This is a genomic window from Pedobacter chinensis (assembly GCF_003339865.1).
Lineage (GTDB): Bacteria > Bacteroidota > Bacteroidia > Sphingobacteriales > Sphingobacteriaceae > Pedobacter > Pedobacter chinensis.
The window spans coordinates 1-57,671 of the sequence record NZ_QPKV01000003.1; the positions used below are offsets into that span (position 1 = coordinate 1).

General features: G+C 38.3%; 44 protein-coding genes and 1 tRNA gene (1 of these 45 running past the window's edge). 12 read left to right on the top strand and 33 right to left on the bottom strand.

What is annotated here, in order from left to right; genetic code table 11:
- Window positions 1-38 precede the first annotated feature (38 nt).
- The 3 genes from DU508_RS05385 to DU508_RS05395 form a co-directional block, all read right to left on the bottom strand.
- Window positions 39-590, bottom strand: coding sequence for a hypothetical protein (locus DU508_RS05385; RefSeq protein WP_115401833.1), 552 nt, complete (start codon window positions 588-590; stop codon window positions 39-41).
- Window positions 556-1,236, bottom strand: coding sequence for a hypothetical protein (locus DU508_RS05390; RefSeq protein WP_115401834.1), 681 nt, complete (start codon window positions 1,234-1,236; stop codon window positions 556-558). The genes DU508_RS05385 and DU508_RS05390 overlap by 35 nt, the downstream gene beginning before the upstream one ends.
- Before the next feature lie 338 nt (window positions 1,237-1,574).
- On the bottom strand, window positions 1,575-2,462 hold the full coding sequence (locus DU508_RS05395) for an RteC domain-containing protein (protein WP_115401835.1): 888 nt from the start codon (window positions 2,460-2,462) through the stop codon (window positions 1,575-1,577).
- A gap of 349 nt (window positions 2,463-2,811) precedes the next feature.
- Between DU508_RS05395 and DU508_RS05400 the strand changes: the two genes are divergently transcribed.
- Window positions 2,812-3,042, top strand: a complete 231-nt coding sequence (locus DU508_RS05400) for a hypothetical protein (protein WP_115401836.1) — start codon at window positions 2,812-2,814, stop codon at window positions 3,040-3,042.
- A 32-nt stretch (window positions 3,043-3,074) separates the two neighbouring features.
- Here the strand turns inward: DU508_RS05400 and DU508_RS05405 are convergent, their stop codons facing one another.
- The 16 genes from DU508_RS05405 to DU508_RS05470 all read right to left on the bottom strand — a co-directional run bounded on the left by DU508_RS05405 (window position 3,075) and on the right by DU508_RS05470 (window position 22,548).
- Window positions 3,075-4,817 (bottom strand): TetR/AcrR family transcriptional regulator, encoded by a 1,743-nt coding sequence (locus DU508_RS05405; protein ID WP_115401837.1) that lies wholly within the window; start codon window positions 4,815-4,817, stop codon window positions 3,075-3,077.
- A gap of 1 nt (window position 4,818) precedes the next feature.
- Window positions 4,819-6,078, bottom strand: coding sequence for an aminotransferase class I/II-fold pyridoxal phosphate-dependent enzyme (locus DU508_RS05410; protein WP_115401838.1), 1,260 nt, complete (start codon window positions 6,076-6,078; stop codon window positions 4,819-4,821).
- Between the two features lie 93 nt (window positions 6,079-6,171).
- Window positions 6,172-6,447 (bottom strand): hypothetical protein, encoded by a 276-nt coding sequence (locus tag DU508_RS23705; RefSeq protein ID WP_147273591.1) that lies wholly within the window; start codon window positions 6,445-6,447, stop codon window positions 6,172-6,174.
- Between the two features lie 21 nt (window positions 6,448-6,468).
- A complete protein-coding gene (tnpB, locus tag DU508_RS05415; protein WP_115401839.1) occupies window positions 6,469-6,771 on the bottom strand; it encodes an IS66 family insertion sequence element accessory protein TnpB in 303 nt (100 codons plus the stop codon).
- A 26-nt stretch (window positions 6,772-6,797) separates the two neighbouring features.
- Window positions 6,798-7,781 (bottom strand): glycerophosphodiester phosphodiesterase family protein, encoded by a 984-nt coding sequence (locus DU508_RS05420; protein ID WP_233509397.1) that lies wholly within the window; start codon window positions 7,779-7,781, stop codon window positions 6,798-6,800.
- Between the two features lie 98 nt (window positions 7,782-7,879).
- Window positions 7,880-8,578, bottom strand: coding sequence for a DUF4397 domain-containing protein (locus DU508_RS05425; RefSeq protein ID WP_115401840.1), 699 nt, complete (start codon window positions 8,576-8,578; stop codon window positions 7,880-7,882).
- Between the two features lie 23 nt (window positions 8,579-8,601).
- A complete protein-coding gene (locus DU508_RS05430; protein ID WP_158542127.1) occupies window positions 8,602-11,355 on the bottom strand; it encodes an alpha/beta hydrolase family protein in 2,754 nt (917 codons plus the stop codon).
- 54 nt (window positions 11,356-11,409) lie between these two features.
- The gene (locus DU508_RS05435) at window positions 11,410-12,885 is read right to left on the bottom strand and encodes a thioredoxin family protein (protein ID WP_115401842.1); all 1,476 of its coding nucleotides are present in this window, start codon (window positions 12,883-12,885) and stop codon (window positions 11,410-11,412) included.
- Window positions 12,886-12,996: 111 nt separating this feature from the next.
- Window positions 12,997-14,448, bottom strand: coding sequence for a RagB/SusD family nutrient uptake outer membrane protein (locus DU508_RS05440; protein ID WP_158542128.1), 1,452 nt, complete (start codon window positions 14,446-14,448; stop codon window positions 12,997-12,999).
- A gap of 15 nt (window positions 14,449-14,463) precedes the next feature.
- Window positions 14,464-17,883, bottom strand: coding sequence for a SusC/RagA family TonB-linked outer membrane protein (locus tag DU508_RS05445; RefSeq protein ID WP_158542129.1), 3,420 nt, complete (start codon window positions 17,881-17,883; stop codon window positions 14,464-14,466).
- A 144-nt stretch (window positions 17,884-18,027) separates the two neighbouring features.
- Window positions 18,028-19,179: a FecR family protein gene (locus DU508_RS05450; RefSeq protein WP_115401845.1), complete on the bottom strand. Its 1,152-nt coding sequence runs from the start codon at window positions 19,177-19,179 to the stop codon at window positions 18,028-18,030.
- A 98-nt stretch (window positions 19,180-19,277) separates the two neighbouring features.
- Window positions 19,278-19,847, bottom strand: coding sequence for an RNA polymerase sigma factor (locus DU508_RS05455; protein ID WP_115401846.1), 570 nt, complete (start codon window positions 19,845-19,847; stop codon window positions 19,278-19,280).
- A 209-nt stretch (window positions 19,848-20,056) separates the two neighbouring features.
- Window positions 20,057-20,281, bottom strand: a complete 225-nt coding sequence (locus tag DU508_RS05460; RefSeq protein ID WP_115401847.1) for a hypothetical protein — start codon at window positions 20,279-20,281, stop codon at window positions 20,057-20,059.
- Between the two features lie 374 nt (window positions 20,282-20,655).
- Window positions 20,656-20,949 carry a hypothetical protein gene (locus tag DU508_RS23710; RefSeq protein WP_147273592.1) on the bottom strand — a complete coding sequence of 98 codons (294 nt, stop codon included), beginning with the start codon at window positions 20,947-20,949 and terminating at the stop codon, window positions 20,656-20,658.
- Entirely contained in the window at window positions 20,946-21,215 is a 270-nt protein-coding gene (locus DU508_RS05465; protein WP_115401848.1) for a helix-turn-helix domain-containing protein, read from the bottom strand. Before DU508_RS05465 ends, DU508_RS23710 begins: the two co-directional genes overlap by 4 nt.
- Before the next feature lie 124 nt (window positions 21,216-21,339).
- Window positions 21,340-22,548 carry a site-specific integrase gene (locus DU508_RS05470; RefSeq protein WP_115401849.1) on the bottom strand — a complete coding sequence of 403 codons (1,209 nt, stop codon included), beginning with the start codon at window positions 22,546-22,548 and terminating at the stop codon, window positions 21,340-21,342.
- Between the two features lie 419 nt (window positions 22,549-22,967).
- Between DU508_RS05470 and DU508_RS05475 the strand changes: the two genes are divergently transcribed.
- The 4 genes from DU508_RS05475 (at window position 22,968) to DU508_RS05490 (ending at window position 26,972) form a co-directional block, all read left to right on the top strand.
- The gene (locus DU508_RS05475; protein WP_115401850.1) at window positions 22,968-24,020 is read left to right on the top strand and encodes a DNA-binding protein; all 1,053 of its coding nucleotides are present in this window, start codon (window positions 22,968-22,970) and stop codon (window positions 24,018-24,020) included.
- A 1-nt stretch (window position 24,021) separates the two neighbouring features.
- A complete protein-coding gene (locus DU508_RS05480) occupies window positions 24,022-24,498 on the top strand; it encodes a type II toxin-antitoxin system death-on-curing family toxin (RefSeq protein ID WP_115401851.1) in 477 nt (158 codons plus the stop codon).
- A 776-nt stretch (window positions 24,499-25,274) separates the two neighbouring features.
- On the top strand, window positions 25,275-26,084 hold the full coding sequence (locus DU508_RS05485; RefSeq protein ID WP_115401852.1) for a hypothetical protein: 810 nt from the start codon (window positions 25,275-25,277) through the stop codon (window positions 26,082-26,084).
- A 12-nt stretch (window positions 26,085-26,096) separates the two neighbouring features.
- Window positions 26,097-26,972 carry a hypothetical protein gene (locus DU508_RS05490; RefSeq protein WP_115401853.1) on the top strand — a complete coding sequence of 292 codons (876 nt, stop codon included), beginning with the start codon at window positions 26,097-26,099 and terminating at the stop codon, window positions 26,970-26,972.
- A gap of 69 nt (window positions 26,973-27,041) precedes the next feature.
- Here DU508_RS05490 and DU508_RS05495 read toward each other — a convergent pair whose 3' ends face one another.
- Together DU508_RS05495 and DU508_RS05500 are read right to left on the bottom strand one after the other, a co-directional pair.
- Window positions 27,042-30,008 carry a hypothetical protein gene (locus DU508_RS05495; RefSeq protein ID WP_115401854.1) on the bottom strand — a complete coding sequence of 989 codons (2,967 nt, stop codon included), beginning with the start codon at window positions 30,006-30,008 and terminating at the stop codon, window positions 27,042-27,044.
- Window positions 30,009-30,120: 112 nt separating this feature from the next.
- On the bottom strand, window positions 30,121-31,059 hold the full coding sequence (locus DU508_RS05500) for a hypothetical protein (RefSeq protein ID WP_147273593.1): 939 nt from the start codon (window positions 31,057-31,059) through the stop codon (window positions 30,121-30,123).
- A gap of 173 nt (window positions 31,060-31,232) precedes the next feature.
- Here DU508_RS05500 and DU508_RS05505 point away from each other — a divergent pair, with 173 nt between their 5' ends.
- The 4 genes from DU508_RS05505 to DU508_RS05520 all read left to right on the top strand — a co-directional run bounded on the left by DU508_RS05505 (window position 31,233) and on the right by DU508_RS05520 (window position 33,751).
- Window positions 31,233-31,562: a hypothetical protein gene (locus tag DU508_RS05505; protein ID WP_115401856.1), complete on the top strand. Its 330-nt coding sequence runs from the start codon at window positions 31,233-31,235 to the stop codon at window positions 31,560-31,562.
- Complete coding sequence (locus tag DU508_RS05510; RefSeq protein WP_115401857.1) at window positions 31,534-32,499, top strand: MvdC/MvdD family ATP grasp protein; 966 nt, start codon at window positions 31,534-31,536, stop codon at window positions 32,497-32,499. Before DU508_RS05505 ends, DU508_RS05510 begins: the two co-directional genes overlap by 29 nt.
- Window positions 32,462-33,097: a hypothetical protein gene (locus DU508_RS05515; RefSeq protein WP_115401858.1), complete on the top strand. Its 636-nt coding sequence runs from the start codon at window positions 32,462-32,464 to the stop codon at window positions 33,095-33,097. Before DU508_RS05510 ends, DU508_RS05515 begins: the two co-directional genes overlap by 38 nt.
- Before the next feature lie 78 nt (window positions 33,098-33,175).
- Window positions 33,176-33,751, top strand: coding sequence for a hypothetical protein (locus DU508_RS05520; RefSeq protein ID WP_147273594.1), 576 nt, complete (start codon window positions 33,176-33,178; stop codon window positions 33,749-33,751).
- Between the two features lie 514 nt (window positions 33,752-34,265).
- Here DU508_RS05520 and DU508_RS05525 read toward each other — a convergent pair.
- Window positions 34,266-34,337 (bottom strand) — tRNA-Arg (locus tag DU508_RS05525).
- 406 nt (window positions 34,338-34,743) lie between these two features.
- On the opposite strand from DU508_RS05525, the gene DU508_RS05530 reads away from it, so the two are divergent.
- On the top strand, window positions 34,744-35,241 hold the full coding sequence (locus tag DU508_RS05530; RefSeq protein ID WP_115401860.1) for a hypothetical protein: 498 nt from the start codon (window positions 34,744-34,746) through the stop codon (window positions 35,239-35,241).
- A 131-nt stretch (window positions 35,242-35,372) separates the two neighbouring features.
- Here the strand turns inward: DU508_RS05530 and metG are convergent, their stop codons facing one another.
- Window positions 35,373-37,481, bottom strand: a complete 2,109-nt coding sequence (metG, locus tag DU508_RS05535; protein WP_199562654.1) for a methionine--tRNA ligase — start codon at window positions 37,479-37,481, stop codon at window positions 35,373-35,375.
- A gap of 40 nt (window positions 37,482-37,521) precedes the next feature.
- Between metG and DU508_RS05540 the strand changes: the two genes are divergently transcribed.
- The gene (locus DU508_RS05540; RefSeq protein WP_115401861.1) at window positions 37,522-38,421 is read left to right on the top strand and encodes a S66 peptidase family protein; all 900 of its coding nucleotides are present in this window, start codon (window positions 37,522-37,524) and stop codon (window positions 38,419-38,421) included.
- 1 nt (window position 38,422) lies between these two features.
- Entirely contained in the window at window positions 38,423-38,830 is a 408-nt protein-coding gene (locus DU508_RS05545; RefSeq protein WP_115401862.1) for a DoxX family protein, read from the top strand.
- 14 nt (window positions 38,831-38,844) lie between these two features.
- On the opposite strand, the gene DU508_RS05550 is transcribed toward DU508_RS05545, so the two are convergent.
- From DU508_RS05550 to DU508_RS05600, 10 genes are all read right to left on the bottom strand, one after another.
- Entirely contained in the window at window positions 38,845-39,936 is a 1,092-nt protein-coding gene (locus tag DU508_RS05550; protein ID WP_115401863.1) for a CotH kinase family protein, read from the bottom strand.
- A gap of 775 nt (window positions 39,937-40,711) precedes the next feature.
- The gene (locus DU508_RS05555) at window positions 40,712-42,343 is read right to left on the bottom strand and encodes a RagB/SusD family nutrient uptake outer membrane protein (RefSeq protein ID WP_199562655.1); all 1,632 of its coding nucleotides are present in this window, start codon (window positions 42,341-42,343) and stop codon (window positions 40,712-40,714) included.
- Between the two features lie 19 nt (window positions 42,344-42,362).
- The gene (locus tag DU508_RS05560; protein ID WP_115401864.1) at window positions 42,363-45,467 is read right to left on the bottom strand and encodes a SusC/RagA family TonB-linked outer membrane protein; all 3,105 of its coding nucleotides are present in this window, start codon (window positions 45,465-45,467) and stop codon (window positions 42,363-42,365) included.
- Window positions 45,468-46,093: 626 nt separating this feature from the next.
- Complete coding sequence (locus tag DU508_RS05565) at window positions 46,094-46,780, bottom strand: hypothetical protein (RefSeq protein ID WP_147273595.1); 687 nt, start codon at window positions 46,778-46,780, stop codon at window positions 46,094-46,096.
- A gap of 87 nt (window positions 46,781-46,867) precedes the next feature.
- The gene (locus DU508_RS05570; RefSeq protein WP_115401866.1) at window positions 46,868-47,746 is read right to left on the bottom strand and encodes a DUF7015 domain-containing protein; all 879 of its coding nucleotides are present in this window, start codon (window positions 47,744-47,746) and stop codon (window positions 46,868-46,870) included.
- Between the two features lie 11 nt (window positions 47,747-47,757).
- Window positions 47,758-49,452, bottom strand: coding sequence for a SusD/RagB family nutrient-binding outer membrane lipoprotein (locus DU508_RS05575; protein ID WP_115401867.1), 1,695 nt, complete (start codon window positions 49,450-49,452; stop codon window positions 47,758-47,760).
- A 13-nt stretch (window positions 49,453-49,465) separates the two neighbouring features.
- Window positions 49,466-52,570, bottom strand: a complete 3,105-nt coding sequence (locus tag DU508_RS05580) for a SusC/RagA family TonB-linked outer membrane protein (protein WP_233509399.1) — start codon at window positions 52,568-52,570, stop codon at window positions 49,466-49,468.
- Window positions 52,571-53,433: 863 nt separating this feature from the next.
- Window positions 53,434-53,724 carry a hypothetical protein gene (locus DU508_RS05590; protein ID WP_115401870.1) on the bottom strand — a complete coding sequence of 97 codons (291 nt, stop codon included), beginning with the start codon at window positions 53,722-53,724 and terminating at the stop codon, window positions 53,434-53,436.
- Window positions 53,725-53,787: 63 nt separating this feature from the next.
- Window positions 53,788-55,296: a SusD/RagB family nutrient-binding outer membrane lipoprotein gene (locus DU508_RS05595; RefSeq protein ID WP_115401871.1), complete on the bottom strand. Its 1,509-nt coding sequence runs from the start codon at window positions 55,294-55,296 to the stop codon at window positions 53,788-53,790.
- A gap of 11 nt (window positions 55,297-55,307) precedes the next feature.
- Window positions 55,308-57,671, bottom strand: partial view of a SusC/RagA family TonB-linked outer membrane protein gene (locus tag DU508_RS05600; RefSeq protein ID WP_115401872.1) — the 3' portion only. Its footprint extends 807 nt past the window's final position; only the last 2,364 of its 3,171 coding nucleotides appear in the window; its start codon lies beyond the right edge, outside the window; it ends in the stop codon at window positions 55,308-55,310.

Consider the following 57,671-nt stretch of genomic DNA (forward strand, 5'->3'; position numbering starts at 1 on the left):
CCCTGGACAGCTCTACTGCCATCTTTTTGAACTCATCGTCAAATACTCTGTGTTTCATATATGCCAAATTTAAAATTACATTTCAAATCTGCTCCATAAATGTCTCTACTCAAAGATAGCAACTCCACCTCGGATAGCTTGTCCTGGGCGGCCTCCCAAACACGGCGGGTCTTTAGGTACTCTTCCAGCAGTGGATTACTGCCCAGTGGCTTGACCGAAAACAGCTCATAGCTCTGCACCTTCTCCGCTTTTCTTGGCCTGGGTTCTCTAGGTCTTTCCGCATATTGCAGTTTACTTTCGGGCAGGTCGCAGATTTCCTGAATCTTTTTTAATACCTGGTAAAAGCTGAGTGTAGGCCAGTAAGTAACTCCGAAGCTGATCAGGTCACCCCCACCAGGAAGCCCGAAATCATACCACTGGTTGGTATCAGTTCTGACGGTAAAGGATGGTGTACGGTCACCATTGCGGATAGGACTATGGTATTTCAGTTCTCCTCCGGACTTACCAATGGGTTGATGGCCGAGGCGGCGGAGCAACTCGGGCAGGCTCACCTGTTCACGGAGTGCGTTGGCATCGATGTAGTGGTTCATAAGTGGTAGGTTTACAATAGTTTTTTGATTGGGAATCCAGGAAATTGCGGTAGCCCTCATTTAACGGCGCATACTCGACAGAACGGTCTATGACACTACCATACCTCAGCTGGATCCTTTTCCAGAACCGCTCATTGCTAAAGAACAGTTCCGCTTGTTTAAAATAACGGCATAGAAAAATACCTGCATCCAGAAAATCGGAAGAGTTCAATACGATCACCGTATGTTCCGGGGCTTTATAGGCCTGGTGCCATTTCAGAAAATCAAAATAGCTTTCGAATACAGCAACATGCAGCGGACTGCCTAACCTTACGGTTATACCTTTCTGGCCAAGGAGTCCACGCCACCTGGAGTTCTGTATAACCCATCCACCGGCTTCATTCTTCCAGCCCAGTGCTGAATAGGAACAATCTTTACCATCGGTAGACCGGCTGTAGTGCACTTCCTGCAACAAATCTTTCCCGCCGGGCCAAAGGCCTAAATGTTTCAGGTACCGGGTCAACGCGCGGGTGGATCCGACTGGCAGGATCTTCTCAATGGTAAAACCAGGAACTGCGGCGACGCGTGGTCGTAACCAGCGGATGGCATCGGCATCTTCAGGATCACCACCCAGCTTAACAAAAGTATTGAGATGAATAATGGACATAGTTATAGCTTTTATAGATAGGTAAAAACGCAAAAGGGGCCATAAAGCCCCTCTGCGAACCATCCTCCGGCAAACGCTAACCTGGAAGACGAGTATTTCAAAAATGGAACTACCTGCGTAAGGATCTACCTCCTTTGCCAAAACTGACTGCCTGCGGATCACTGCAAGGCCGGGAGCTGTCAAAAGACAGAATACCGGCTTGCAGCTGCACATCAATTTCCGGATGATTAGCCCGGAAACGCTTCGTTCCACGATGTCAAAGACCTTGCTGGTTAACAAGGCCAAAAGTGCGCAGATCAAAATCAAAGGTTTCCCCATTTCTGTAACTGTGGTACGATTTATTTCTGTTTGTTCAATTTTCGTTTGCTGGCTTTGAAACGATGTCTCTCCTGGATATGCTCATGTATGGCAGCCATCATCTCCTCCAGATACTTGGTATAGCTGCTGCTCTTGCGCCGCTGCAAATCTGCAAACATGCGGTAAGCATCTCCCAATTCTATGCCCAGCGTGTCTTCCAGCCATTCGATAATGTCCCGGACTTCTACCTTTCCCTCGTTCATCCGTTTGGTATAATAGATGCCATATGCAATCTCGACCAGTTCAATCTTATCGCCTGTCCATCGTCTTTTGCTGCCTTTCAGCAAAAGCTGTACATATTCACTCTCCGGGTTCCGATACAATAATCTGAGCTTTCGCCCAACGTATTCCTGCAAGCGTTCATATGCGATAAACTTTGAAAAGGTGTATCCTGCGTTGGTCAGAAACCTGGGGTGCATTGAAAACCGCTCATGCAAAGGGAGGAAGGGCTCATAGTTTTGCGCCAGGAAATAATACGCGTCCCGGTCTGAATCCTCTTCCAGATAATAGTCATATAAGGCACGGTTCTGATTAAAAAAGCGGTGCTGATGTTGATATTCCCCGAGATAATAATCCCGTAACATCAGGTCTGTTCCATTTACCGGCAGCAATTTGTTGATGGCTTGCAGTTCGGAATAATAGGTGTACATGCAGAAAAAGCGCGGGTAAATACTTTTAAAGAAGTCGATTTCCTGGTCCGGGTTTTCAAACCCATGATCGAGGACAAAATTTTCCAGACGCTGGACAAAATGGTCTATACACTTGATCATCTCCATATATTTCTCTGTTTCTTTTTTAATACTAGACTGGACCCCGTCCAGCGCATCTTCCATCTCATCGAATAGTTGTGAACTAAATGAATATAACATGGTATCAAAAATTTTGATGACGTTTGATTGGGACGGCTAGTGGCAATGTCAATCCGTTAAATCGAACCGGGGGTATCCCGGTCATCTCAGCTAAACCGTCTCAACAATTATTGTTACATTTGCTTTGATTAAAATATTATATAGCGACGGCTATTTGACTTGTCCAAGAAACTGCAACTTCTAAAACAAACAAGGAAAAATAGGCTGATCGCCTGCGCTTTAGCGCGGGTGCGGCTTATCTTGTTTGTTGGGCTGTTGCAGGCCTCTTGGACGGATGTAGCTCGTTTCCCGCGCTATATCGTTTAACGGGCATCTGCAAGGGAAACCGGGTGCAAATCGAAAACAAGTCATGAAAAAAGACTTTCCTGAAGAATTAATGCACCTACCCCTGGAGACACTGAAATTAAGTCCCAAGCTAAAAGCCGTTGCGGAAATGCATGGGTTTTTCAGCTTAGCGGATATCGCCCGGCTGGATACCCAGGAACTAGAAAAACGGATGGGTTTCAGTTTACACCTCATTTATGAATATGTCAATTTTATGGAGGAAAATGGGTTAGGCAAATACGTTGATCCGGCGTAGGTTGCAGCAACTTAACACTGCAACCATTTTTCCTATATCATATTCCGCACTTCTTCCAGCATGTTCTGCAAAATTGCCTCAAATGGTTGTATAAAATTGCTTTCCCTGGGATCCAATGTCAAGCTCAATTCGTCAATCTCTTTCCGCTCTAGGTTCCTGAAGTTGAATACCGTCTTTCGAATCAGCGTTGATTGATCCGGCTCATTGTAAATCCCATGCTTTTGCTGGAATTGCTGCCACCATAGGATTTGCAGATCCGCGAGATCCGTCTGTATAGCACTCGGGTTAAAAGGCGCATTTGGCGCATTCTCCATCTGAAAAGTGCGTTCTGCATCAATCCAGTTGGATAATTGCTGGGTGGGGGACAACTTGTAATGATGGAACAGCAGGTCGGTATAGATGACTAATTGCCTAAGCTGGGCCTTATGGCGGCTAAGTATCCGCTTTACATCTTTATATGCCAGCACAGCCAGGCCATCCTGTATATACTTTGAGTACCAGCTTAAAAACCGTGTATGATTAAAGCCTAATCCGACCAGTACCTCTGCCAGGTCGGAGGTCCCAAAACTTTGGCGCAAAGTCAGGTCCCGGATCACCTTGGTGTACAGCTTCAGGTATTTAAAGTCTACCCAGTGCATTAAGCCCTTAGCCTCTGTAAAACGCGTGTAAGGAAATGTTGCGATCTCAATCAGTTCAGGCTTTACCGAAGCTGCTCTCAACTGCTCAGCTAAATCAGACCACTCCTGAAGAAATACTTCTCCCTGTTCCTTACGGAATAATTTGGGTAAGACCAGTCCACCCGGAATATAATCCGGTACAGCACTGCGAATGGTCTCCATTAAATCCAATAGCAATCTGGCTCCGGTGTTGTCCGACCCTGGCTCATACAGCAGGTCACAGATCTTGATCAGGGTAGAAAAGCTGATCTGTACATAGGTCTTCAGTTGCGTCTCGTTACTCAACTGGGAAATGTGTTTTAGCATGACCCATTGCAGCCGCTGAACCTCTTCATTCAATTCCCTGGACAAACTGTCCCGGCCTGCCGGATGCTCTTTATCGCTGAGCTTTGCCGCGATGCGATGTAAATTCGCGAGTTCAAAATCCATAATAGTTGATGATTTAATTTTATTTTTGTTATGTTCCAGGGCGGTATGGAAAGCCCATTTGATCAACTGCTCAATTGTTTTTTGCATTAAGGCGAGATCTGCCGGATTTCTAATGTCCCTTCCGGCTACTGTTCCGATGTTCATCCTGGAATGCAGAGATATGAAATAGGAACCGCCAAGGATCAGCGCCATCAGGGAACGGAAATCCACATCGGTACCTTCAAAGAATTCATCCGTCAGCACCAGCCGTTTGGCACCCGCCTCTTCGCGCTGAAAATTCAACTCCTTTAAAATCGCTCTTGATTCACTGAGTTGCCAGAGTATGATGCTTTGCATTTCATTATCATCCTTGAAAAAAGACAGATTCTCCTGCATCATGTTCACAAACATATTCCTGAGCTCTTCCGCTCCGGCATCTTCCCTTAGCTGGAACCGTTCAAAGTAAGGCAGCCAGTAATCCTTTTCGCGCAGATAGGCACTCAACAAATTGTTCATGTTCAAAAAGTAAGTATATACCTGCCTGCGGTTTTTGCCCAGCTTCTTTTGAATTTCGCTGGGGTTGAGCCAGCGGTAACCATTTTCTCTTAAGATGACGCCCACCATCTCTATCAGCCTGGCAATTGTCGCCTCTTTATCTCTGATTTTTATTTTCTTTCTAGGGGTTGCCATTTTAGCGAAGTCTTTGTTTTAATTCCTTCTTTTTAATTATCCATTCCCAAACGTTCAGCACCTTATCTAAATGTTCTGGTTGATGTGTCGCCATCACGCTCATCCTGATCCTGCTATTCTTTTGAGATACCGCAGGATAGTTGATCTGGTTGGTATAAATACCTTCCTGCAACAGCAGGTTACAGATCTCTGCATTCAGGTTCATGTCACCAATCTTTACCGGAATGATTGCAGAAGCCGTAGTACCTATATCCAGCCCTAGTGAGAGTAGTCCTGTTTTCAGGTGCAGAATATTCTTCTGGAGCTTCTGCATCCATATCGGTTCTTCATCAATCAATTGGATGGACTTTAGAATACAGGCTGAGGCTGGTGTGGCGGTCGACGAAAAAATATGCTGACGTGACTGGTACTTCAGGAAATGTGTCATTTCCTCACTCGCGACTACATAGCCGCCAATGTGCCCAAAGGTCTTGCTGAACGTTCCGGTGATGATATCTACTTCCTGGTACAAGGCATCTAACTCAATTACACCTCTACCCGTTGCACCTATTACTCCTGTGCCATGCGCATCATCCAGGATCAGGTAAGCACCATAGGTCTTCACCAACTTTACGATCTCATCCAGCGGTGCCAGATCTCCATCTTGGGAATACACTCCGTCAATGACTACCCAACGGCTGCGGTATTTGTCCTTGGTCACCGACAAAATCCTCTCCAGGGCTTGAAGGTTATTATGCGGAAATGTTTTCATATTGGTCTGTAAACAACCTTCAATCACACTGGCATGAACGGCACTATCCAGTATGGCCAGATCGTCTTTTTTCATGATCGCCTGTAAAGCCGCAGAATTCGCGGTATAGCCCGTGGTATAAGTAATTGCAGATTTGCGGTAAAAGAAACCGGAAATTGCTTTTTCCAATGCTTCATGGTACCAAAAGTGTCCGCCGATAGCAGGAGAAGCACCTGCGCCAACCCCGTAATTTTCTATGGCCTCAATGGCTGCTTTTTTCACCAGCGGGTGCTGGCTAAAATTCAAATAATCATTTGCTACCAAACTGATAAACGTTTTATGCGGGTTGTCCGGCAGATCCATCTCCATAGTCGGGCCGGAATGAGAGGTAGACAGAAGTCTGTAATTCATCTGGCCTTTAGACTGCTTGTAGCGCATGTACTGAAAAAATAAATAAGCTGCTTCGTTAGCATCTTTACCTGCGATGTTTTCAAAATCCTTAAAACTTGCTTTGTCAAAATTGATTTCCATATGTTTTTAAATTTTATGGAAGCGAATCTCGATCCCGAGATAACGCAAAAGTGTGCGTTAGCGGGAAGTCTCAAAAAAAAATTAAAAAAACTTTTAAGGAAGACTCTCATGCCAGTAAAGGGCTAAAATATTTGCTAGCTTACCAAACCCGATTTGTTGAATTTCCCTGTTGAGCTGGCGATAGAAAATCAAGCAAAAGACTAAATGTTGATGGCTCAGTACTGAAAATAAGAAAGTACGCCAGGAAATCCATCCTGCACGTACTTCTATTATTAATTTACCTAAATCATTGACTTGTTTCATAAAAGAAAGCGTAATCCTCATTATTAAGTGGCGCTGCCGTGGTATCTGTTGATCATAACGAGTCATGGTTTTTTTATAATACCAATATCATAACATTAAGCCGAGTTCTGCCGCCAGATCCGTCATCTCATCAGCATTACCCTCATGCAACTCCAAAAGATTGGTACTGATCTCATCCCTGGTCAATATCTTGATGATATTTCTGTTCTTCACTTTAAAGGCATAGGCTTCATTTAATTTGGGTTCCGCTCCTGTCTCTTTTTCAACCAGCTTGCCCAAACCTGTCATCCCGAGCCTGCCGTCTACAGGTTTGCGGTACATTCGCAATCCTCTGTCCCCAACAACAGTCTGAAAAAATTCGTCGTTTAATAGCTTTATCTTTCTGTTCATTATCTCGAAATTTTTATTTGCTTAGTTTAGTTATGAAGCTTCCGCTTACGCAAGTATTCAATCAATTCCTTCGGCCTGTCTGTCTGGATCATGGTTACTCCACAATCAATCAGCCAGTCCCAACTATCCTTAGTGTTCCCTTGAATTGCAAGCTCATCATCATGTCCGCCACTGATATTTGGCCAGAGGGAATTGACCCAAAGCTTGGAGCCGCCAGAAACAACAAACCTGCCGTCTTTGATAACAGAAGAGGTATCAGACTTAAATACCAGTTCACAGGCCACAGGCATCATGTACTTTTGGTATTCCAGAATGATCTGCCGAGCATCGGGTTTATCTAATAACACCACTGGCATAAAAGTGATTTTGTCCAAAAGCTCCGGATACCTATTCTTTAGTTCTGCGTAAGGCTTTTCAGTCTTAAACAGTGCTTGTTCTAGCGTCCCTGTTTTGATCAGCACTTTATAAGCCTCATTGTAAAAAGGGAAACTATGGTCGAGATTGACCAGTACTTTTCCTTTTGCCAATAGCATTACTTCTTCTAACGTAGGTATTTGCTGACGCGTAGGGGCACCCAGGCCATCCCTTAGCCGAAATTCCTTAAGTTCTGTCAAGGTAAAATCTGAAGGTTTGCCTTTGCCAGTGGTAGACCTATTCAACGTCTGGTCATGAAGTATGATAAGCACGTTATCTTTTGAAAGCTTCAAATCCAACTCGATAATATCTACGCCCATTGCCATAGCCGAACTGAACGCCTGTAACGAATTCTCTGGAGCATTGCGCCAATCTCCACGGTGTGATGCAACCATTATACTTTTCAGATGCGGCTGATGCAACTGCTTAATCAAAACATCGGCTGATTTTTGCCCCAAAGCAGGAGAAATGCCAAAGCAAAGCACAAAAAGAAACACAATTTTATATGCTTTCATTTCTAACTTCATTTTTATTCGTAACTGCCATATTAACTGTTCGTTTCTTTGACGCAGATCTCTTTTTCGTTGTTTTGACATCAGGATTTGAGGTTTTTGATACCTTATTTTTCTTCTTTCTGGGAAGTCTTAAATTGATCATGATTATTTATAAATCAGTGCCTGGCATTGAACTTTTGCTAATAATGTCCGATAAAAATTATCCCAGGAGCACTAGTTCCTGTACCACCTACAATACCACGATAAACAAGCGTTATATTATGGTTACGTGCCGATACTAAGTTTGCCGCAGTTAACTGGTAAGTTGCCAATACTTCATTAGTAGTGGAGTTGCGCACCTGAAAATTGAAACTGGTGTTTACCGCCGCCAATGGTGCAGCAATCTGTTTGAAATCCGACACCTGCTTGTACTTAACACCACTAAATTCGTTGATGGTTGGTGTACCTGATAGCGTGACATTTACAGGCGCACTTGTAGGCGAAAGGTTTACAAAACGAACACCCAACACGCTCTCTTGATAAGTTGCAAAATTCTCTTTTAAAAGGAAACCTTCTCCGTTTGGAAATTGACCGTGAACAAACAGGCTGTATACATCACCGCCCTGCGTTTGTAGATCACTATTATAATATAACTTTAAGGGGTCTTTACTTCCATAAACCGAAAGCCTAAGCTGTCCTCCAGCATCAAAGCCAAAAACTTTTGAGGCATTTACTAAAACACTGTCGTGTGCGTTGGTGCTGATCTTTACAGCAGCTCCACCGACAACCGCATTTGTGACAATAATTCCACTAACAGAACTTGGTTTGATATCTTCTGTTTTGCAAGAAGTTATCAATAATAAAACTGCCAGTGGCAGGATAAACAATATCTTTTTCATCTTCTTAATGTTTAATTTTTAAATCAATTGCTTTTCACATCCACAATACGACCATTCTTGTCTATAGTCGTTCTGTGACGTAATAATTCCTCAACCTGAGGGGCGTAGCTTTTTTCTTTTGGAATAATCCCCTCACTTGGGGTTTTGATCTCTGGATCGTAGTCATAGGGGTTTAGGCCTTTTTCTAAAAGTTCAAGAGATGGCCGTGTCATCCAATAGGGTGCCGGTTCATCCTTTAAATAATGTCCAAAAAATTGTTGGGCTCTTTTTGAGCTCATGACAGACCCGACACCAGCTCCTGCATGACCTGAATTTGTTGCATCTAACCAAACCTTCTTTCCGTTTGCTTGTAGCGCTTTATAAAACTCCATACCCTGCTGAAATGGCACTCGAAAATCCTGTCTACCATGGCTCAACAGTACTGGACATGATACTTTATCTGCGTAAAATACAGGAGAATTCGCCAAATAAAGATCGGGTCTTTGCCATAGCGTTATCCCCATGTTTCCTTGACCATTTATTGTTGCTGTACTATTGATCCGTTGCTCACTATCCATATGTTCCAAACCTATTGAACTTGTAAAATTTGAGTTCCCAGCTACGGAATACGCTGCAGCAAAGATATTTGTACTGCCGATTATATAGTTAGTTTGATAACCAGCAAAACTTCCTCCCAAAATCCCAATTCTCTTAGAATTTATATAGCTTCTTTTCATTAACTCATTGGCACCCGAGATTACTGCATTAGTAACTGAGGCACCGGTGACCCCCACAACAAATTTAATTTCTGGAACAAATAGGATATATCCTAAATCAACCTCTGTTTTATATTCGGAATAATCTAAATACTTTGTCCCCCCTAGGACAGGTGATATACTTGAATAATAAGTAATAAGTGTCGGGTACTTTTTATCCGGATTAAAATCTTTCGGAAATAAAATCACTCCTTCATGCTCTTCTCCCGTTGAATCCTTCCAAATTAGAATTTCCTGTTTAACAGGATCATAGTGACGTACTTTTTTAACTATAATGCGTCTTTTTTCAAACTCATTTCCCCATGAAACGGTGGGTGGCTCCATTGTATTAAAAGTCTTCCATACGTAGGTTTCCGAATTTTTAGCTTTTTTAAAACTTACATCTTGATCAATTCCAGGACTAATCAATATCTTTAATTTCGACGGGTTGGAAATAGTTAGTTGGTATATTCCCGAGTATTTAGAAAATTTGGAAAATAAAGCTGATATTAATATTTGATCGCCATTATAAAGAACATATCTTTTATTATGAGGTTGTTGTAAAACAAAAGTAAATCCCAATTTTTTAGCTTGACCATTTGTCACACATACTGGAGTTTTGCCATTTAAGGATAGCTTCCAAATATCACTATAACTATCTTGTATCAAAATTGAAGGGTCATCAATAAGCCAAAAATGAGGCTGAAGTCCTCCAACCAAATTGTAATATGTACTTTGTAGGCCACTAACTTGTTTCGAAGATCTATCTCCAACAATAAACTTACTTTCTATGCCAGAACTAATTTTTTTACTGATTCCTGTATTGATATCATAAGAGTAATAGTGTTCGCTGTCATAATAAACAATAACTTTTCCCGTAGGATCGAACTCATAAAATGGTAGTGAATTTGATTTGACCTGAGCGTTTTTCTTAATCAACCGCCGTCTTCCATCACTTAAATTAACCAAATAAATATTCGGACTTACATATTTATTAAAATTATACTCATTCATAGTATATGCGATTGAAATTGATCCTCGTTCATTATACAATAGAACTTCCTTTTCGAAATGGCATGTCAATGCAAAATCATTACTAACTACTGTAACCTTGCCTCCATCTTTATAAAAAGGACTGCCAATCGCCAAATCATTTTCCTGTTCTATAAAAACAGGTATTCTTTTTTTTAAATCCATTGATACGAGTTGGTTCAGCTTACGCTTTATGTCACTTCGCCAGTAATAGTTTGGCTTAGGATCTAAATAGCTAACTAGCTCTTCAATATCTCGACGATACGGATTTTCCGGAATTTTCCGATCTGAAATTACATAAAATAGTAAACGATTTCCATTAGGAACAAATTGGAGAAGCTTACTTGAGTTCAATCTATATCCTGGGCTGAATATGTTATTTGAATCGTTTATTAATTCATACGCCTTTTCTCTATCTATTAAATGCCCCCAGATTTTAGAAGTATTTCTCCTTGTAGATGTGAAAAATGCAAGATGTTTACCACTTTCTGAAAATGTAAACAATCCAATTGTTTCTTCTTTGGAAGTCCAAATTAGTTTAGTTTTCATACTCTCTATATTAACTTGTAGCAATTCTTGAGCATTGCTACCTGAAATTTGCCGTAAACGTTTAATGAACAAAATAGGCTGAGTTGGATGTGTAAAATAGCTCTCAACTTCAGAGAAAGAAAATGACTGTTTGGTATTTAAGTTTTTTATATTAAGCTTTGATCCTTCATTTTGGCTAAATATTAGAAATTGCTGTTTTCCATTAACGACCTCATATCTTTCCACCGATAAAATACTGTCTAAGCAATTGCTTCCTAATTTTAGTATATACAAGTTTCCCTTTTGCATATATAACAAGCTCTTACTGTCAACACTAAACTTTAAACTGTTTACGTTAGTCACTTCTGTATACCAAGAGCCAGACGTGGAACGTATTGCCACCAGATTATTTCCCTGATTTTTAGAATAGTATTCAGCAAATACATAATTACCATCATCGCTGACTCCATAGTCTTGGGCCATGCTTAGACCACCAATAAAACACAATATAATAATGAAACAATACTTCATACTTTCTCAATTTTTCCATTTTTCGCTCCATAGAATCTTGCCGTCTTTTATTTTAGCAAGGGACTGCATACTCTTTTCAGTGAAAACATCAAGTCCACTTTCCTTATGTTGCTTTGCGAAATTCAATCCCTCCTGAATTATCGATATTGCTTTCTCCTTTTGGCCTGTTTTATATAATAGACATCCATATGTATTACTCCAATCCACAAGCCATTCTGATTTGTTTTCTCTCGCCCAATTCATTATATCATCCATCATTTTTAATCCTGCATGAAGTTGGGTTTGATCGAAACTATTTCTTAATAGATCTTCATTGCAAAACGCTTCTATTAATATATTTTGTAGCTTATCTAGATTTCCACCTTTGAATGGCTCCATACTACCAAATTTGACAACAGGTTCATAAATAAGCACTACATTTGGCCCATATGTTTTTACCATATTAATTATCCCGTTAATATAAAGAGGATTGTAAGGATTGCCTCGCATATCATGAGTTTGGTAAGCGACCATTGTTTTCGCCGCCTTTATAGCTCTTATTGCATAATCTTCGTTGTAATGTGACTTTACTACGTTATACAATGAGTCCCAGTTAAAACCAGATTTATAAGATGCAAAATGTGCGTTGACAATTTTTTTAAAATGTTCATTACGAATAACTCGATCAACTACAAGACGGGCAAAACCATTTTTGCCGACAATTTTATCGACTTTATCAGTATCTGGATAAAATAATTGAAACAAAGGATCTTTCGAACTAACACCCACAGTTCCAACTATCTCTAATATCTCCTTTTGAAATAGGGATGAAAATGGTCTCTTTCTTAAATAGGATAGGGTAGTTAAGGTCAATGTATCCTTAAGCCTTTCTATCCCCGTAAAATATATTGTTTTATAATTAACAGAATTTTTATCATTTTTTTGAAATTCATATAATGACCTTATTAATTCTATTCCATCTGTTCTTCCCTGATGATAATTATTAATTAGGTCATAATATTTTCCTCCAGGACGAACATACTTCTGCTCAGGTTTCAATGCTAATGAGGCTGTCTCAATAAGTGCTTTGGGTTTTTGGTATCCATCATATCGGTTAAGGACATTTCCTTTAGACGAAATGAAAAGCAGAGCTGGGTATCCTGTAATCTCATACTTTTTTTCAAGCATTGCGATCTCATTATACCATTTTTGCACCTGTTCACTATCTTTACTGGTCTTATCCATTTGTATTTTTACAGATATGAAATGTTTATTAAAGTAAAATCCAACGGCGCTGTCTGTATAAACAACTTGTTCCATTTTTTTACAAGGGCCGCACCAAGTTGTGTAAAAGTCAACAAATATGGGTTTGTTCTCTTTTGTGGAAGCATCTAATACTCCCCTCCAATTGTCAAAGCTTCGGAAGTTTATACCCTTTTTTTCTTGTGCAAAACATGCTACAACTAATCCACATAGGACTAGCACAAGTTTTATCTTTTTCATATTATTATATTTTTTATCTGTGTAGTTTTGATGCTATCTCATGTTTGTTTGAAATATATAGGACATTGCAAACTTAATTCGCCTCACGAAGTATGGTGAGGTGTTTAGATTTTAATACCCCGGATTTTGTATCAATTGAGGGGCTACTCTTATATCTATAAAAGGAATGGGGTATAATTTCTGATAAGAGTTCCAACTGATTCCTTTGTTTATAGCCGCTTCAGACATCACTTGATCAACGAGCCCGTAACGTTTAATATCCAACCATCTATGTCCCCACTCGGTAAACAGTTCTGATCTTCGCTCTTTAAAAATCGCCTCCAAAAGAGCCTCTTTTGTAGCCGCAGTTGTTGAAGGTAATCCTGCACGAGCACGTATCACATTTAAGTCAGAAGCGGCGCTATTAATCCCTATCAATTTTCCTTGGTTAGCTCGGGCTTCTGCACGTATCAAATATTGTTCACCTAACCGTAATACCATTGCATATTCGCTAACAGTACCAGTAGTAGCTTTATACTTGTAGGGATAAGTATAAACGACTGATCCCACCTGAACAGAGTTAATCCAATTTCCAGCAGCTGCACGTTGATCATTAGCTTCAAAGGAGCTAAGTAAATCCGAACTAATTGATAGAGGATTCTCGAAGCCTGGCCCTGATGAATTTAAAATAAAATTAAAAGCATCTTCATTATTTCTTCCTATTCTTACTGGTTGCAATTGCCAGATAGCTTCTTTACTATTTTTTAAAAACACCTGATTTAACGGTAAAATATCGTATAATATAGTTTGTGAAATCACTTTTGTAGCTTCAGCTTCTGCATTAGAGTCGTTATTCCCAGAATATAGGTATATACGTGCTAGCAATGCAGTGGCAGCACCACTTGTTGGGCGAATTCGTTCTATAGCAGCAGGATATGGTTGCAAATCCGCGTTGAGGTATTGGGTACTTAACAATGATTGAGCTTCTTTAAGATCCTGAATAATTCTCAAATATATCTCCGGCTTTCCAGTTCGAACTAATTTTCTATTCACTTCCGGATCTGTACCAAGAACTAATGCAGCATCTCCATAAAGATTAATTAGATAGAAATAAGAAAATGCCCTCACAAAATAAGCCTCGCCTAGCAATTGTTTCTTTACAGAAGGAGTGAGAAATGCTGTTGAAGAGAGTTCTTCAATTGCAGCGTTGCATCGGAATATTATATAATAAGATCTTACCCAAGTCTCCCCACCAATTGAACCACTAGGGTTGGAGATTAAGCTGTTTGTATAAAAGGCATTTAATGCAGGATAGTTGCTCCCGTCATAGAGTTTCAGTTCGTCGGCTGAAAGTGCCGACGTTACAGAAATACCTCCGCTTCCTGTATAATTGCTAACTAAATCCAAGTATAGTCCAGTCAGTACTGAAATGGCTGTTTTATCATCTCTAAATACATTCTCACTATTTATTGTTGTAACTGGCGGTATAATCTCCACAAGCTTTTTACAGGAAGAAGAGACTAACATTAATGTTATCAAAAAAATATATCTAATAACATGATATTTATAATATTGATTTTTCATCGCTTTCATTTTTGTTTAAAATCCAAGATTGGCTCCAAAAACTAATGTCCGCATTGGCGGCATTAAAGGTCTAATACCTGGCTTTTCAGGATCTAGTCCTTTATAACTTGTAATAGTTAAAACATTTTGCATATTTATGAAAACTTTCATTGAAGAAGCTCCTACCTTCTGTAACCAGTTGACGGGAACTTGCCAAGAAAGTGAAATGTTTTTTAAACGAGCAAACGATGCATCTGAAAAGCCTGCGTCACTAAAATATGCAGTGCTGGTTGACGCATCTTGAACTTGTGAAGAAACTTTCTTAATAGATGAATTATCATCAAAAGACCGCCAACGCTCCAAAATAGATAAAGGTTGGTTACTAGCACCTCTAGAAAAAGCACCTGGTGTTGCTGCAGCTCCTCCATTGCCTAAGTAGGTATTTTGCCCATTTTGCTTCACAAACTGGATAAAAAAGTCCAAACTAAACCCCTGATATTTTATATTATTTTGCATTCCTCCATGCCAGTCTGGATTCAAGTTAATTACATGCCTATCTACCAGATAATCTGGGTTCTCTGTTAATTCCCCGTTGCTTTTTTTGAAAAGATACATGCCATTAGCGGGATTTACTCCTGCAAAAGTCAATAACCGAACTATATCCAAAGATTTCCCTACTTCATACATATCTGCATACGGCGATGTAGCTAAATCAGGATATGATACCAGTATATTTCTCGCAATATTAATATTGAAGTTATTAGTCCAAATCAATGCCTTACTTTTTATTATCTCAGTAGTTAGTGAAAACTCCCAAGTCTTGTTGCGCACTTTGCCTGGGAAATTGTTTGTGTAGCCTGAAAACCCTGTGATACTCGGTAAAGTGTAGTTAACTAATTGATCGACCGTCGTATTGGAGGAATAATCAACATTAAACAAAATTCTGTCATTGATAAATCCCAAATTCATACCAGCAGATAGCTTTTTTGTAAATTCCCACCTAAGATTAGGATTCGGTAGACCAAAGGGGGTCAGTGAGGCAATATTTTGGTATGGAAGCTCTGCGTAAGCATTAAAATAACGACTTATAAAACCATAATCTGCAATCTGGTCATTACCTGTAGTTCCATAACTACCTCTTAATTTTCCAAAACTCAACCATGGTAAATTATTTTCTGCAAAATGTGATTTGCTAAAAATCCATGCTGCACCAACAGCTCCGAAATTATGTAAACTATTGTTTTCTCCAAATCGAGAACTTCCATCTCTTCTCGCTGTAATATTAACAATATATTGGTTGTCGAGATTATAATTAAGTCGCCCAAAAACTGCGGAGTATCTATATTCTAATATACTTGATGCATTTGCGGAAACTGTCGCGGCGGAGCCAATATTTTCCAAAGTAGCATCTGATGTATAAGTATTCCCTATAAGAGTGGAATTGCTAACATTATTCCCGGATATCGTACCGCCCACTAAGGCATTTAAATCCCCCTTACCAATGCGAAATTTATAATTCAATTGCGGTTCCGTAATCCACGAAGACATAAGTCCATTACCATAGGTAGCAGAATTGGGTGTATAGGAAGGGGAACCAATGGTTCTCACTTCTGGACGTATAGCCGTTCTTGGTGTTGTGCTAACATTTTTTGTTTGCCCATAGTTATAACCCAAACTATTGCTGATTTCTAAACCTGGCAAAATCTGATATCCAATTGTCCAATTACCTAAAAAATTATTGTTGTCCTCTTTGATTAATCTAGTCAAATTGATATATGGATTTGAGGTAAATGTTGAAACACCGGCATTATTAGGCTCCCAATTAAGGGTGCCGTCATCCTTAAAAGGTGCTGGAGAATTTGGTTCTATAAATAATGCAGCACTTGTTGGATCCGTTACAGGGAGTTGCTTATTATTATTCGAAAAATTCCCAGAAAATCTTAATTTTAATTTATTATTTAAAGAAATACTACTCATACTGAAATTCAAAGATGCTCTTCGATTTCCGAAATCACCTGGAAAAGCAACTCCTTCTTTCCCATATGTTCCACTTAATAGGTAATTCATAGCTGTACTTCCCCCTGATATAGATGCCGATGCAGTTAAGTATGGTGCAGCTTTACCCAAAAGTTCGTCTTGCCAATTCGTATATCGTGTTGTGTCCCACACAGTCAGGTCATGATTCCCAGTTTGAGTAAGGGATGTTAATGAAATGCCATTGTTTTTTAATGCCTCATACCGCATGTCCAAATATTGACGAGTGTTTAACACCTCTAGCCGAGCAGGTTGATAAGAAATACCTTGCTGAATATTAATCTCTGCTTGCATTTTTCCAATTCTACCCTTCTTAGTAGTAATTAAAATAGCTCCATTTGCTGCACGAGAACCATATATAGCTGTGGCATCGGCATCCTTGAGGACGTCAATACTTTCAATATCCAATGGATTTAAAAAACTCAATGGATTTCCTGCAGTTGTTGGATTTCCTGGCGCCACAGTCCCTGAATTTCCCAAAATCGAAGTGCCCATTCCTCCAACTGCAGGTAGTTGTGATAGGATTGGTACACCATCTATAACATACAAAGGGTCATTACCGCTATTGATACTGTTTCTACCCTGAATCCTTACAGTGATTCCACCGCCAGGTATACCAGAATTCTGTGTGATAACGATACCTGAAACTCTACCCTGTAACGCCAATAAAGGATTATTTACCGGCTGTTTCTCAATATCCTCTGCTTTTACCGTACCAATGTTGCCCGTACTTAATCTACGCGTCGTAGTTCCATAAGCTATTACTTGGACCTCATCAAGCGGATTTGTTGAAGCAATTAGTCTAACCGAACCAATGTTACTCTCTGCTTTTACCTCCCTTTGTTCAAAGCCCATGTAGGAAATTACCAGAATTGCATCATTTTCAACACCCCCCAAGGTAAAAGAGCCATCGTTCTGCGTTGTTGTAGAAATCTTAGTTCCCTTCACCGTTACCGTAGCTCCCGGTAAAGGTCTTCCATCGCTGTCCAACACCTTTCCAGAAACGTCAATCGCCGAAAAAGGAGCCGTAATCCTGTCGACAACTTTCTCCAGAAAGGAAGGCTCCTTTGGTTTTATAGATACCAGCTTTCCATCGATAGTGTATGTTAATGGTAATACAGCAAGTATCCTATCTAAAGTTTCCTCTACCGTTGCATTTTTGACATTGATATCGACAGGAGCCGTATTCTGAACTACATTCCTGTCGTAATAAAAGTCATAACTGGTTTGTTTCCGGATTTCCTTTAAGATGGTTTCTAGATTCACGTTACGCTGATTAAGCGTAATGCGCTGAGCCAGGCCAGATGCGCTGACCTGCATTAGGGATGCTATTAATATTACGGTGGTTAATCGCATAACTAGCAGTATTTTATGGATATACCCTGGGGGCATAACCGGTTTCATAGCATAATTTTTATACATTTGCTTTGTAAGTTTGGTTATCAGCAGCATGCCTTAGGCTTCGAATCTGTGGGCACCTGCGTTTAATCGGTTAATATGTAATGTATGGCCATAGCCAGACTTATTGACCAGGGATGTTTTCATTCCTGGTTTATTTTTAAGTATCTATTTAGTCACTAAAATCCTCCTCCCTTCAATTTTAAAGTGTACCTGTCCAGTTGCTCCTATCATTTTCAATACGGCTGATATCTTGTTGTTCCGGGAGATCCAGCCCCCTGGACTTATATTTTTAGGTAGATCATCCGCATAGATAATCTCTACGTCATACCACCTGGCAATCTTGCGCATTGCAGACTTAAAGTCATCTCCATTGAATACAAAGTCATCGTCCTTCCAGTCGGTGATGTTTTCAGTATTAACTTCCATCACTGAGATTTTATCACCCTGAGTAACCGCCTGTTGTCCGGGCTTAATAACTTGTTCAACTTTTTTTGAATTCACTTTTACAGAGCCTTCAATCAAAGTCGTTTTTATATTCTTCTCATCTTCGTATGCGTTAATATTGAAGTGCGTACCCAAAACCTCCACTTCCTGTTCATCCATTTTTACCACAAACGGATGGGACTTATCCTTAAAAATTTCAAAATAACCCTCACCGCGTAACCTGACCACCCGCTTTCCGCGCTCAATTAAAGAAGCGGCATAGGTCAGGCTTGAAGCGGCATTTAAATATACTATAGAGCCGTCCGGTAAACGCACCTGATATGTTTCCCCTTTGGCGGTTGATAAAATATTGACTTTATCCGGATCAGCATCCGAACCTTTGATTTCATAAACGAGTCTACCATCGGCAGATTTGCTAATCGAGACACCAGCTTCATTCGCCAGTTCTCCCTTGGTCGCATCCGATAAATGAATTGTTTTTCCGCTGGCCAAGGTCAGCGTAGCGCCAACCCTACCGGGAGCTACATCATTGGCCACAACAGTCTCTGTAGGTTGAACAGCATCTTCACGCTTTAAAAACCAGATACCAGCTGATACAATGACCGTTGCCACCGCAGCGGCAATCGCAATGCGAGGCCATAACCTGTGAGGCTTAGCTGGTTCTTTAGTCCCAATCTCCTTTCTTATTCTTGAAAAGATAAGTTGTCTATACTGTTCCTTATTTTCGGCAACATCTGCCGGAACGTCCAGCGGCTTAGTGCTAGGTTGAATAAACCACGAATCAAACTCCAGCTGCTCAACATCGGTCAACGTTCCGTTAAGCCATTTGTTAGCCAGTTCCTGCAATCTTATTTTCTTTTCATCAGCGTTCATTTCTTATCCGTTTATATAGACAAGTACCTGCTGAATCAAATCATGACATCTCCATGGCGGAAATAAATCACAACGCGCTGATTTTCAGAAAGAAAAAATTACAATAAATAAGAATTCAAAAAAGAGCGAAGGCTTACGGAAAGACTTTTCTTTGTTTTCACGAGGCTGTCGTTTACCGCGCGCTCAGAGATATCCAACTGTCCGGCAATTTCCTTGTGACTCAATCCATCTTCCCTGCTCAGTCGGAAAATAATTGCTGATTTTTCGGGAAGTTCACAGATCAATTTTTCAAGTCGCTGTTTAAGCTCATCAAATTCCAGGTACTGCTGGGTTGAGTTATCTAGAATATCAAAGGAAGAAAGACTTTTCTCTTCATTAAGCCGTTGGGTTCTCTGCTTTTCGAATAAACGGATCACACGGTATTTTATAGAGACAACAAGATAATGAGCAATTTCAGAAGTAATTTGTAGTTCAGATCTCCGGTTCCATAACGAAACAAAGACATCTTGAACGATATTTTCCGCATCGACGCGATCTCCGGTCTTTTGATTGGCAAAATAGAGCAACCGGTCCCAATAGCGATTATATAGGTTTTCAAACGCATACTCGTCCCCAACCTTTATCAAGTCAATAAGTTCATGGTCGCTATGTCCGCTGTAATCCCTCATCAAAAGCTAGTTAGAAGAAAATCCCTCGTCTAAATTTACGAATTTTTCCAGACAAAACTGTGTATTATTTTTCTCAAATCCAATGCAGGCTGTGTTAAGCTTAGTGACACAGCGGTTGAAATGGTCAATTCGCAATGACTGAATCTTGCTGAATCTTTCCCTGAAGGTCGATTTTAGACCTATCGTTTTTATATAAAAAATGTTTGATTTCAAGCTATAACCGGGTTATCAGCGATAGGCAGTTTTGCAAATTTTTGAACTTCTATACTCGGAAAACCAAAATCTTCAACCACGTTACCTAAAATTAAATAACATCCCGCTCCGAGGAATGGATAATTTGGGGTACTGTTCGGGAAGTGGGTCGTATCAAAGAAATCTCCGTCTGCATCCAGGAAAGTCCCAAACCACATTTTCTTATTGTTCTTGGTATGCACGGTTTCTCACACACATAAAGGCCGACCATTTTCACGGTCTGGCCTATATAATCTGTTAAGTTTTTGGTTCGGATTTCTCCCCGAAATTCTGTTTTCAGCAGGTCAAACATGGAAAGGCTCAACGGAAAACCTAGTAGCTCGAGTTCATGATATGCATCCTCCAACTTGGTATTGATTAGGTCTGGTAAGAAGTAGTGCTTACTTGGAACCTAGAACAGCTCCGCATGATTGCTCGGCTTTGCTTTTTGGCCTAAAAGGGTATGTACATCCCATAACAGAATTAGATGCAATTATAGAAATCCGTAGAAAACGATTTGATTAGCATCTCCGTTTTGTAAAAAGGATATTGTAAAATAGGATGATTTAAACTTTTTTCATGTATTTAATAGTTGAGCAATACTTCCCTGATAAGGATCATAGGATGGTATATATTGAATATACCGAAGGTGAATTAGTCTGTTAATTGCCAAATGATAGGTGCTACTCGAACAGATGTTGCTCCGGTGCATCAAATCCTTTCTTGTGATTTTAATTTGCATCGGGAAAAGCTGCTCTTTCCAGCAAAGCAATAGTGCCAAATAAAGGTTTCGATGTGAATTGCTCAAGCGGTCGTCCTTCATCGCAATTCCAATCTGTTTAAGTAGCTTTTGGTTGGATAGCTTACTCATTGACCCATATTTTTTTCCAGTACTTTGATCACATCAATCTCACGGTAAAAAAATATTCCCCCGACTTTAGTGAATGGTAAGGACTGGCTGACCCTTAAATTCTGGAGTGTCGCAGGGGATATTCGCAGCATTTTGCGGACATCTCTACTGCGGAGCCATTGCCTAGAATCCTGTGAATTTGATTTTAATGGTGAAAGAATTTCTTTCAATAGATCTACCTTGAATTGCTCCAAGTCTTGTTTTGTTACTAAATCGAATTGTGTCATGCTGTATGCTTAATTCACAAAGCTGCTTTAATAAAATGTGTTCCTTTCCCCATTTTCAGAACTGGTGAACGATATTTTGCTTAAACTAAGCAGGACTTCTGTTGTTGAAGCCCTGCGAGGAATCTTATTTATACTTCCGCTTAAGCTTATTCATATCCGCACTAACTTTAACATCGACAATTTTTGCATAAAGCTGTGTAGTTTTGATGTTGGTATGCCCAAGCATTTTGCTTACACTTTCAATTGGAACGCCGTTGGTAAGTGTAACCGTGGTGGCAAAAGTATGTCTGGATAAATGAAAGGTCAGATTTTTAGTGATCCCACAGATGTCTGCGACCTCTTTTAGATAGCTGTTCATACGCTGGTTACTCATCACCGGAAAAACCGTTTCCTCACACATCGGATGATCTTTGTACTTCTCGATCAGTGCAATAGCAGGGGCAATCAAGGGAACGTTGGTATTTGTAGCTGTTTTTTTCCGATTTGTAAAAATCCATTTTCCTCTGCCAACACCCGTTCCAATTTCAGCTCTGCGCAGCTTCGAAATATCTGCATAGGAGAGACCGGTATAACAGCAGAACAGGAATAGATCCCTAACACGCTCTACGCGCTCGACCTTAATGACCTTATTTTCCAATTTAGTTAATTCGGCTTTGTCCAAAAACTGCCGGATGTTTGCCTTTGCTTTATTTTTGTATTGCAGGAAGGGATCTCCGGGAAGCAGCTTGGTCAATACACACTGGGTCTTGACTACACTTTTCAAGTGGGTAATATACTTCTTCGCTGAAATGGGCTGGATGCCGCCTTTTGTTTTGAGATAGTGTTCAAATTCACTGATGAAAATATAATCCAGGAGATCAATGCCGATATCCTCCTTTTTATAGTACTTAATTATGAAATTTCGTACGTGCCCGAGAGATGTGTTGTAGGTTTTTAGCGTTTCCTTTTCATACTCAGTTCCTACAAGCTCCTCGATCCTTTTGTTGTGTCTGGTAAATAATTCAACGACCATGGGTTTCTTTTGCTCCACTCCGTTAAAGTGATCCCTTAATGTTTCTGCGGTGATTTCCTTCCTGTCTTTACTCATTTGAGTGTGTGATTCCTCAACCTTGCGCTCTAAGGAATCAAGATAAGTATTCAATAACCTAACATTTTCACTCTTGCCGGATGCCCTGTGGAACTCACTGCTCCAGCATTCAGGATCGCATTTTCGTCCTACCGATGTTTCCTTTGGAACTCCCGCAACGGTGATGCGTAGATAAATTGGAATTGGCCCCTTACTCCATGTTTTTGGCTTCTTCAGATAGAATAAAACCTGATAGTTTGTTGTCATAAACAAGCTTTTTTAAGTAATACAAAATTAAGCTTGCAACTAAGGCTAAATCAAGATGCGCGACACTAGAACATGTTGATATACATATCGTTATATTATTTTCAGTGAGTCTTTTACTAAATTTTATTGACTCACTGGTTTACTCACTGATGATATGTAATTTCGTGTACGTTTTGGCATCCACCAAAAATCAAAAAAGGCCCCAAATCTATGATTTGCGGCCTTTTGAGTGTCTTTAAATGATCTGATTATCATTCCAGTGGTCTCGACGGGAACATACACATATTGTTATTGATGGTTTTTAGATGAGCAGGAAACCGAGGTGGCAAAGACCTTAGCAAGGTCGTCTCATACAGAATTGACTATACAATTAAGAGTCTTGAATTAATTGTACTTTTACATAACTATGAAGTAGTAATATGAAAGATCTTACCAATTCGCTAGTTGAGCGGAAAAATATATTGAACAATAATTTAGCGCTAAAAGAAGTATATACTCAACTTGGTTTTGCAGGAATAATGTTTGAAAAGCGTTATCGATATACCAAAGTGCAAATAGCTAATTATTTTGGAGTTGATCTTAGAACAATAGAAAGAATACAGGACAGTCATCAACAAGAGTTAGTTGATAGTGGCACGGAAGTTCTGACAGGGGTTAGACTAAAACAGTTCAAGGAAATTGTGTCACAACTGACCGACATTGATGTCGGTCAGTTCGAGCAAGACGGTAATAGTGAGATAGTTGGAACAAGAGCTACAAGTCTAACTGTGTTCACATTTAGAGGTTTCTTGAATATGGGGATGCTATTAACTGGATCAGAAGCCGCAAGGGAATTAAGATCAATGCTATTAGATATAGTTATAGATGTTTTAAATAAAAAGCTCGGGGGAACAACTAAATACATTAACCAAAGAGAAGATCAGTACTTAACGTCTGCTATTCGGGAAATTAATTACCGGCAAACATTCACAAATGCTATTGATGAATATATAGATACTGAAAATAAGTTTAAATATTCCCAGCTGACGGATAAAATATACCTGAGTATTTTTAAAGAGAATGCCAAAGAATACAAACAGGTACTAAATCTTAGAGCGAAAGAAAGTGTAAGAGATACTATGTATTCGGAAGTTTTGGATTTAATTGCAAGTTATGAAAATGGTTTTGCCAGCTATTTAAAGAGAGAGAGCGAGAAGCTGGCAAAAAGACTTAGATTATCCGAAGCGCATCAGCTCTTTAAAACATTTGAAGAAATTATGGCTGACGTATATGAGCCTTTAAAAGAAAAGGCTCGAAGCCTAATGGCAAGTAGAGATATGGCTTTTCGTGATGCCCTACATGAACAGTTAAAAGAGTACGTGTCCTCGGTAAGCCAAGAAGATTTTGAAAGGTTTCTGGGAGATAAAAGCAAATCACTTGAAGACCGTCTTAGTGAAAACATGGATGTTTTTATTCGTTTAAAAGACAGATAGCATGGATTTACTTTATTTTGACCTCAATCATGCGGTAAAAGAACATGATTTTATAATCGAAAAAAGTGGTGGTTTGCACGGATACAAAGATCTTGGATTAATCGAAAGTGTGTTGGAACTAATGAAAAATGATTTTTATTATCCGGAGATTGAAGATAAAGCTACGCACCTTTGTTTTTCAATCATTAAGAATCACTCATTTACTGATGGAAATAAGCGATCTTCCATTGTGCTTACTAGTTATTTTCTGGAAATAAATGGATTGGGTTATTGCATAAATAAATTCATTAGAGAAATGGAAAATTATGCAGTATACGTTGCCGCTAATTTTATATCATCAGAACTGCTTCATAAAATTGTAACATCAATCATATATGAGGATGATCATAATGAAGAGCTAAAAATGGAAATTGCAACTGCATTATCAAATCAACTCCCAAAAAATGAACTGGCAGATTTACCTGACGACGGGCTATAAATTAACTAGCATTCATCGACTTAAATATTGATTATGTAACTAGTTTTCTTTACTTTTGAATAGCTTGCAGCCAGAACTAAAAAAGAAAGTGAGTAATTCGGTGAGTCACTGAATTACATACCGACAAATTATTTGAAAATCAACAAGTTATAGACGGGATTCGGTTCCCGTCGAGACTACAAAAAAGTGGAACTAAAGAGCTTAACAACAATACCTTAAGGTACATTCACACGGGCATGGGTTCAAAAAGGTATTGTTGTGATTACAGCCTCGATATCATCTGGCAGAGACCAATGTATCTGTTTCGTTTTGACAGAGGATACTTTAACAAACTACCTGCGGAGGAGCACTAATTTTGTAAAACGTCCCTCCCAGCAGCCAGAACAAAGAAAACTTTCAGCCATAAAGAACTAAAGTAGCTGCTGAAACAATGGAATAGAATTGCTAAATGTCGAACCGCTACAAAAAAGTAATTACGTTACTTACATTTCCCTGAAAATGGCAGATTTTTTAAAACTCAAATACTAACGAGATAACGAAATAACAAGGCGATAACTATCAACTTCCTAGTGCGTTGTAAATGGCTAGAAATATGCAAAAAACGAAACATTTCTATCTGATTTACGTAGAATCGTAGACCGAACTTAGAATGAAAATATTCAAGTACTTGATTTAACTGGTACTACGGCAAAAATTAATTATCGATGAAAGAGCAAAAACAACCTTATTAAAATTGAGCTAATAATTACCTAAGTTTACGAAGTTAAAATAACATTATGTTAGATAAAGCAGGATTATCAAAATTTAAATGGAAAGATATTGTAGTTGTAAAGATTAACAACGATGATGCGGTTCTGATCATCCTAATTTTCGAAACGATGGAAACCGGAAACAAATTTATTGAGGAATACTTAAGTGTTCATCCCTATGAATTTGTTGCAACCATAAATGATGAAACTCGGCGCTATTCATTCACCCTGAATTTTCTGAACTCTGAATTTGGAATACGTTATGATTCAACAATAACCCCGGAATCTTATGCGCCAATATCCTGGCTGGGAAATGGCGATCCTGCTTTCATAAGTAATGGTGTTTGGCAAAATATTATAAATGAGAAAGGTCGACAGTATATCTACAATCCTGATATTCTCCCAATTGACGATCAGATGAAATCAATTTCACTGGAAGAGGGAATTGAGAAAGCATTTTCCAAGGCAACAAGGGTTGAGTTTTGGCCCAGTACACGTGAAGATGAACCTGAAATGGTGATTTTAGTGTTTAATAAGAGACAGGCCATAACTGCTTACAATAACCTAAATGATATCGCGTCTATAAAAACAACTTTTTTAAAGCTTATAGATGCAGGCACTATCAACATAAGTTTTATTGATGCAGTTGAAGATTTTCACATTACGGTACCGGAATTACAATATGATAAGAAGCAATTGAAAGCTTTTAAGGAGAGCATTGGAAAAAATCATTCTTTTGCTTTCTTACTTGGCTTGGACAACCCGGGGGCAGATCGACCAATCTTATTGCAGACTACTCATGATTTCAAAATCATTACCGTTGCTGGTCACATTTGATCAGACGAGATTATGGAGAGTTTATTTATTAAGGGAACATGCATGGCTACTAGGGAAATGTATTATGACGACCCGACCTGCCTGGGATCCTATCTTTTATGTGCTATGGAAAGTTGGGTGAGACAAAATTTTGAAAATACTGGCGAATTCAAAACCGATTATCCCAACGAGATTAAAAAGAAATATGGAGAAGTTCGGGTAGCCAACGACGCGTTTCAAAACGACATTCATAATTTAAGTATCAGCTATCATCAGATGAAGCATGTTCTGGCTCAAGACCAAAGTCATGTAGAATCCGGGCTAAAAACATTGTATCTGGGTAATCTGGTAGAGCATTACATGACTAATGTCCGCTCGATTTATGATCAGATGGCCGTTTTTGCAAGAACGGTGGTTGATCACCAACATCTCCCATTAAGGAATGTCAGTCAGGACTCACTGAATAAACTGATCACATTCCTAAAAAACAATGAAGAAAGGGCAACTGAAATATTTTCAGCGCCGATGGTAAAACAGATACTGTCAATGGAAACATCGCTTGAGACAGTAAAAATCATTCGGGATGCAATTATCCATGATGGGAAGGAACCGGTCATTACCCTATCTTCCGGGATTGCACATATCAGGATCAACAAGCACATGTATAACCGAGAGGAAAGTTTGCTTCCAGATCTATTAAACCTTGGCGTGCCTGATTATCCACTATTTCCGTATCTGCATAAAATCACCTCAGTTCTTTTTATGGATATACACCACCTGGGTGAACAGATACTGAACTGCTTTTTTATCAAGGATGAAAAATTTCCTTTTGAATTCATCACATTGATTGGCGTGTGCATGCCAGATTTCGTCTCTTTTTTAAACGGTGATCAGCAGAAAAAGGAATAATTCGGCGGTTTACAGCAGGTAATATCAATAAACCCGAAATATTTAACTCAATAAGCTCGTGCATGCCGTCTATATCTTTATACCTTCCCCTGAATCGGGGAACAAGCTAACGTCCTTCCCGTCTTCAAAAAATTGGAACCGGTCTCTTAAAAAATCTCTGATAAGCTGCATTTCCGGACGCCAGGATTTACTCTCCAGGCCAAAAGCATGCAAAACGGCCAATGGAACCATATTTTCCAATTCAATCCTCAGCTGTTTAAGCGTTAAAACATTTCGATTGATTTCTTGATACCATTCGCTTTCGTCTTTATTAAACAGTTCCAAATGGCGCTTACGCAATTCGTCTGTTCTTTTGGAATTGAAGTTTTTGTGGTGCTGAACCTTATGATTGACTACCGCATGCCCCAGCGCATGCAAAATCTGCCAGTCTAACCAACCGTCGGCGCGTAGTTCATTGATCATCTCCATAAACCATCGCTGAGTTGTTAATATCGGCAAGGAAACTGAAAGTACTAGTTTCAATTTTTCAATTCTGATTTGAATTCTTTCCTGCGCATCAACAGGATCATAAAGTGAAGAAATCCCTCTTCGGGCGGGGAAATTGGCATTTTCCTCCATGTCTTTCGCGCTGGCATCAAAAGGAGTCCAAACCCCTACCATCCGGTTTGGTTCATACCAGTTATGGTCATAAAATTCCCCATATATGGTTTCATAGGATTGGCCAAAGCTTACCTTGGAAACAACATCCTGATCTTTCAAAAGTGGCGCGATCAGCGGTTCATAATTCTTTTTGTTCAGCATCGAACGCTGATACAACAAGCCCTGAGCAAATACAATCTGGTCAAAGATATACCGGTGTCTGTCAGCAGAAGTCTTTCCCGAGAAGGAAGACAATTTAACCAGCATGGCCATTTCCTCTTCAATTTCCACCTCTTGAATATCGTACTTTCCTGACTGAACACGTTCCAGGTGAATTCGGGCCCTTCCGAGTAAAAGATGCAGATCACTTGCCGAGAGCTCTGCAAGCAAAATTTGAAACGTACTGATAAATTCTTCAGCAATCGCAGTGGTGGCAAAATCATTTCGAAAAGTAAAATACCAATCGCAGCCACAGGCATTAAATAAAACTTCATGATAAACGCCCAGGTCACTAAAAGGTGAACCTGTTAAACTTTTGTCCAGTTTTTCTCTGAGTTTCGCATCATCAAGGTTTTCTTTCAGATGATCCCGACAATCCTGAATATGACTTTTTAATCCAAAAACATTTTGGATTGTCTCTTCCAAGATTGGCATAGCCTGGGGAATATATCTTCTGGAACACTCGAAAATAGTTGCAGGATAAAACAGGAGTCGTTTACTGTCTCCATTCTCATAAAGGTCAAAATCCTTGGTAACCATATTATGGGTGCCTAAAAGCATCGGCACCAATCGCAGGTAAGACAACCAGGAACCTCGCTGGTAATCACAGTCAAGCGCCATAGCAATACCTAAGGCTACTTTATCTGTAATCGACGTATTCCTGGTCTTGTATGCCATATAAGCAGCTACCAATGCATAGTATTTCGCTGCAAGCAGCAGCCCCGTCTGATGATAAACGCCTGACAACGACAAGCAGGTCGCGATCATTCCCTCTTCTGTGTCCTTATTGAACCATTTAAGTTTTAGTTCATGAAGAAGTTTAAGGGCCTTCACATAATCACCAGATTTCAGATAGATCATCGCCCGATCCCTTAATTTTCCACCTGCAACAGCCATCCCACCCTTTTTCAAATATACATCATCCACATCAGCTGTAATTTCTTCGAGATCTTCAATAGGAACGGGGAGGGGTAAAAAAATACGGATATATTCGTTTAAACGGTCACTCAACTTACTGATCGGAAAAAAATGTGTTTCCTCCAGACATTCCAATAATTCATCCAAGCCGTCAATAAAATCGCTGTAGTTTTTGACCATATCTTTCCCAAATCTTCTGTCATGGAGCGTAAAGTTGGCCCGGATCTCGATTAGCATTGCTTTATTGTCCGGATGGTGAGCCTTGCTAATCAGCAAGCACAGTAAGCTGTCCATTCTATCAGTTACCTGATTCAGAAAATCCGTTGACAATTTATGGCGGCCAAACGGAACAGAGTTATTGCAGAAGGAAAGTAAAATCTGTGCATCTTCTAAATCCGGTGTAGCCAGGTGGTTTTCGAAATCACTGAAATACTTTTCTATATTTTCTTCTTGCCCCTCTACAAAGTCAAGGCCGACCAAGGAGGCGACGAATTTCTCATAGATCGCCTTTCTGACCAACTGAGAAGACAAAGAAGGATTGGAAATGACCTCATCCAGCTTTGAGAACCAGAAAGTCAGATCACTTTTCAACGTCTCCTTTTTATAGATATGTCGGATAGCGCTTTTAACCTCTTCAAATTCCTGGAAGGTAGTCATCGGGCTTTTGCGTTCCTGATACTCCTTCTTCAGCTTTTCATACCAGTTCTCCTGGCTGCGTTCCGGGAAAAACTCTGAAGGTACCTTTAGAAACTGCGATGCAATCCAAAAAAGATCCGGATCACACAGTTGTAAGGCAAGTGCCTGGGCATCGATGATCTCCAGACGGATGGCAAATTCTTTCTTGACATAATCCTGCACCTTATGGCGTGCCGCGACCGGGATATCTTGACTACTGAAAAAATAAACCCTTTCCACCTTAACCCCACTGCCGGTAATGACACGCACATCGCTCGCAATTTTTCCGTTCTTCTTAGTTGGGTCTTTCTGAAGGGAACAGGCAAATGCAACAGAGCCTGTGGAATCCGCCGCTAGAAAACTGGAATGGCTGATTTCACTTTGAGCCAGGTAAGTGTGGAAAGTCTCAAAGTCCCTGCCCTGATCACCACCCGCCTGCACCGGCCCGGTTGCCGGAAGTATATTCCGGTGAATCCTTAATCTGGCATAATACAGGCAGATCCTTTCAAATTCAGCTGATCCATTTGTAGAGGATAGCTGTTCAATGGTATACCTGATGTATTGCTGAAGATCGTTTAAATTCATGAGCAGAAAAACTTAAATACGCAAACTTATAAATATACTCAGTATATAAAACAAAAAGCACATAATTTCATTTGGTCTAATTTTGCATGAATATCAAAGTTTTCCTTCGCATTTATTTCAAAGGGATATCTTTAGCATCAACATAGTTCCATGAATTGGCGGTTATATTTGTGTTTTGCATTACCTGCTCATCCAACAGGAACGTTTTATCGTCAAATTGTTTGGTCTGAAAGATTGCAGCCTTGATCAGTTTCAGATCCTCTTGTTCAACGAGTTCAGGCCTTAGTACCATGTTATATCCCGATAGTGGTGGGTCAGTCTGCAATCCTTTTACACTATGATAAAAAATGCCGTCTACAGGCATCATTTTCTTTGATTCTATCTCCTCTAAATTACCCCATCCAGGCTGTGGGGCAAACTGGTCGTCGAATAAGAAATTGCTATAACAGGCCGTTAGCCAATATTTTAGGTGACTAACTTTATTTATAGGTGTTTCAAAAGACAGGTTAATAAATTCGAAGAAGTCGACGACATACTGTTCCTTTGCGAACTGGCCGTATCTTGCCTTCAGCTCGCTTAAGTGTTCTTCTGAGTCAGCGTGGGCAAAGGATCCAAATCTTAAGTCCGCTACATATAGATCTCGAGTAATCTCCCAAACACCGACCTCCAGCCTCTCGCTTTCCTTAGTAAATTTTACATTAGGGTCTTCACCCGCAGAAATAAAATACGAACACTCTACAATTGATAGCATCCTGTCAGTGGAGCAGTAAAAATGACTTTGCTGAGGTTCGCTGCATCGGTTAAAAAAAGGATAATCAATTGATTCTGGTCTATAGCTAAGATATTTCTTTCGTCCTACAGAAATATCTATCCTTGATACCGGGACTGTTCGGAATAAATAATGGCCTTTAGGTATTTTGTTTACGATGACTGGTATTTTTACAAAAAGGTCATGGTACAACGTTGTTTTGAGGCTGTCATAATCCTCTTGAGAATGGGGCATTCTGCTTTTGATGATCTCTAATATTTCATACGGCGTTGGCTTTTGCATCTTGGACGTCATTAACTTGAATAAAGGTAATGATTAAAGGACTTCATGTTTTCAATGATCAAACAAAATAACAGTCAACTATTTATCTAGCTAAGAGGCCTTAATCATCCAATGCCCACCATTAGGTTAGTAGGATAATTTTCTTTAAATTTACAATAACCAAACTTAACTGCATGAGACCATTAATCCTTGACTATAAGCTTTCTCGTATTGATGATGGAGAGCGAGCATCCTATAAGTATGATCCAATCACATCCTTAAACATGATCGATATAAATGGGGTCAGTAAACCATTTATTCAGACCAGAAATAGTGATATCGAACTTGAAACTAAGACTAAAGTCAATCAGGAACAGGATGATGATAATTTTCGATTAGAATTATCGACCAAGACATTTACGAAGACTGAACGGGACGATGAAGGGTTTAATCTTTTGGAAATGGAGACAAAGACTTTAAAAACCCAAGAGCGAGATGACGAACATTTTGGTACTTACCAATAAGGGAGATATTACCAGTGATTTCATAGTCCAAAACTTATCGGATTCAGGAGTCCCTTTTTATCGGCTAAATACAGATGAAATAGGCAATAGCATTCGGCTCTCATTTGATATAGTTAATAATGAATATTTGATCCATGACGAAGGAAGAGATATAATAATTGACCTTCTTCAAATCAAATCTGTTTATTTTAGACGTCCGGAAATTTTGGTTCATTCAAAAGATGTGACTATTGGAGAGAAAAACTTCATCAAATCTGAACTTTCTTTTACGCTTGAAGCCATATACAAGATTTTGGGGAATGCCTTCTGGGTAAATACAGTTGATGCAATCAGAGCGGCAGAAAACAAAATATATCAATTGATGCTAGCTAAAGCAATTGGTTTCAGTATTCCGAACACCATTTTATCAAACCAGCCAAGTAGCGCCCTTTCATTTTTTTCAAAAAATAACAGTTCATGTATCATCAAACCGATTAAATCAGGATTGGTAAGTGGAGAAACTGAAGAAGGGGTGATATTCACAAGCAAACTTCACTTAGATGAAAACAATGTTACCCGAATTTTGAACTGTCCTGTATACCTCCAAAATCTCATCCCAAAAAACGCTGATCTACGGGTCACGTTAATTGGTGAGAAACTTTTTTGTGCCATGATCCATTCTCAGGAAGAAGAAGAATCATCAGTTGATTGGCGTAAAGCTGGACATCCATTGAGGCATTCTGTCCATGAGCTTCCCAAAGAAATAACTGCCAAATGCTTTGAACTAGCAAAAAAATTAAACCTAAATTTTGCGGCGATAGATTTTATACTGGATCAGAAAAATAACTACATATTCCTTGAGATCAACCCCAATGGACAATGGGCATGGATTGAAAGGCAACTTAATTTTAAAATATCTGATGAAATCACTAATCTCCTTATTAAAAACGCGGCTTAATAATATTAGGGAATTCTTCTGGCCATTACTAGAAATAGAAAAGCCTTCCCCAACCGCTATAGAACCACCTTCATTTAAACTGCAAGTTGATGAGGAGAATCTGGATCAGTTCCTAGTATTAGTCAACAAAATCAATGACGCAGAAGAGGATCGTCGTAAAGGAATTGAATCTAAGGCGGCATTATTTATCAGCACCATCAGTGTGGCTACTTCAATAGTTGTGGCAGCAAACTCTATGGTTATTTCTAATTCAACATTTGGATTCCATGTTATGATCTCGGTTTTTATAGCATTTATACTATCCATTTACGCCGTCCGCACTGTCTGGTTTGCCGTTAAAGCGCTTGAGCGGGGTAATTACTCTGTTCTGGGGTTAAAGGAAATCAACTTCAAGGGATCAAAGTTTAATTTTCAAAAGCACTTGGTAAGTTGCCTTGTAAACAATAAAAAATACAATCAATCAACAATCAATTTAAAGGCTGACATGATGATGATGGCTCAAGAGTATTACAAAAGAGCGATTATTATGATCTCTATTTTTTCTTTGCACGTACTGATACAGTGTACATTAAAATACTTTGCTAATTATATACAATAAAATATGGAGTTGCCCTTTCATGTATTCCGAGCTGACTACGAAGTTTTTAGACAGGCGCTAAATCAGCCCGAAACTGGAATGGGCTATCAAGAGGTTGCGATTTTCCCTCACTATTACAACCAAGTTTCAAGGATATTGTATTTGGTTAACACCACCTATTTATGGGAATTTGAGAACTTTAATAATCTGCCACTGTTCCTCAGCCTGGAAAATTTACAGCAAATTCCTTCCTATATAGGTTCAATTGACCATATCTCCATAGCAACGAATTCTAGATATGCAGTGTCTCCAGAGGCTGCCTTGCCACCTTATACCTACTATTCGAAACCAGGCGATGTCTTCATACGGCTATCCGCATTCAACAATGACAAACGGATATTGAGCGATGGAAGCGTTCTTGCAGGAACTTACGGAACTACATTGACCGACATGACAGTTACACCAAGTGGTTTGGCAGCAGTAGGACGCTATGCACTTCCCAATAGGCTTTCAGCATTTTATAGATATCGTATTATCCCTCCTGTTGGAACTCCAATTCTTTTTGGCACTGTTACTCCAGACTATGGATTGTGTGGCGGTGGCGTAGAAGTATTTTTTCCGAATGGCTGTCCGAAAGGCAGTGCGTTTTTATTTGATGAAATTCCTGATAAATAGTATTTAAAATGGCCTTTCTCAAAGAAAGAAAAACGTATATGACCTTAACGCAACTTAAAGCCCTGCAAGAGCCATGGGTGAATTCTCCCTTTATTTGTCCAATCGCTGGTAGGTTACGCTTTTTTTCTCGTAAGGTGTCCTCAGGTACTACACAGAAGCTGTTAACAAATTGTCTGAGATTGTAGCAGAAACCGTAGCGTGCATTAAATAGACGATACGGCCCAGACATAACCGTCCTAGTCGACTCTGTAGATATGTCGATCTATGTCACTCACGTCCGTCAGACGAATTCAAAAACTATTAGAATTCATACCGCCACCCGTTTGATGACCGAACAGGCTGGCAAATAATTATTTAGCAGGGTTCCAGTGAGTAATCTTCAACTTTTTATATACTCACTGAATTGCTCACAAACAATATAGAAAACTAGGAAAATTTTAGATATGTGCTGAAAATGAAAACGGCCTCAATGATATCATTAAGGCCGTTTTGTACGTTTTGGCATCTTATAAAGTGGTCCCGACGAGAATCGAACTCATATCTAAAGTTTAGGAAACTTCTATTCTATCCGTTGAACTACGGGACCATTACAGCTCAATTAATGAGCACAACTTATTAAAACCACTTACACCATCAAAGCAAGCAAAATGATTTTTGAAGCTCATTGAATATGGTATGGTGGTGCAAATATAATAAAAGTTTTGAGCTGAAAAGGAGATATTTTAGGTTGCTCTGGCTTCTTTAATAATGCAGATTTTAAATTATTTCTTATTAAAATTATTCCAAGCAAAAGCAATTTAGTTATACATTTTACTGATAAGTCACTGTATAATACCAACTTAGAAAGAATCGATATTAGTAATAAATCAGAATAATTATTTACATTTAATAAAACAGTAAACTGTTAGCAGAAATAAATTCTCATTTATGCTCGTGTAACCATTAGATAAACATCTGGTAGAATAAAATATTCACATTAATTTAGTTTGACCATGATCGAGATTTCCATCACAAACGAAGACATTATTGCTGCAAAGGCTCAGGTTGCCGAATTTGAAAAAACCGATGCTGGCAGTTGGAGATATGAAGGTGTAAAGGCCTGGCGGGGAATTGTTTGCGAAATGGTTATTTCACGTTGGTTTAGTAACCATAAAGACTTTCATGTTACCCTAGCCGCCAAAGGGCTTGATACCTCAGGTAAAATAGATGAATTTGATTTTTTGATGGATGGCAAGCGGGTAGAAGTTAAATCAGCCACAGAATCTTATTACCAATACATCATGCCTAAAATCCATGATGTTGATGCTTATCCTAAAGACATTTATCTTGCTGCGAAATATAATGATTCAGTTGAACCAAATACCGTGTGGCTGATTGGATATATGACGCATGCACAAATAAAGAAATATCCAAAAGAGCAGGATAAAGGAGCGCCTTATTATAAAGTCCCGATCCCGGATTTTCGAGATATAACTGAATTAAAAAATTGATTTTATGAAGTGCTTGCCAGATGCCGGGCCATTTTTCCTACAGAAGCGGCTATCGATATTCCGGTAATGAAGATTGTTATAACGATGTAGATGCCTTTACCATTATAGTAAACACATCTACATCATTTCCGTTATCGGATTATACTACCCTCCTGAAATTTTTCTGCCGGAGCTACGAAGGTCAGTTTCCCTTCAGAATTTTCGGCCATTAAAATCATTCCCTGTGATAAAATTCCTTTTATTTCGCGAGGAGCGAGGTTAACAATCATACTTACTTGTTTGCCTACAATTTCTTCTGGTTTGTAATATTCGGCGATTCCCGATACCACTGTTCTTTCATCGATTCCTGTATTTACAGTAAGCTTTAATAATTTTTTGGTTTTTTCTACTTTTTCTGCAGCAACAATCGTCGCTACACGAATATCCATCGCAGAAAAATCATCAAAATTAATATTATCTTTTGCAGGGGTAGCAATTGCAGCATCTGCTGCATTACTGGCTTTACTCTGATTTAATTTTTCAATTTGAAAATCGATCTCCGCATCTTCTATTTTTTCAAATAATAAAGTAGCTTCTCCGATCTCATGTCCGCGTTTTAATAAATTGATGCTGCCTGCATCATCCCAATCGTGACCACCATTTTGTAGCATCTTCAATAATTTTTCAGCCGTAAAAGGTAAAAAAGGTTCAATTAAGATTTGAATATTGGCTGCAATCTGAATGGCGATATGCAGAATGGTGCGTACACGGTCTTCATCAGTTTTAATTAGTTTCCAGGGTTCTGTTTCGGCTAAATATTTATTGCCTAAACGGGCCACATTCATCACTTCAGATAAAGCTTCTCGAAAACGATAATTCTCGATAGAAGCTGATATTTTTGCCGGATAGCCTGCCAATTCATCAATTACGGCCTGATCTACAGCTGTGATGTCCATGCAGGTTGGTACCGAACCATTAAAATATTTATGCGTAAGCACGACCACACGGTTTACAAAATTGCCAAGAATAGCAACCAATTCGTTGTTATTTCTTGCCTGAAAATCTTTCCAGGTAAAATCATTATCTTTTGTTTCAGGAGCGGTGGCTGTGAGCACATAACGTAAAACATCTTGTTTACCCTCAAATTCGCGTAAATATTCATTTAACCAAACAGCCCAGTTTTTCGAGGTTGAAATTTTCTGCCCTTCTAAATTCAAAAACTCATTTGCAGGAACGTTATCGGCCAGGGTATATTCACCATGTGCCATTAACATGGCAGGGAAGATGATACAGTGAAACACGATATTGTCTTTGCCAATAAAATGCACCAATTTCGTTTCGTCACTTTTCCAATATTCTTCCCAGCCACACTTATCATTTTCATAAGCACTAATGTAATACTCTTCTGCTTTTGGGTTCCAAACATCAAGCTTGGCATAATTGCAAAGTTCTTTGGTGGCAGAGATATAACCAATTGGTGCATCGAACCAAACATACAATACCTTACCTTCAGCATCACGAAGCGGTACACGAACACCCCAATCTAAATCCCGTGTCATGGCACGAGGTTGCAAACCCGCATTCAACCAGCTTTGGCATTGGCCGTAAACATTCGGACGCCATTCTTTATGGCTTTCAATATAGGCTCTTAAGCGCTCTTCATATTGATCTAATGGTAAAAACCAGTTCTTGGTTTCTTTTAAAATCGGTTTATCGCCAGAAAGGGTCGATTTTGGATTAATCAGATCGGTGGCATTCAAAGTAGAACCACAATTCTCACACTGATCACCATAGGCATTTTCATTGCCACATTTTGGGCAGGTACCGGTAATGTAACGGTCTGCTAAAAATTGTTTTGCGGTTGGATCGTAATATTGTTCCGTAACTTCTTCGGTAAAAACCCCTTTATCATAAAGTGTTTTAAAGAATTCTGATGCAGTTTGATGGTGGGTTTGAGATGAGGTACGATGATAAATATCAAATGATACTCCAAATTCTTTGAAAGAATCACCAATGATTTTATGGTATTTATCTACCACTTCCTGAGGTGTAATCCCTTCACGTTTGGCCTTTAGAGTAATAGGCACACCGTTTTCATCAGATCCACAAATAAACTTCACATCTCTTTTGTTCGATCTCAGGTAACGGGCATAAATATCAGCCGGGATGTAAACTCCAGCCAGGTGCCCAATATGTACCGGTCCATTGGTATATGGAAGTGCTGCGGTTACGGTATATCTTTTTATTTTACGATTATCCAAAACAATTTTTATTAATTTGGCAAAGATAAGTGTTTTAAAGATGATTAAGCAGCCCCCGTATTTAAAAAAAGGAGATAAGATTGCCATTGTTTGTCCGGCAAAGAAATTACCCAAGCCCATTGATAACGCTATAACGCTTTTGAAAAGCTGGGGTTTGGAAGTGATTATAGGCGATAGCGTATACGCAAGCCACCATCAATTTGCTGGTACTGATAAATTGCGAACGAATGATATTCAGCGTTTTCTGGATGATCCATCCATTAAAGCCATTATTTGTGGGCGGGGAGGTTATGGAACCATTCGTATTATTGATGCATTGGATTTTACCGGGTTTAAGAAAAATCCAAAATGGTTTATTGGCTTTAGCGATGTGACAATTTTGCTTTCACATATCATTGCTCAAACCGAAACGCAGTGTCTTCATGCACAAATGCCTTATACTTTCGATGAATCAACCGAAGATGCACTCTCATCCTTAAAAAAAGTACTTTTTGGCGAAAAGCAAACTTATCAATACCAAAGTGAGTTTATCAATCATTCAGGTGTTGGAAGGGGAATTTTGATTGGCGGGAATTTAACTTTGCTAACGATGATTCAGGGATCAGTTTCAGAGATGGATTTCGATGGAAAAATTCTTTTTCTGGAAGATGTGGGCGAACAGGAGTTTAGTATCGACAGAATGTTAAGAATGTTGAAACGGGCTGGGAAATTGAGAAATCTAAATGGTCTGATTATTGGTGCTTTCAACGAAATTGAAGAGGAGAAAATTTCGTTCGGACAAACAGCCGATGAGGTTATCTGGGAGATTGTAAAAGATTATGATTACCCTGTGTGTTTTAACTTTCCTACGGGTCATATCGAAAACAATTTGAGCATGGTGTTAGGAGCCGAGGTAGAATTAATAGTAGAAAAAAACAACGTTCAATTTAAATATTTATAAAATGGCAATTTTTGATAGTTTAAGTAAATACCGTAATACGGGTTTATTAATTCTTCGTATTGGTTTAGGGGTCATGTTCATTATCCACGGTTTCCCAAAAATAGCTGGTGGACCAGAAGGGTGGGCTAAAATAGGTGGAAGTATGAAAGTGGTTGGAATTGATTTTTTACCTACATTCTGGGGATTTATGGCTGCTGCTACGGAAACCTTCGGCGGTTTTTTATTGATTGTTGGCTTGTTTTTCCGCCCGGCTTGCATATTATTGGTTATTACCATGATCATCGCAAGCCTCGTTCATTTCGGCAAGGGCGATGGATTACAAGGCGCCAGTCACGCTATTGAATTGGCAATTGTGTTTTTTAGTTTGATATTTATTGGTCCGGGGAAGTACGGTGTTGAGAAGAAGTAAGTAAAAAACAGTTGTTATTGACTATAATAACTGCTATTGAATTCCTTGTTTAACCAGGCAATACGCTTGGTTAAAAACGTCTTTAATAAGGCTGTTTCGGCAGAATAACTCCCTCCGATTTGTAGTTCACGGTATACTCTCTTCTCTAAAATATCCCACCTCTGGAAGTTTTGGTTTTGACTGAATTTTAGTTTTACAGCTAACTGATCCACTAAAGAAGGCAGCGTTTCAATTCTTGCTTTACGAAGATTCCATCTTTCTTTGATCTTGCTTCGAAAACTTGGTAAGGTCATTAAACGACTAAACCAGTTGTTTGTGGCATATCTAAGCGCAAAATTATAAGCGAGAGTATTTACCACATCCCCTACATTAGTATCATTGTTTGCAGCGATGTCGAAATCCCAAATTGGCCCCGTGTACAACTTGTCATCATCATATTTTTTATACATATAAATACTCCAAAACAGATCAGGGTTGGCCAATATTTCATTGATTAGATAAAAGTCAATTATTGAGTTTACATCCAGTAGCTGCTGATAGCGTAATTCCATATCTTGAACATTTTGTACGGATATTACATTTTCGAATTTCTGATAATGAGACTTTATATAAGCAATTTGTTCAGAGGTAATCTCTTTCTCATCAGGATATTTAATGGCTATATTAACATCAAAACCAGTTTTAAAAATTATTGGATCATTTTGATTATATCCCGTAACCTCTAGTAAATATCCTCCAATGCCATTCATCGGCATTTTAGGTGGAACCACATCTACCTTATCTTTACCTTCAGCAATAGATGCTGTTAACAGATAGTTACCAATACAACTACCATTAAGAAAAAGATCTATATATCTCGATTGCGGCGTAAAGGCCATCTCAAACATCCTGCTGACTTCGAAAGCAAGTTCATTTCGCAAAAGCGATTTATCAGCATAATTGGCTAATAATACCAAGGTTTTACTAGAAGGCATTCCCAGTAAGGATTCGCTTTTATTCAGTTTCAGGCGATACGGCTTCTTATCCATGAGCCAAGTAGAATTACCACGGCCTCTTAATTTGGCAGGCGAATTTAAAAGCACTTCTCCAGATAAGCCTTTTACCATTTTCAGCTGTGCTGTGATATAAGTATCTTTACTTGTTACTGGGACATCGTTTGTGGATAAACATAGAACCGGTAGTCCAGTATCAACAATGTTAACAACATAATTTTTAACTTGATTTTGTTCAGATATTAAAGTTACCCGAAGCGATTGGGTATAATCATGAATATCTACTCCACTTTTTTGTATCTGACCATTTATAGAAAGTGCTCCATCTTTTACTTCGAAGTTGGCAATTAAACTGGTTAATTTTGTTTCTGGAAATACTCTTATAAAAATAGTGTTACCTTCAATAATTCCTTTTACATCTGAACAATTCCTGCATTCTTATCAAGCTTGAAACCAAAAGATGTTAAGGACACGGACTTTTCAATTTCTGGAGATAAGCTCATCGTAGTTTTATTCTTACTGCATCCGCCAATAAACAACAACAAAATTATAGCGACATGTATTATTTTGAAGGGTCGTAACATCTATATACAAATAATTGATCCAGGAAAAAGCACTAAGTTACTTTTTGACTAAAATAAGAACAGTTTATAAAAGCGTAATGATTATTATTATAAAACCAGAGATATTGTATCATAAGTCTTTCAGCTTCCCGATTCATTAAATTCTAAATAGCTTGGCTTAATTAAAAAGGCAATTTTCGATATGAAAATTGCCTTTTTTATGCTTCCCTTAATCTAAAAAGTGACGTTAAAAATTTAATTCTGTTTTTGAGTCATCATCTAGATGTATGTTACAGCCTCTTCTTAATTTTAATAATTAATTAAGATTAATAAGAAGGATTTTGCTGTCCAGCTAAAACCGGATTAGCCTGAGTTTCAACTGTCGGTATTGGCCAAATAAATCTAAAACTGGTAGCCGCTCCATCATAAGGAATAGCCGCAATAGATCTTGGCCCCGTATAACCTGCTGCTGCATTATATGCTGTAAAAGCTATTGTTGAGCTAGTTTTTGCAGGAATACCATTTGGACCATATAAATTTTCTTTGGCTAAGCGGTGAATATCCATCCAACGTTTACCCTCACCTAAAAATTCTATTCTGCGCTCATTGATGATTGCCTGAATTAAATTTGTCTCTGTTGGAAAGCTTGCTGCAGTATATCTGTCGGCAATAGCTACTGATCTATTTCTAACTGCATTTAATAAGGCTAAAGACTGAACTGCATTCCCAGTTCTAGCATAAGCTTCAGAAACATTTAACAATACCTCTGCATATCTAATAATTGGATTGGCATCTGTCCAAGTTGCAGGATCTTTATATTTAGAACTAAAATAGTATTTAGCGGCAACACCTGTTGCGGCATCGGTGGTTGCCAATAGCGATCGACGTAAATCAGTCGCTATCCAAGATGGATCATTCCAAATAATAGGAGATATCACAACTAAAGCTCTTCCTGGTGCCTTTGAGTACATTGTACTTAGCGAACCGTTTGTACCTGCATTACGAATGGTTGAGTTTTCAATGGAGAAGATTGATTCTGTATTTCCATAATTGGCACCAACACTCGCAAATGGCCCATCGGGTGTAGCCGTTAAAGCATAACCACCAAGTGCTGCAGGTGCAGTAAAGGTTGTAGTCAAGGCAGATGTACCCAACTTAGCACCTTCTGTAATCACACCAGAATAATCACCCATATTTAATTTTACACGTGTTTTTAAGGCAACTGCGGCACCCTTTGTAGCTCTCGTAATTCTAAGCGAGGCGCTGCTTTGTGCGGCAAGATTGGCCTCTGCGAAATCAAGATCTGAAAGGATTAGGTCATAACCTTGTTTAACAGTGCTTCGACCATCATTTTTATACTGGTCTACCAATTCTGGTGTATTAATTCCAACAGTTCTGAGCACTACGCCCTGATGTGTTGCCCCTGTAGTATGGTTATATGGACGGGCAAAATGAATCAGTAATTCATGATAGCTTAATGCTCTTAAAAAACGGCATTCTGCTTCACCTGCAATAGCAACATCTGCTGTTATGGTACCTGCAGCCGCAGCTTGTTTTAGCTTTTCCATTACAACATTAGCACGGTTGATGGTTGCGTATAAGCTAGTCCATAATGCAGTGTTATTTGCGGTGGTCGCATCATAACTGTTTTCATACGTAACCAGGAAAAATGAAGGAATCGCCATCATGTCTTCCCCCCTCATATCTCCTTGAATAGTGTTTGCTGCACCAAACGGATAACCACGGTTAGCCCCATCAGTGTATGGGCTTGACTGTGCTGCACTGTATACACCAGTAATTGCTAAAGCTGCACGTTGAGGATTCGAATAAGCATCATCCTCTGCAAAAGTATTATCAGGTACAATTTCTGTATATTTTTTGCAAGATCCTGCAAATAACATCAAGCCTAATAAAGGTAGTACCCAGGCTTTTTTATTTCTAAAATATCTATTTTTCATTATTAATGTCTTTATTCAGTTAAAATCTTACGTTAGCTCCAAATGTAAAAGTACGTTGCTGAGGATTTCCATTAAAGTCTACACCAGCACCAGTAGTATTTGTTTCAGGATCAAGACCTTTATAGCCTGTAATTACAAAAAGATTTTGTGCAGAAGCATATAATCTAATTCCACTTACTTTTAACTTATTAGTAAAATTTACAGGAACGTTATATCCGAATGCTACATTATCTAACCTTAAGAATTTACCATCCTCAAGGAAACGTGTTGTAGCATCACCATCTCTGTTAATGAATGTAGATCTTCCAAACCATTGTCTTGGTGTGACACCATCACCTGGATTTGAAGGACTTACCCATCTTCCTAAAATTTCAGCACCGTTATTTACAAAGTTTTGATTTAACTGATCAACTCTCGTTCTGTTATAAATTTTATTTCCGCCTTGGAATCTTAAAAATACATTTAAGTCGAATGCTTTATAAGTAAAAGTATTGTTAAATCCTCCAAACCATTTGGGCAATGAGCTACCTAAAACTTTCTTATCTGTTGTTGCAGATAATGTAGCAGTAGCACCTGTTGCGCTCGGGTTAGCTGGATCATAAACATTATAAGTTTGATTGGTTACATTACCCTGAATAATTTGACCATTACCTTTTACATATAAAGGATTACCATTAGCTGGATTTACGCCAGCATACTCATAACCATAGAAAGAATTTAACGATTCGCCAACCCGAATAATGTTATAGGTACTAATTTGATCCTGACCTTCTCTTAAAGAGCCTACCACGTTCTTTTGCGTAGTAAAGGTTAAGTTGGCTGTGTAGGTAAAATCTTTTGCTTTAACAATATCGCCACCAAGAGAAAACTCAAAACCTGAGTTAACAATATTACCAATATTCTGTGTAATGGTGTTAGATGGAACACCTAAAGAAGGTGCAGTTGGTGCATTTTGAACCAAGCCATCAGTGTTTTGTCTAAAATAATCAGCAGTAAAGTTGATACGACTATCAAACAAACTTAACTCCAATCCAAAATCAGTTTTCTTTTGTGATTCCCATTGAAGGTTATAGTTACCAATGTTGCTGAAACCAATACCTGGTTGTGCTCCGTAAACCGCAGCATTATACTGCCCCAAGTACCTAAAATTACCAATGTTTACGTTACCTACTTCAGCGTAAGATCCTCGAATACGAAAATCAGAAACGAAATTTAAATCAGATGAACCTTTAAAGAATGGCTCCTCAGAAATACGATATGCTGCTGATACACCTGGGAAATAACCTACACGATTTGCCGTAGGAAGATTTGAGTTTTTATCTGACCGAATAGATCCGCCAATATAATACCTGTTTTTATAATTATAGTTAACACGTGCAAGATAAGATTCCAAAGCTGTTCTTGCTAAACCTCCAAATGCAGTAGGTGTTACGAAGGTACCACTTACAATGTTCTGATTCCAATAAATATCTGTTAAGTTAGAAATAGACGCCTGATAAAATGACGATCTATCATTTTGAAACTCTTGAACCAATGTTACACTTAAATTATGTACATCTGCAAAGCTTTTGTTATATGATAGGACATTCTGAAGATCTAACCTGATACTTGGACTATATGCTTGAGACATACTACCATTACTACTTACACCATCACCAGCACGGGGATCAGTATAAATAAAATCATCAACATTTTGATTATCGATACCAACTTGGGTTCTAAACTTTAACCCGTCAAAAAGATTAACTTCTGCATAAGCAGTAGCCAATAAACGATAAGTTTGAGATCTTCTGATGTTATTGTCCAACACAAAACGTTGATTACCAATATTATCGGAAATTGTGATCAAGTTAGCTCCTCTTCCCAAAGCGGTTCTATTTGGAGCAATGTTATAACCAGTTGGATTTGTTTCATCATAAACTGGAACATTAGGCAACATACGTAAACCTCCAAAAATGTTTCCAGATAACGTATTACTACCAGTTTGGGGGCCTTTATTATCCTGATAAGTAAATCCTGAAGTTAGACCAAAACTGAATACCTTATTTACTTTTTGATCAAAATTTGCTTTCAGTGAATATCTTTTTAAAGAGTTTGCAATAATAACACCTTCCTGATCACTGTATCCTAATGAGAAGTAGTATTTAGCTTTTTCATTACCTCCAGAAGCAGAAACATTGTGATTCTGTTGGGCAGCCGTCCTGAAAAGATAATCCTGCCAATCAGTATCTACAATGCCGCCATTTCCATCTGGCATAGGAAAAGCTTGAGGCGCATTTCCTGCAGCAACTAATCGTTCATTTGCAACTTCTATAAACTGTTCAGCATTTAATTGGTCATATCTTTTGGAAACTTTACCTATTGCATAATATCCATCATAAGTAAAAGTAGCTTGACCTGCTTTACCTTTTTTAGTGGTAATTAAAATTACCCCCCCAGCAGCTCTTGAGCCATAAATCGCAGTTGAAGCTCCATCTTTTAAAACTTCAAATGATTCAATATCATTTGGATTAATATCTGCTAATGCATTAGATGACGTGAATCCACCAACATCTCCGGAAAAAATCGGCACTCCGTCTACAACATAAAGAGGACCTTGACCCGATGTAATTGTATTCGTACCACGGATACGCACTTGAGCAGGTTGGCCTAACAAACCGTTAGCAGTAATTACCTGTACTCCTGGAGCTCTTCCTGCTAATGCTTTATCAAAAGAAGGAATAGATCGATTTGTAAATTCTTCAGGAGAAATACTTGCTTGTGAGCCTGTTACATCTTTTCTACTTACCGATCCATAGCCCACAACTACAACATCCGAAAGTGTTTTAGAATCACCAGATAATACAACATTAATTACATTTCCAGATCCTATTGATCTTGTTTGAGGTAAAAAACCAATGTAAGAAAATTCTAAGGCCGTTGCTTGAGAATTTACTCTTAGTGAGTATTTACCATCTGCAGCTGTAGTCGTTCCGCCTGCTGCACCTTTAATTTTTACACTCACTCCAGGAAGCGGCAATCCATCTTCCTTTCCTGTAACTGTTCCAGTAATTGTTCTATCCTGAGCCATAGCATTTCCTGCCAGGAACAAGATTATGAACAAACTTTGTAGAAGTTTTTTCATAAAATTTTGTTTAGGTTTAATTAATGATTCGTTAAATATAAAGCTAAGAAAGCTGTAATACAAATTTTACAAAACAAAAAATGAATTATAATTTTTCTAATTAAACGCACAAATGATCTTCTTTTTTAAGAAAAACGGGCCAAAAACAGCTTTAATGTCGATTTAACTAAAAAATATAGTTGTTATAAAGAGTTTTTTTAACATAAAAAATACAAATACATTAGAATAGCATTAGAAATATTTATTTATTTTACGGGAAAAAACGTAATGTGGTCAACTATGGATCATATAGTATAAAATATTGAATCTCAATTTAGGATAATAAGTTTAGCAATGCGATAATTATAAGAATAATTGATGAACCTGATTTAATCAATGTTTCAATTTGAGAAGAACACAATAAAATATTAAACACCCAATTTGAAGCCTTTAACTACTAGTTGACAACAAAATGCAAATCAGATATTACAGCGTGTCTTTGCAGAATATAATTAATACGCTTTAATACCTCGGTGAAATGGAGATGTATATCTTATGAAAAAATACTTATGACTAATGCCAGTTAAAAATAACTGGCATTAGTCATAAGTATAAACTTGTTTTGACAAATAATTAACAGTAATTCCTCATAACCAGTTAAACCGTTTATGTTGTCCATCTTGTGAAGGAATGGTAAGTTTGGTTTTAATGATAAATTCAGATGGATAATTTTTGCCATCATAAGAAGAAACTACCCAATCAATAATGAAAGGCTCATTATCTACTTTGAATTTGTATTCTTGTTTTTTGCCTTTGACCACATAATTAACGGAGTAATCCGCTCTACCATCAGTATCAACTTTTGCAACGACATATACTGAGCTTTGATCTAATTTATACATGTCGCTCAAAGGAATTGCCGATTCCGCTAATCTGGTAACCAAAGGAAAATATTGTTCTAAAGAAAGTAAAGGAAAACTTACTGATGCTTTGGCATTAATATCATCATTACCAGATTTGACATTCACAGTAGCTAATGCCAGCATTTTATCATCTACAAAAAGAAGTTTTTTCGCATCGTAATTGTATCTTGCAAAAAGACTTTTGTCTTTGTTGAAAAAATACCAATTCCCAACACGTTTTTCATTCACATAGTTTCCTCTTAACATATTTAGCCCTTCTCTATCTATTGAGTACAGACCATTAAGCTGATTATTGATGGTTTGATAAGTTAATCTGGAACCATCTGGTAATTCCATCTTTTGTTGACGGAGATTTTGTGCGTTTAATGAGAGAACTGAAACGCAAAGCAGGCAAGCAAATAAGTATTTCATAAATAAAGAGTTAACAAATAAAACAGACCAAATCTAATAAAATAGATTTGGTCTGTAAAATATTATTATTGAAATCCTATTACTTAATTATGGTCTCGGACCTTGATAAACAAAAGTCTCTTCAAATAATCTATCCCCACCATTAGATGTCCAACTTAAAGTAAAAGTTTTAGTAGCTGGATCATATTTACTAGAAGGATTAGTGGCAATTGGTGTTAAAGTTGTCATTGAAACAGTTACTAAGTTGGTAGCTGGATTAACAGTATAAATAACCTCATTAGTATAGTTTGCCAACAGACCTGGTAGTATTGAAACCGAATTAGCACCAACAGTCACAAGTCTAACACCAGAAAGGCTTCTATTTGGAAGAAGTGCCGTATTAGCAGAAGTTTTATAAGAATATAAACCATCATACTGATTTTTTGCAGTTACATTTAAAAGTATAGTACCAAAGTTCTTACTTACATTTCCGAAACTAGTACTGGTAATAGCAATTGGTAATGCATATTTAGTAGTGAAACTAAAGTCGGTTGTTTTATACAACACCTTTACAATTGCTTTTCTCTGACCCGCAGGGATTGTAACTGTTGGAGTAGAAATGGTATACAAAGTACTTGGTAAAACTACATAAGGTACATAAGATGAAACGATCGATTTCTCAGTATTTAGTTGAGTAACTGCAGCAGGGTTAACACCAATATTTACTGTAATATCTTGTGCTGCAGGATTTGGGCCACTCAACTGGACTTCATAGCTCGCTTCAACAGAAGCATCTACCTGATAAGCAACTGGGAATACTGTGAACGCTGATCCTGCAGGCGTTTCAGAAGCGGGTGCACTTGGATTTGCAAACTCAACCACACTCGGACTGTTATCCGGATTTATTTGATCGAATTTATTCTTTAGGCACGATGACAACATGGTTGTCACTACTAATGCCGGAATAAGTAATTTAAATATTTTCATTTTTTTATGCTTTATAAAGGTTTAGCGTAAAATATTGGTGTAGTAGTCGTAACTCCTTTAGGTACATTTTCTGTGTTTACCTGGAACTCAATTGCAGGATAAAGAATTCTTGTAGGAAGTTTATCTGCCGTTGCTTTTGCCGATTTAATTGAAGCGAAAGTTTCAAGCGCGCCATTAGCTCCGTTTATGATTTTAGGATAACCAGTTCTTCTATATTCATTCCAGCCTTCTTCACTGGTAATCATATTAACAGCGATATATTTTTGAGTAATAATGGCTTCAAGCTTTTGTTCATCCGTTGTAGTTGCAGCAAAATTAACAGTTAATTTGGTTGTATTAGCAGCTTTATAATTAGTAACTAAGGTACTAGCAGGGGTTGTCCAAATATATGTGCCCGCCGAGTTTTTACCTAAATAATTATATGAAGCAGTAATCCCATTATCAAATAAAGTTTCGCTATTGCCTGCTACAAGGTTTACACTAGGAAGAGCAGCTTCAGCCTGAAGGAAATAAGATTCTGCACCTAAAATTAATACAGTGCCCATTGTTGCACCTTTTAATACGCCAGCGACATCAGTTGCAGCATTAGCCGTTGTTCCTGTGGGACGTGTAGCACGAGGTTTACCACTATACCAGTATGAACCTCCAACACCACGTTTAACGGGTTCAGTATCATAACCCAACTGGTTAGTTGATGGGCCAATAAAAGTAATGGTATTACCACTGATATTATTGCTTACATTAGTGCCGTAAGAAGCATAAATCATTTGACCACGAACGTCATCTGCGAGTTTACCACCATTGTAAAATGAGAGAATCCAAGGTGTTGGTACGTTAGATAGACCACTACCTAAAGAGGCCCCTGTGTTATTCCAGGCGTAAACACTCCACCTTGGATTGAATTGATTTGCATTCGTAGAAGTATAACCTGGCTGAACGATCGCATCATCAGTTAAATAATCTGCGGAAGCAGTTGGTAAAGAAGCCTTAGATGTAGCAACCCAAGCCGTCAACGCACTTACATTTCTAGCACGAATCAGCATTTTTAATCTGATGGTATTGGCGAATTGTTTCCATCTGGTAAGTGAGGCTGCACCGCTTCCACCAAATAATGGATCTTGTCCGGCTGCCACTGCTACCGTATTTGCATCAGCTGCAGTATTCAAGATGGCTATTGAAGATGTCAAATCGGCAAAAACTGCCTGATAAACATCTGAAAACTTATCATATTTTGGAGCCAGGTTGTTTAACCCCTGTCCCACTTCAGAATAGGGCACATCACCATACTGATCCACAAGCTTTTGGTACAAGAAACTCCTCATAATTTTCGCCATTGCGAAATGATATTTGAAGGGACCATTAGCCGTTGAATTATTAATTACATAATTCAATTGGTTAATGCCTTCAAAAGTTCCTGTCCAAACTGCTGCATAATCAGCTGTAGTAAAATCGTAGGTCCAAACGGTACCCCAACCTCCATACCCACCAGCATTTGCTTTATAACCACCAGTCCAGGCACCAACGTTATCATAATTATTCATTGCCGCAGCAGATGTTACAATAGCTTGTGGCAACACCAACGTAGGACTTACCTGATTGTCAGTAGTTGGATTGTTTGGGTTTTGATTTACATCAAGAAACTTTTTACAAGATGAACTTGACAAAATTACCGCCCCCACTATAAGTATATTAAATATCTTTCTCATATTAATTTATCAATTAGAATGTTACCGTAACAGATCCACCAACAAAACGTGTTGGAGGTGTATAGCTTAATGTACTAATACCAATAGCATTGTTACCAAGCATATAATCTGGATCTGTAAAAATGTTTTCTTTTGGTGTAAATAAGAACAAGTTACGGCCTTGCGCCGCTACAACAATTCCTTTAACCACTTTATTATTTCCTAACCATTTTTTAGGGATATCATAAGATAAACTTACTTCACGAATTTTCCAGTAAGCCCCGCTGAAAGTGTAGTTAGTTGCAATACCTGTATTGTATGCTGATGAAGGCCAGAAACCGGCACCACCATCTCTAACGGTTACGTTTGTGTTCGCTACATATTGACCATTAGCATCTAAATAAGATGAATTAGGAAATACAAAACGTTCACGGTTATAAGTTACTGTACGAATACCTGAGCCTGAGAAATCAAAACTTCCTGCATCAGCATATGCGATATAACCACCTCTATATTCAGCCACGGCAGCTAATCTTACAGATTTGTATCTAACGGCCAAGTTAGTTCCCAAAATATGTTTAGGGCTAGAGTTACCTAAGATCACACCGCTTTCAGTTGCTGAAGGATAACCTGTACGTGAATCAACAATTACACGCCCTTGTGGATCTCTTTTGTAATCGATGCCTCTTAACATTGGATAAGTTTGCCCAGCTTCTGCTACAGTTTGAACAGAACCACCAGTTGAAAGGTTTAGACGGGTTACCGCCTCGCTGATTGATTTTACTTTATTGTCGTAATAAGTATAGTTACCCCCTATGTCAACTTGCCAGTTGTCGTTACGATAAGCAACAAAGTTCAAAGTATTTTCTAAACCGAAGTTAGTTACTTCACCTGTATTGGTTAAATAGCTTGAGAAACCCGAAGCTGAGCTGATTGCTACCGGAACAATTTGATCAGTAGTACTTGTATGATAAGCAGTAACACTTAAAGATAAACGATTGTTCCAAAGCTCTGCATCAATCCCTCCCTCAACACCTTTCGTTCTTTCAGCCTTAAGATTTGGATTTACAACTCTTGAATCAATTCCATATCCTGGAATGTTGTTATATGGATAACCACCAGATTGACTAAAGGTTGTTAATAAGTTGTAAGCACCTAAGTTTACGTTACCAACCTCATTGTAGCCTGCACGAACTTTTAATGAATTTACAAACTTGCTATCTTTCAAACTTGGAATAGCATTACTTAATACAAATGATGCGTCGACCGCTGGATAGAAAATCGATCTGTTTTGAGTTGGTAAAGTTGACCACCAATCATTACGTGCAGTGGCATGTAAATATAAATAGTCTTTATAACCTAATCTTAAGTCTCCATAAACACCTTGTTGTCTAGCTGTAGAATTACCTTCAGAACCAGTGATATTGGCTGCGGTACGGTGAGCAATATTAAATAGCCCCTGGAATGTTAAACCAGTAGCAGCAACACCAATGTTTTTTGATGTATTGTTTCTTAAAGCGCCACCCAAAGTAAAGTCTAACTTAATATCTTCGGTAATATTTTTGTTTACTTTAGCTTGGAACTCGGTTAATAATTGAGTTGAAAAAGATTCACCATCAGAAACACTTCCTGCAATGTCATTATTTTTTAATGATGACAAACCTAAGCTTTTAGTGTAAGCAGACAATACGAATTTATCTGTCCAGTTTTTATTCGAAGCGTTTTGAGTAGTAATATTCACACGATATAAGAAACTTAACCAATCTAGTGGTTTGTATTTCAAATCAAGGTTTCCAGCTAAATAATCGTTGCGTACAGCTTGACGATTGTTAGCTAGTGTGAAATAAGGGTTTGCATAATATGCATTATAGTAGCCATTAGGATTTGCAAATTTATCATTTTGCCAATCTTTATAAGCAGTTAGCGGAATTTGAGCTGGTGTTTGCAAAATCTGATCGTACATTGAAGAAGTAGCGGTGGTTACATCATAACGATTTTGAATATAATTGGTTGTGAAATCCAAGCTTACACCTTTACCGAAATCACGACTACCGCTAAAACGCACAGAAAAACGATTCCATTTATCTTTTGGTGTAGTCCCGCTTACGTCCACATATTGGGCAGACACATAATATCTCGATTTATCATCACCAGTAGTCATTGAAAAGTCTGTGGTATTGGTTAAACCTGTATCCCAGAATTCTTTTTTAGAGTTATTAGGCGAATACACAACTGATTGCATACTTCCATCCTCTAAAAGATCACCGATCGGCCGTAAAGTTCCATCAAATGCGGGACCGTATTGTTGGTTCTCATGTGCAGTGTAGATTTGTAAATCTGAATCTGCACCAGATCCAAAACTAGTTTGTAAGCCTGGGTAGAAACTAATCCATTCAGCATTTACTGTTTGGCCAATCTTGTAAGTAGTTACTCCATTTTTACCTTTTTTTGTAGTAATGATCAAGGCACCGTTAGATGCTTCAGAACCATATAACGCAGCTGCCCCACCACCATTTAGCACTTGAATATCTTCAATATCATCAGGGTTAAGATTTCCTAAAATACTGTTTGGAGAAATGATATTATCCACAACAACCAAAGCTTGGTTATTACCTAATAAAGATCTATTACCACGCAATACTAAACGATAATTCGGGTTAACACCTGTACTAACGGCATTCAACTGCAAACCAGCAACTTTACCTGCAAGGGCAGAAGCAACGTTTGTTTGTTTTGCCTGAGTTAACTGCTCTGCACGAACAGTAGTTGAAGCTGTACCTAGCTGAGCTTTTGTTGCGGTTAACCCCCCAGCAGTAACAACAACCTCATTTAAAGACTGTGCGTCTGATTCTAAAATTACAGTAACGCGGTTACTTGAAGTGATTACCACCTCTTTTGGTGCATAACCAACATAAGTAAATACCAGGGTTCTTCCGTTTGACGGAACTCTCAACGAAAACTTTCCGTCCCCTGAGGTTTGTACAATGAGGTTGGGTACCTCTTTAACTTTAACAGATACACCTGGAATTGGCAAGCCATCTTCCTTAGCGGTAACTGTACCAGTAACTGTTCTTTCTTGTGCCATCGCTGTTATTGCAACAAACATAAGAACGAACAAACTTTGTAGAAGTTTTTTCATAATTTGAAAATAGGTTAGTTAATGATTAAATAATAATGCGCTAAAATATAGTTAGTTGACTGTAACACCAAATTTATTTTAACATTTTTTAACTATTTATTTATGTAATTCAGATATTGAAGGAAAAAACTAACAAAATAATTTAACATGAAGCAATTATGACATTAGTATTACGATAGTTGAAGGCTGAAAAGAGGAATTAAAATGTGTTTTTTAATTTGAGCTGGAAGTTTAAGCGGCATATTAAATTTAATGGAGTAATTCAACATCAAAATTGAGTATTTTGAGTAAACCAAGTAAGAATATTCCTTAATCTTTTTATTAAAACAAATCATTGTTTATAAATAGAGGTTAATGAAAGATGGATTTGGTCTTATAGATTGGGTAGCCCTTAATAAATTATGTTAATAGTGCGGCTTTGACCAAAAGTATGTTATAGTAAAATCACAATTGTATTCATTTTTAATTCAATAGGTTATAAAGTTGAATAGAAATTAAAAATATTAATTAAATCATCCTCTTTTTTAATATCTAACTTATTATCCTGAATGTAAGCAAGCACTGCGGTTGCTTTTTCCCCAAAGATCTGTCGAATTGATTTGATGTCTTTTTTAAACTCTGTAAGTTTATTTGTTATATAATAGTAATACTTTATTCTTTCAATCACTGATTTCGTAGTGATGGCAGAATTATATTCTCTGTACTGCTCTATATGTTTTATGTTTTTCTTTGCTAACTTAACAGGACCATCATATAAATTTTATAATAACTTTTCCCTGTAGAGCCCTTAAAAGGCTCAAAACCGTTTCTAAACAATGATGACTTTGCTAATCCGTCTACAACATAATCAATTTTAAATTCCGCTATTGGAATAGCAAAACCAAGCTCCTCCCATTAGCATTTTTGAATATTAGTTCATCCTCAAGTTGGTCATATTTTAACTCTATGTTTTTAGAAATCTGCCCATTTGATTGTTTTATTATACCCTTCGTCCAACTATCGATAAAATATGGCGACCCTTTCAAATCGACATAGGTTCTAAATCTAAGAGGCATCCCTATTGATTCTTTTAATCTAAAGAATTCTTGAGCATATATATCGCTCGTTGATATTAAGAAGATTAATAAAGTCAATATTTTAGATAATTGTTTCATAAGTATATGTTTTAATAAAAAAAGGAGCTTTATTGAAGCTCCTTTTTTTATTAATTTATTCTATTATGGTTTATCCCACCACATTCTATTATTAATACTATTATTAGTCCAACCTTGTTGAGCTAATGCTGCATCGTAGTTATCTCTATTCGTGGTTTGATCCGCTGTAGGATATCCAACACGTCTAGGAATCACTGTTCCATTTTGTGAGTTAGGACCAGGAACCAAGGCCGGAAAACCTGTTCTTCTAAATTCCGTCCATGCTTCCCATCCATCTAAATACAATGCAATCCATCTTTGCGTACCAATTTGTTGCAAAGCCGTTGCTGGATTATAAACTATACCAGTAAGAGTTTTAAATGCCGGGTCAGCAACACCATATTGAGTTAAAGAGGCGTCTATTCCCGCATTGTAATAGGTCGCTGCAATTGCATCGCCTCCAGCGATCCAACCTCGTTTAGCTGCTTCGGCCAAAGCAAATTGCACTTGTGCACCAGTAAAAATATATGCTGGTGCATCCGTGGTACGCAAGGCTTCACCAATACGACTATAAGAATTTGGAATATTTGTTTGTACTTGTACGCCAAACTGCAGTCCGATAACCTGATTGCCCGCCAAAACCTCTCCATATACAGGTAATCTTGGATCAGTACCTGAAGCATTGTTTTTCATGATATCAACTAACGTTTTACTAATTGCAAAATCATTACGTTTAGAGATACTATAATTATTATACCATGGATTATAATTATTGGGATCTCCACCTAAAAAAGTATACTCTAAAGTTTCACCTGCTGTTATAGGCGTAGCTGCAAGAGCGCTTGCAAACTCAGTCGCAGCGAAATCTCCTGCGTTAGGGTATACTTTTGAAAGTCTTAATGCCATTAACAATCTTTGTGTAGCCGCAAACTTCTTCCAAGAAGTCATGTCACCATTGAACATAATATCACCTGTTGGTCCTGCACCACCATCTATTTGTGCTACAGCCTCCTTAAGTTCTTTAAAAAGATCTTTGTAGATATCTTCCTGCTTGGAGAACCTAGGGGTAATATTTTCAATGTTTAGTGCCTCAGTATAAGGAATATCTCCCCATCTATCGGTTACCTTCCAAAACACATACGCTTTCATTATTCTAGCTACAGCAATTTGGTTATTAATAGAACCATTTGCGGCAGCATCTGCTTCAGGGGCGCCAGCTTCCGCGAAAGTTATAATTTGATTAAGATTTTTTAATATTTCCGAATAGAAGGTGTAATAACTCGGATTTAAGGTACTTCCTGCATCATTAAAAGGAGAAACGGTTAAATACGGCCCCTCAGAGATATGCTGGCCAAATATTGCCCCAGTAGAAGACAATACCGCAACACCAGCAGTATTGGCTGCGCTCGATCCGGATTGATCACCTCTAGCTTGTGTTTTTTGCATTGCATAAGTCAATAAGGCCCTAGTTGCGGCCTTAGAAACTTTAGTCCGATCGACGTTAGTATCACCAAAGTCTCCAAATTTCTTACAGCTTGTTGCTAATACACCAACACTAACTGCAAGAAGTATATATTTTTTAATATTTTTCATATTCTTAAAAATTAAAGTCCAACTCTTAAATTAAGACCAAACGTACGCGATGATGGCAACTGCCCGCCTTCTTGCCAGAAGTTTTCGATTTCTGATGGATCAACGCCATATTTTTTACCAGGTGCAGAAATTAACCAGGCGTTACCTACTATAAAACCTAAGTTAGCAGATTTAAGGAATCCGGTTCTTGCCAATATCTTATTTGGCAAATTATATCCTAATCTTACTTCTCTTAATTTTAAATAAGACGCGCTAATCATGAAAAGTTCTCCTGAACCGGTTTGCATCCCATCATAAAAAGCAGTACTAGCATCAACATATCTTGTGTTTGGTTGTCCATTTGCAAGTACGCCCTCAAATTTGTAACCACCCCCTTGAGAAACAGGCAATCTCCAATCGATACCTTTATCATTTAAACCAACTGTTTCTTGAGATAATCCACTACCCATATTGAATGCACGTGTGGTTGAATTGAATAATCCACCTTTTTGAAAATCTAGTGAAAATCCTAAATCAAAATCGAACACCCTTAACGAACTATACGCACCTCCATTAAATTTAGGACGAGCATAGCCAATGAACTGATTGGTTGTAGAAGTTGGTAAACCACTTGCAGCAATAATTACATTTCCATTAGCATCACGATTCCAGGTACGCCCCAAAATATAACCCCATTCTTCTCCTTCACGTAAGTTTAAGGTATTGTTGAAGAAAGTACTTGTTTGATAAATTACATTTGTTTGTTTATCAGTTATCTTATTAACAATAGTTTTCGATTTACTAAAGTTAACTGTTAAATCCCAGCTCACATTTTTAGACTGAATTGGTGTTCCTGCTAGGCTAAACTCAAAACCTCTGTTAGTTAAATCGCCCGCATTAATCAAGTTACTGGTATAGCCAGTTGCACCATTTAGGGTCACACCCAGGATTTGATTTTTGTTTTTATTTACATAATAGGCAAAGTCTAAACCAATTCTATTTTTTAAAAATTTCAGCTCAGCACCAATTTCAAATGAATTGGTTTTTGCAGGAATAATTCTACCATCTCTAAACTCATTACCAATAGCCAATGAAGGATTGGTTTCGTAAGCAGGAGAAGTATTGTATTGAAGATTTACTCTGTAAGGATCAACATCAGAACCAACTTGAGCATAAGCTAATCTTAACTTACCGAATGAAACTGCATTTTTAATACTTGCTGGCAAAAACTCTGAGAAGACAAAAGACCCTGAAACCGAAGGATAGAAATATGAATTCAAATCTGGTGCAAATACTGAAGACCAGTCATTTCTAGCAGTAACATCTAAGTAAAGAAAGTTTTTATAGGCTAATGAAGCTTTACCAAATATGCTCCTAACTTCTTTTTCGTAGTAGTCATTCGTTGTTGTTGGACGAGCTACTGAGGCTCCGATATTAAAATAGTTTGGAAAACTTAAACCTCCAGCAGTCGCCATGTCTAGTCTTTCTCTTTTTTCATGTCGAATGTTACCAGCTCCCAATGCATTTAAAGTGAAATCACCAAACGTTTTATTATAAGTTAAGTTTAACTCGTAATTGAACTCTGTGTCTGTCCAGTTTCTGGTTTTAAAATAATCTTGTTGTAAGCCCCCTGTTGCCATTCGCTCATCACCCACTTCATTGTTAATGTTACCTCTTAAGAAACCTGCAAGCCCAAAGCCGCTACCTAAATCATATTTTAAGCCTAAATTACCAACCAAACGGTTATTTCTTTGAGTTCTATAGTTGTTATTAACCACCCAGAAAGGGTTATCCCAATATTGTGGAGTTGTGATTTCATCAAGATCACCAGTACCATTTGGGTTACCAATATTCCAAGATGTAACAGTTCCATCAGCCAAAATTTGATGATCTCTCATATAATTCATATCCAATTGGCGCTGAAACCATTGATTGAAACCCTGAACCACGTTTAATCCATCATTACGATAGGTTTCATATGGCTGACCAATTCTGTTTTCTTTAGCAAACTGGATATCAGTCGAAACAGTAAATCTTTTGCTCACATCGTATGAACCATTAACATTTAAAATGTTCATTGAACGATTTGCTTTATCTTGTACAAGGGACCTTGTTTGATTAGTATAACCTACACGTAGGTTATAACCTTCTCCACCAGCTGTAAAGGCAATACTATTATTATATGAGGCTCCGTTTTTTAAATAATCTTTAATGTTATTTGGTTGAGCAGTTAAAGGCACTAGTTTTCCAAATTCATCACCTGGGTACCAGCTATAATATGGACGATAAAGTGTGGTTCCGTCTATCTTCGGTCCGAAACTTGCGTCTGCTCCATAATCCAGCATATTTTGCCCATCAAAAGCGGCCCAAGAAGCCGGATGAATTGATGGATCATA

Bases quoted from the DNA above. Each gene is read 5' to 3' on its own strand.
- DU508_RS05510 (WP_115401857.1), top strand. From the start codon at position 31,534: ATGACGAACATTTTGGTACTTACCAATAAGGGAGATATTACCAGTGAT.
- tnpB (WP_115401839.1), bottom strand. From the start codon at position 6,771: ATGAACAGAAAGATAAAGCTATTAAACGACGAATTTTTTCAGACTGTT.
- DU508_RS05500 (WP_147273593.1), bottom strand. From the start codon at position 31,059: ATGCAAAAGCCAACGCCGTATGAAATATTAGAGATCATCAAAAGCAGA.
- DU508_RS05465 (WP_115401848.1), bottom strand. From the start codon at position 21,215: ATGACACAATTCGATTTAGTAACAAAACAAGACTTGGAGCAATTCAAG.
- DU508_RS05425 (WP_115401840.1), bottom strand. From the start codon at position 8,578: ATGAAAAAGATATTGTTTATCCTGCCACTGGCAGTTTTATTATTGATA.
- DU508_RS05445 (WP_158542129.1), bottom strand. From the start codon at position 17,883: ATGTATAAAAATTATGCTATGAAACCGGTTATGCCCCCAGGGTATATC.
- DU508_RS05485 (WP_115401852.1), top strand. From the start codon at position 25,275: ATGTTAGATAAAGCAGGATTATCAAAATTTAAATGGAAAGATATTGTA.
- DU508_RS05565 (WP_147273595.1), bottom strand. From the start codon at position 46,780: ATGAAATACTTATTTGCTTGCCTGCTTTGCGTTTCAGTTCTCTCATTA.
- DU508_RS05410 (WP_115401838.1), bottom strand. From the start codon at position 6,078: ATGGAAATCAATTTTGACAAAGCAAGTTTTAAGGATTTTGAAAACATC.
- DU508_RS05540 (WP_115401861.1), top strand. From the start codon at position 37,522: ATGATTAAGCAGCCCCCGTATTTAAAAAAAGGAGATAAGATTGCCATT.
- DU508_RS23710 (WP_147273592.1), bottom strand. From the start codon at position 20,949: ATGAGTAAGCTATCCAACCAAAAGCTACTTAAACAGATTGGAATTGCG.
- DU508_RS05400 (WP_115401836.1), top strand. From the start codon at position 2,812: ATGAAAAAAGACTTTCCTGAAGAATTAATGCACCTACCCCTGGAGACA.
- DU508_RS05420 (WP_233509397.1), bottom strand. From the start codon at position 7,781: ATGTCAAAACAACGAAAAAGAGATCTGCGTCAAAGAAACGAACAGTTA.
- DU508_RS05450 (WP_115401845.1), bottom strand. From the start codon at position 19,179: ATGAACGCTGATGAAAAGAAAATAAGATTGCAGGAACTGGCTAACAAA.
- DU508_RS05390 (WP_115401834.1), bottom strand. From the start codon at position 1,236: ATGTCCATTATTCATCTCAATACTTTTGTTAAGCTGGGTGGTGATCCT.
- DU508_RS05455 (WP_115401846.1), bottom strand. From the start codon at position 19,847: ATGAGGGATTACAGCGGACATAGCGACCATGAACTTATTGACTTGATA.
- DU508_RS05385 (WP_115401833.1), bottom strand. From the start codon at position 590: ATGAACCACTACATCGATGCCAACGCACTCCGTGAACAGGTGAGCCTG.
- DU508_RS05495 (WP_115401854.1), bottom strand. From the start codon at position 30,008: ATGAATTTAAACGATCTTCAGCAATACATCAGGTATACCATTGAACAG.
- DU508_RS05550 (WP_115401863.1), bottom strand. From the start codon at position 39,936: ATGGTAAAAGGCTTATCTGGAGAAGTGCTTTTAAATTCGCCTGCCAAA.
- DU508_RS05590 (WP_115401870.1), bottom strand. From the start codon at position 53,724: ATGAAACAATTATCTAAAATATTGACTTTATTAATCTTCTTAATATCA.
- DU508_RS05560 (WP_115401864.1), bottom strand. From the start codon at position 45,467: ATGAAAAAACTTCTACAAAGTTTGTTCATAATCTTGTTCCTGGCAGGA.
- DU508_RS05575 (WP_115401867.1), bottom strand. From the start codon at position 49,452: ATGAGAAAGATATTTAATATACTTATAGTGGGGGCGGTAATTTTGTCA.
- DU508_RS05470 (WP_115401849.1), bottom strand. From the start codon at position 22,548: ATGACAACAAACTATCAGGTTTTATTCTATCTGAAGAAGCCAAAAACA.
- DU508_RS05505 (WP_115401856.1), top strand. From the start codon at position 31,233: ATGAGACCATTAATCCTTGACTATAAGCTTTCTCGTATTGATGATGGA.
- DU508_RS05440 (WP_158542128.1), bottom strand. From the start codon at position 14,448: ATGAAAAATCAATATTATAAATATCATGTTATTAGATATATTTTTTTG.
- DU508_RS05580 (WP_233509399.1), bottom strand. From the start codon at position 52,570: ATGAAAAAACTTCTACAAAGTTTGTTCGTTCTTATGTTTGTTGCAATA.
- DU508_RS05545 (WP_115401862.1), top strand. From the start codon at position 38,423: ATGGCAATTTTTGATAGTTTAAGTAAATACCGTAATACGGGTTTATTA.
- DU508_RS23705 (WP_147273591.1), bottom strand. From the start codon at position 6,447: ATGACTCGTTATGATCAACAGATACCACGGCAGCGCCACTTAATAATG.
- DU508_RS05435 (WP_115401842.1), bottom strand. From the start codon at position 12,885: ATGAAAAAGATAAAACTTGTGCTAGTCCTATGTGGATTAGTTGTAGCA.
- DU508_RS05555 (WP_199562655.1), bottom strand. From the start codon at position 42,343: ATGAAAAATAGATATTTTAGAAATAAAAAAGCCTGGGTACTACCTTTA.
- DU508_RS05395 (WP_115401835.1), bottom strand. From the start codon at position 2,462: ATGTTATATTCATTTAGTTCACAACTATTCGATGAGATGGAAGATGCG.
- DU508_RS05520 (WP_147273594.1), top strand. From the start codon at position 33,176: ATGGGCTATCAAGAGGTTGCGATTTTCCCTCACTATTACAACCAAGTT.
- DU508_RS05530 (WP_115401860.1), top strand. From the start codon at position 34,744: ATGATCGAGATTTCCATCACAAACGAAGACATTATTGCTGCAAAGGCT.
- DU508_RS05405 (WP_115401837.1), bottom strand. From the start codon at position 4,817: ATGGCAACCCCTAGAAAGAAAATAAAAATCAGAGATAAAGAGGCGACA.
- DU508_RS05490 (WP_115401853.1), top strand. From the start codon at position 26,097: ATGGAGAGTTTATTTATTAAGGGAACATGCATGGCTACTAGGGAAATG.
- DU508_RS05480 (WP_115401851.1), top strand. From the start codon at position 24,022: ATGGATTTACTTTATTTTGACCTCAATCATGCGGTAAAAGAACATGAT.
- DU508_RS05430 (WP_158542127.1), bottom strand. From the start codon at position 11,355: ATGGCCCAAGACTATGGAGTCAGCGATGATGGTAATTATGTATTTGCT.
- DU508_RS05475 (WP_115401850.1), top strand. From the start codon at position 22,968: ATGAAAGATCTTACCAATTCGCTAGTTGAGCGGAAAAATATATTGAAC.
- DU508_RS05595 (WP_115401871.1), bottom strand. From the start codon at position 55,296: ATGAAAAATATTAAAAAATATATACTTCTTGCAGTTAGTGTTGGTGTA.
- DU508_RS05570 (WP_115401866.1), bottom strand. From the start codon at position 47,746: ATGAAAATATTTAAATTACTTATTCCGGCATTAGTAGTGACAACCATG.
- DU508_RS05515 (WP_115401858.1), top strand. From the start codon at position 32,462: ATGAAATCACTAATCTCCTTATTAAAAACGCGGCTTAATAATATTAGG.